This is a genomic window from Ornithinimicrobium tianjinense (genome assembly GCF_014636495.1).
Classification (GTDB): domain Bacteria; phylum Actinomycetota; class Actinomycetes; order Actinomycetales; family Dermatophilaceae; genus Ornithinicoccus; species Ornithinicoccus tianjinensis.
Genome location: NZ_BMEM01000004.1, coordinates 317,866 through 373,030, shown reverse-complemented (window position 1 = coordinate 373,030; position 55,165 = coordinate 317,866). Strand labels below are relative to the sequence as shown.

The 55,165-nt window shown below is 73.3% G+C and carries 53 protein-coding genes, 3 tRNA genes, 1 other RNA gene and 1 pseudogene (1 of these 58 cut by a window edge); 29 read left to right on the top strand and 29 right to left on the bottom strand.

Going from position 1 to position 55,165, the window contains the following annotated elements; translation table 11 throughout:
• Positions 1–52: 52 nt before the first annotated feature.
• Both IEV65_RS13360 and IEV65_RS13355 read right to left on the bottom strand, forming a co-directional pair.
• Positions 53–337 (bottom strand): hypothetical protein, encoded by a 285-nt coding sequence (locus tag IEV65_RS13360; protein ID WP_188431558.1) that lies wholly within the window; start codon positions 335–337, stop codon positions 53–55.
• Positions 334–2,163, bottom strand: coding sequence for a phosphoenolpyruvate carboxykinase (GTP) (locus IEV65_RS13355; RefSeq protein ID WP_188431556.1), 1,830 nt, complete (start codon positions 2,161–2,163; stop codon positions 334–336). Before IEV65_RS13355 ends, IEV65_RS13360 begins: the two co-directional genes overlap by 4 nt.
• A gap of 192 nt (positions 2,164–2,355) precedes the next feature.
• Here IEV65_RS13355 and IEV65_RS13350 point away from each other — a divergent pair.
• Positions 2,356–2,428, top strand: a tRNA-Arg gene (locus IEV65_RS13350).
• Positions 2,429–2,504: 76 nt separating this feature from the next.
• On the opposite strand, the gene IEV65_RS13345 is transcribed toward IEV65_RS13350, so the two are convergent.
• Complete coding sequence (locus tag IEV65_RS13345) at positions 2,505–3,467, bottom strand: 2-hydroxyacid dehydrogenase (RefSeq protein ID WP_188431554.1); 963 nt, start codon at positions 3,465–3,467, stop codon at positions 2,505–2,507.
• On the bottom strand, positions 3,464–4,663 hold the full coding sequence (locus IEV65_RS13340) for a pyridoxal phosphate-dependent aminotransferase (RefSeq protein ID WP_188431552.1): 1,200 nt from the start codon (positions 4,661–4,663) through the stop codon (positions 3,464–3,466). The genes IEV65_RS13345 and IEV65_RS13340 overlap by 4 nt, the downstream gene beginning before the upstream one ends.
• Positions 4,664–4,804: 141 nt before the next feature.
• On the opposite strand from IEV65_RS13340, the pseudogene IEV65_RS13335 reads away from it, so the two are divergent.
• Positions 4,805–6,232, top strand: a pseudogene (locus IEV65_RS13335) (sugar porter family MFS transporter).
• A gap of 44 nt (positions 6,233–6,276) precedes the next feature.
• Here the strand turns inward: IEV65_RS13335 and IEV65_RS13330 are convergent.
• The 3 genes from IEV65_RS13330 to nirB are packed head-to-tail and all read right to left on the bottom strand — an operon-like array spanning position 6,277 to position 11,035.
• On the bottom strand, positions 6,277–7,383 hold the full coding sequence (locus IEV65_RS13330; RefSeq protein WP_188431550.1) for a uroporphyrinogen-III synthase: 1,107 nt from the start codon (positions 7,381–7,383) through the stop codon (positions 6,277–6,279).
• The gene (cobA, locus tag IEV65_RS13325) at positions 7,380–8,417 is read right to left on the bottom strand and encodes a uroporphyrinogen-III C-methyltransferase (protein WP_122262644.1); all 1,038 of its coding nucleotides are present in this window, start codon (positions 8,415–8,417) and stop codon (positions 7,380–7,382) included. Before cobA ends, IEV65_RS13330 begins: the two co-directional genes overlap by 4 nt.
• Positions 8,417–11,035 (bottom strand): nitrite reductase large subunit NirB, encoded by a 2,619-nt coding sequence (gene nirB, locus IEV65_RS13320; RefSeq protein WP_188431548.1) that lies wholly within the window; start codon positions 11,033–11,035, stop codon positions 8,417–8,419. Before nirB ends, cobA begins: the two co-directional genes overlap by 1 nt.
• A gap of 245 nt (positions 11,036–11,280) precedes the next feature.
• On the opposite strand from nirB, the gene nirD reads away from it, so the two are divergent.
• The 4 genes from nirD to IEV65_RS13300 are packed head-to-tail and all read left to right on the top strand — an operon-like array spanning position 11,281 to position 16,937.
• The gene (gene nirD / locus IEV65_RS13315; RefSeq protein ID WP_229735270.1) at positions 11,281–11,670 is read left to right on the top strand and encodes a nitrite reductase small subunit NirD; all 390 of its coding nucleotides are present in this window, start codon (positions 11,281–11,283) and stop codon (positions 11,668–11,670) included.
• Between the two features lie 4 nt (positions 11,671–11,674).
• Positions 11,675–13,102, top strand: a complete 1,428-nt coding sequence (locus IEV65_RS13310; RefSeq protein ID WP_188431546.1) for an MFS transporter — start codon at positions 11,675–11,677, stop codon at positions 13,100–13,102.
• Between the two features lie 8 nt (positions 13,103–13,110).
• Positions 13,111–15,276: a molybdopterin oxidoreductase family protein gene (locus IEV65_RS13305; RefSeq protein ID WP_229735269.1), complete on the top strand. Its 2,166-nt coding sequence runs from the start codon at positions 13,111–13,113 to the stop codon at positions 15,274–15,276.
• Positions 15,273–16,937: an FAD-dependent oxidoreductase gene (locus IEV65_RS13300; protein WP_229735268.1), complete on the top strand. Its 1,665-nt coding sequence runs from the start codon at positions 15,273–15,275 to the stop codon at positions 16,935–16,937. Before IEV65_RS13305 ends, IEV65_RS13300 begins: the two co-directional genes overlap by 4 nt.
• Positions 16,938–16,961: 24 nt before the next feature.
• On the opposite strand, the gene def is transcribed toward IEV65_RS13300, so the two are convergent.
• Together def and IEV65_RS13290 are read right to left on the bottom strand one after the other, a co-directional pair.
• On the bottom strand, positions 16,962–17,531 hold the full coding sequence (gene def, locus IEV65_RS13295) for a peptide deformylase (RefSeq protein ID WP_188431544.1): 570 nt from the start codon (positions 17,529–17,531) through the stop codon (positions 16,962–16,964).
• A gap of 19 nt (positions 17,532–17,550) precedes the next feature.
• Positions 17,551–18,105 carry a CDP-alcohol phosphatidyltransferase family protein gene (locus tag IEV65_RS13290; RefSeq protein ID WP_188431542.1) on the bottom strand — a complete coding sequence of 185 codons (555 nt, stop codon included), beginning with the start codon at positions 18,103–18,105 and terminating at the stop codon, positions 17,551–17,553.
• Positions 18,106–18,173: 68 nt separating this feature from the next.
• On the opposite strand from IEV65_RS13290, the gene IEV65_RS13285 reads away from it, so the two are divergent.
• Genes IEV65_RS13285 through IEV65_RS13270 form a run of 4 tightly spaced genes read left to right on the top strand, consistent with a single transcriptional unit; the run spans position 18,174 to position 21,449 of the window.
• Entirely contained in the window at positions 18,174–19,145 is a 972-nt protein-coding gene (locus tag IEV65_RS13285; RefSeq protein WP_188431540.1) for a zinc-dependent alcohol dehydrogenase, read from the top strand.
• Positions 19,146–19,171: 26 nt separating this feature from the next.
• Positions 19,172–19,555: a 6-pyruvoyl trahydropterin synthase family protein gene (locus tag IEV65_RS13280; RefSeq protein ID WP_188431538.1), complete on the top strand. Its 384-nt coding sequence runs from the start codon at positions 19,172–19,174 to the stop codon at positions 19,553–19,555.
• A gap of 14 nt (positions 19,556–19,569) precedes the next feature.
• The gene (locus IEV65_RS13275) at positions 19,570–20,625 is read left to right on the top strand and encodes a glycosyltransferase family 4 protein (protein WP_188431536.1); all 1,056 of its coding nucleotides are present in this window, start codon (positions 19,570–19,572) and stop codon (positions 20,623–20,625) included.
• Positions 20,622–21,449, top strand: coding sequence for a class I SAM-dependent methyltransferase (locus tag IEV65_RS13270; RefSeq protein WP_188431534.1), 828 nt, complete (start codon positions 20,622–20,624; stop codon positions 21,447–21,449). Before IEV65_RS13275 ends, IEV65_RS13270 begins: the two co-directional genes overlap by 4 nt.
• 72 nt (positions 21,450–21,521) lie before the next feature.
• Here IEV65_RS13270 and ribA read toward each other — a convergent pair whose 3' ends face one another.
• The 5 genes from ribA to upp all read right to left on the bottom strand — a co-directional run bounded on the left by ribA (position 21,522) and on the right by upp (position 25,889).
• The gene (gene ribA, locus IEV65_RS13265) at positions 21,522–22,883 is read right to left on the bottom strand and encodes a GTP cyclohydrolase II (RefSeq protein ID WP_188431532.1); all 1,362 of its coding nucleotides are present in this window, start codon (positions 22,881–22,883) and stop codon (positions 21,522–21,524) included.
• Between the two features lie 54 nt (positions 22,884–22,937).
• Positions 22,938–23,765, bottom strand: a complete 828-nt coding sequence (locus IEV65_RS13260) for a PH domain-containing protein (protein ID WP_188431530.1) — start codon at positions 23,763–23,765, stop codon at positions 22,938–22,940.
• Between the two features lie 18 nt (positions 23,766–23,783).
• Positions 23,784–23,954, bottom strand: coding sequence for a hypothetical protein (locus tag IEV65_RS13255; protein ID WP_188431528.1), 171 nt, complete (start codon positions 23,952–23,954; stop codon positions 23,784–23,786).
• A 92-nt stretch (positions 23,955–24,046) separates the two neighbouring features.
• Entirely contained in the window at positions 24,047–25,237 is a 1,191-nt protein-coding gene (locus tag IEV65_RS13250; protein WP_188431526.1) for an aminotransferase class I/II-fold pyridoxal phosphate-dependent enzyme, read from the bottom strand.
• A gap of 13 nt (positions 25,238–25,250) precedes the next feature.
• A complete protein-coding gene (gene upp, locus IEV65_RS13245; protein ID WP_188431524.1) occupies positions 25,251–25,889 on the bottom strand; it encodes a uracil phosphoribosyltransferase in 639 nt (212 codons plus the stop codon).
• 92 nt (positions 25,890–25,981) lie between these two features.
• Between upp and IEV65_RS13240 the strand changes: the two genes are divergently transcribed.
• Entirely contained in the window at positions 25,982–26,458 is a 477-nt protein-coding gene (locus IEV65_RS13240) for a nucleoside deaminase (protein WP_188431622.1), read from the top strand.
• A 10-nt stretch (positions 26,459–26,468) separates the two neighbouring features.
• Here IEV65_RS13240 and IEV65_RS13235 read toward each other — a convergent pair whose 3' ends face one another.
• Positions 26,469–27,257, bottom strand: a complete 789-nt coding sequence (locus IEV65_RS13235) for a DUF6174 domain-containing protein (protein ID WP_188431522.1) — start codon at positions 27,255–27,257, stop codon at positions 26,469–26,471.
• A gap of 87 nt (positions 27,258–27,344) precedes the next feature.
• Here IEV65_RS13235 and IEV65_RS13230 point away from each other — a divergent pair.
• Positions 27,345–27,434 (top strand) — tRNA-Ser (locus IEV65_RS13230).
• 75 nt (positions 27,435–27,509) lie between these two features.
• Here IEV65_RS13230 and IEV65_RS13225 read toward each other — a convergent pair.
• On the bottom strand, positions 27,510–27,884 hold the full coding sequence (locus IEV65_RS13225) for a type 2 periplasmic-binding domain-containing protein (protein WP_188431520.1): 375 nt from the start codon (positions 27,882–27,884) through the stop codon (positions 27,510–27,512).
• 114 nt (positions 27,885–27,998) lie between these two features.
• On the opposite strand from IEV65_RS13225, the gene IEV65_RS13220 reads away from it, so the two are divergent.
• Positions 27,999–29,975, top strand: coding sequence for a cell wall-binding repeat-containing protein (locus tag IEV65_RS13220; RefSeq protein ID WP_188431518.1), 1,977 nt, complete (start codon positions 27,999–28,001; stop codon positions 29,973–29,975).
• A 22-nt stretch (positions 29,976–29,997) separates the two neighbouring features.
• Here the strand turns inward: IEV65_RS13220 and IEV65_RS13215 are convergent, their stop codons facing one another.
• From IEV65_RS13215 to IEV65_RS13205, 3 genes are all read right to left on the bottom strand, one after another.
• Positions 29,998–31,401, bottom strand: a complete 1,404-nt coding sequence (locus IEV65_RS13215) for an MFS transporter (RefSeq protein ID WP_229735266.1) — start codon at positions 31,399–31,401, stop codon at positions 29,998–30,000.
• Positions 31,402–31,467: 66 nt separating this feature from the next.
• Positions 31,468–31,788 carry a hypothetical protein gene (locus tag IEV65_RS13210; protein WP_188431514.1) on the bottom strand — a complete coding sequence of 107 codons (321 nt, stop codon included), beginning with the start codon at positions 31,786–31,788 and terminating at the stop codon, positions 31,468–31,470.
• Positions 31,789–31,809: 21 nt separating this feature from the next.
• On the bottom strand, positions 31,810–32,277 hold the full coding sequence (locus IEV65_RS13205) for an Hsp20/alpha crystallin family protein (RefSeq protein WP_188431621.1): 468 nt from the start codon (positions 32,275–32,277) through the stop codon (positions 31,810–31,812).
• A gap of 152 nt (positions 32,278–32,429) precedes the next feature.
• On the opposite strand from IEV65_RS13205, the gene IEV65_RS13200 reads away from it, so the two are divergent.
• Complete coding sequence (locus IEV65_RS13200; RefSeq protein ID WP_229735264.1) at positions 32,430–32,750, top strand: MerR family transcriptional regulator; 321 nt, start codon at positions 32,430–32,432, stop codon at positions 32,748–32,750.
• 13 nt (positions 32,751–32,763) lie between these two features.
• On the opposite strand, the gene IEV65_RS13195 is transcribed toward IEV65_RS13200, so the two are convergent.
• Genes IEV65_RS13195 through IEV65_RS13185 form a run of 3 tightly spaced genes read right to left on the bottom strand, consistent with a single transcriptional unit; the run spans position 32,764 to position 34,097 of the window.
• Complete coding sequence (locus IEV65_RS13195; protein ID WP_188431512.1) at positions 32,764–33,246, bottom strand: SRPBCC family protein; 483 nt, start codon at positions 33,244–33,246, stop codon at positions 32,764–32,766.
• 2 nt (positions 33,247–33,248) lie between these two features.
• Positions 33,249–33,740 (bottom strand): LytR C-terminal domain-containing protein, encoded by a 492-nt coding sequence (locus tag IEV65_RS13190; RefSeq protein WP_188431510.1) that lies wholly within the window; start codon positions 33,738–33,740, stop codon positions 33,249–33,251.
• 54 nt (positions 33,741–33,794) lie between these two features.
• Positions 33,795–34,097: a type II toxin-antitoxin system VapB family antitoxin gene (locus tag IEV65_RS13185; RefSeq protein WP_188431508.1), complete on the bottom strand. Its 303-nt coding sequence runs from the start codon at positions 34,095–34,097 to the stop codon at positions 33,795–33,797.
• A gap of 24 nt (positions 34,098–34,121) precedes the next feature.
• Here IEV65_RS13185 and IEV65_RS13180 point away from each other — a divergent pair, with 24 nt between their 5' ends.
• Positions 34,122–35,714, top strand: coding sequence for a helicase HerA-like domain-containing protein (locus IEV65_RS13180; RefSeq protein WP_188431506.1), 1,593 nt, complete (start codon positions 34,122–34,124; stop codon positions 35,712–35,714).
• A gap of 56 nt (positions 35,715–35,770) precedes the next feature.
• Here the strand turns inward: IEV65_RS13180 and IEV65_RS13175 are convergent.
• A tRNA-Ser gene (locus IEV65_RS13175) sits at positions 35,771–35,858 on the bottom strand.
• A gap of 126 nt (positions 35,859–35,984) precedes the next feature.
• Here IEV65_RS13175 and ffs point away from each other — a divergent pair.
• The 5 genes from ffs (at position 35,985) to IEV65_RS13150 (ending at position 39,547) form a co-directional block, all read left to right on the top strand.
• Positions 35,985–36,083, top strand: an RNA gene (gene ffs, locus IEV65_RS13170) — signal recognition particle sRNA small type.
• A gap of 91 nt (positions 36,084–36,174) precedes the next feature.
• Positions 36,175–37,410: an arginine deiminase gene (locus IEV65_RS13165; protein ID WP_188431504.1), complete on the top strand. Its 1,236-nt coding sequence runs from the start codon at positions 36,175–36,177 to the stop codon at positions 37,408–37,410.
• Positions 37,411–37,426: 16 nt separating this feature from the next.
• A complete protein-coding gene (locus IEV65_RS13160) occupies positions 37,427–37,816 on the top strand; it encodes a sterol carrier family protein (RefSeq protein ID WP_188431503.1) in 390 nt (129 codons plus the stop codon).
• Between the two features lie 232 nt (positions 37,817–38,048).
• Positions 38,049–39,050, top strand: coding sequence for a hypothetical protein (locus IEV65_RS13155; protein ID WP_229735262.1), 1,002 nt, complete (start codon positions 38,049–38,051; stop codon positions 39,048–39,050).
• Positions 39,051–39,283: 233 nt separating this feature from the next.
• Positions 39,284–39,547 carry a hypothetical protein gene (locus IEV65_RS13150; protein WP_188431501.1) on the top strand — a complete coding sequence of 88 codons (264 nt, stop codon included), beginning with the start codon at positions 39,284–39,286 and terminating at the stop codon, positions 39,545–39,547.
• Positions 39,548–39,572: 25 nt separating this feature from the next.
• On the opposite strand, the gene IEV65_RS13145 is transcribed toward IEV65_RS13150, so the two are convergent.
• Complete coding sequence (locus IEV65_RS13145; protein WP_188431499.1) at positions 39,573–40,301, bottom strand: DsbA family oxidoreductase; 729 nt, start codon at positions 40,299–40,301, stop codon at positions 39,573–39,575.
• A gap of 82 nt (positions 40,302–40,383) precedes the next feature.
• On the opposite strand from IEV65_RS13145, the gene purF reads away from it, so the two are divergent.
• Together purF and purM are read left to right on the top strand one after the other, a co-directional pair.
• A complete protein-coding gene (gene purF / locus IEV65_RS13140) occupies positions 40,384–41,964 on the top strand; it encodes an amidophosphoribosyltransferase (protein ID WP_188431497.1) in 1,581 nt (526 codons plus the stop codon).
• 83 nt (positions 41,965–42,047) lie between these two features.
• The gene (gene purM / locus IEV65_RS13135; RefSeq protein ID WP_188431495.1) at positions 42,048–43,154 is read left to right on the top strand and encodes a phosphoribosylformylglycinamidine cyclo-ligase; all 1,107 of its coding nucleotides are present in this window, start codon (positions 42,048–42,050) and stop codon (positions 43,152–43,154) included.
• Positions 43,155–43,176: 22 nt separating this feature from the next.
• Here purM and IEV65_RS13130 read toward each other — a convergent pair whose 3' ends face one another.
• Positions 43,177–43,707, bottom strand: coding sequence for a hypothetical protein (locus IEV65_RS13130; protein WP_188431493.1), 531 nt, complete (start codon positions 43,705–43,707; stop codon positions 43,177–43,179).
• A 12-nt stretch (positions 43,708–43,719) separates the two neighbouring features.
• Positions 43,720–43,965 (bottom strand): DUF3073 domain-containing protein, encoded by a 246-nt coding sequence (locus tag IEV65_RS13125; protein ID WP_188431491.1) that lies wholly within the window; start codon positions 43,963–43,965, stop codon positions 43,720–43,722.
• Between the two features lie 269 nt (positions 43,966–44,234).
• Between IEV65_RS13125 and IEV65_RS13120 the strand changes: the two genes are divergently transcribed.
• A complete protein-coding gene (locus IEV65_RS13120; RefSeq protein ID WP_188431489.1) occupies positions 44,235–45,887 on the top strand; it encodes an HNH endonuclease signature motif containing protein in 1,653 nt (550 codons plus the stop codon).
• A 122-nt stretch (positions 45,888–46,009) separates the two neighbouring features.
• Here IEV65_RS13120 and IEV65_RS13115 read toward each other — a convergent pair whose 3' ends face one another.
• Entirely contained in the window at positions 46,010–46,612 is a 603-nt protein-coding gene (locus IEV65_RS13115) for a copper resistance CopC family protein (protein ID WP_188431487.1), read from the bottom strand.
• 67 nt (positions 46,613–46,679) lie between these two features.
• Between IEV65_RS13115 and IEV65_RS13110 the strand changes: the two genes are divergently transcribed.
• The 6 genes from IEV65_RS13110 (at position 46,680) to IEV65_RS13085 (ending at position 52,961) form a co-directional block, all read left to right on the top strand.
• Complete coding sequence (locus tag IEV65_RS13110) at positions 46,680–47,348, top strand: IMPACT family protein (RefSeq protein WP_188431485.1); 669 nt, start codon at positions 46,680–46,682, stop codon at positions 47,346–47,348.
• Positions 47,349–47,361: 13 nt separating this feature from the next.
• The gene (locus tag IEV65_RS13105; protein ID WP_188431483.1) at positions 47,362–48,630 is read left to right on the top strand and encodes a carboxylate--amine ligase; all 1,269 of its coding nucleotides are present in this window, start codon (positions 47,362–47,364) and stop codon (positions 48,628–48,630) included.
• Complete coding sequence (locus IEV65_RS13100) at positions 48,627–49,400, top strand: aspartate/glutamate racemase family protein (protein ID WP_188431481.1); 774 nt, start codon at positions 48,627–48,629, stop codon at positions 49,398–49,400. The genes IEV65_RS13105 and IEV65_RS13100 overlap by 4 nt, the downstream gene beginning before the upstream one ends.
• 119 nt (positions 49,401–49,519) lie before the next feature.
• Positions 49,520–50,962, top strand: a complete 1,443-nt coding sequence (locus IEV65_RS13095; RefSeq protein ID WP_188431479.1) for a GntP family permease — start codon at positions 49,520–49,522, stop codon at positions 50,960–50,962.
• A complete protein-coding gene (locus IEV65_RS13090) occupies positions 50,959–51,498 on the top strand; it encodes a gluconokinase (RefSeq protein ID WP_229735260.1) in 540 nt (179 codons plus the stop codon). Before IEV65_RS13095 ends, IEV65_RS13090 begins: the two co-directional genes overlap by 4 nt.
• Before the next feature lie 35 nt (positions 51,499–51,533).
• On the top strand, positions 51,534–52,961 hold the full coding sequence (locus IEV65_RS13085) for a hypothetical protein (protein WP_188431477.1): 1,428 nt from the start codon (positions 51,534–51,536) through the stop codon (positions 52,959–52,961).
• On the opposite strand, the gene IEV65_RS13080 is transcribed toward IEV65_RS13085, so the two are convergent.
• A complete protein-coding gene (locus tag IEV65_RS13080) occupies positions 52,952–53,911 on the bottom strand; it encodes a TIGR03885 family FMN-dependent LLM class oxidoreductase (RefSeq protein WP_188431475.1) in 960 nt (319 codons plus the stop codon). The genes IEV65_RS13085 and IEV65_RS13080 overlap by 10 nt on opposite strands.
• On the bottom strand, positions 53,908–55,165 hold the 3' portion of the coding sequence (locus IEV65_RS13075) for an alpha-amylase family protein (protein ID WP_188431473.1). It continues 425 nt past the right edge of the window; the window shows 1,258 of its 1,683 coding nt (coding positions 426–1,683); its start codon lies off the right edge, out of view; the stop codon is at positions 53,908–53,910. Before IEV65_RS13075 ends, IEV65_RS13080 begins: the two co-directional genes overlap by 4 nt.

Sequence of the window (55,165 nt, the reverse complement as noted above, 5' to 3'; positions counted from 1 at the left end):
CCCGGCCCTCGCGGGCCGGGGGTTCTTTCGTCTTCCGGTATGCCGTGCGCGCTCAGCGCTCCTCGGCGTCGGCGTCGCCGTCGACGGGGTCCATCTCCTCCGGCTCGGTGCCGTCGGTGGAGATGCCCTCGGCGTCGGTGCCCTCGTTGGGCTCACCCTCCTCGGCGTCCATCTCCTCGTCGGCCCGCTCGACCTCCTCCGGCCCGGCGCTGCGGATCCGGTCGTCGATCCCCTCGACGACCGCGGCGAGGTCCTCCTCGCCCGGGGGCGGGGGCTCCTCGTTCAGCAGTGGCGGCTCCTGGCGCGGCTCGGGCGTCTCGCCGGGCGTGATGCTCATGACCGGGCCTCCTCGAGACGCTGCTCGAGGGCGGCCAGCTCCTCGCGCAGGGCGGCCGGCAGCTCGTCGCCGAAGGTGTCCAGCCACTCCTGGATGAGCGGCACCTCGGCCTCCCACTCCTCCTGGGAGAAGGCGAGAGCGGACGCCATACCCTCGGGGGTGACGCCCAGACCCTCGGTGTCGACGTCCTCGGGGCGCGGGAGGTAGCCGATCGGGCTCTCCTGGGCGTCCACGCGGCCCTCGATGCGGTCCACCATCCACTTCAGGACGCGGGAGTTCTCGCCGAAGCCGGGCCACAGGAAGTCACCGGAGCCGCCGTCAGACTTCCGGAACCAGTTGACCAGGAAGATCTTGGGCAGCTTTTCGGCGTCGGCGCGGCGGCCGAGGGAGAGCCAGTGCGCGAAGTAGTCGCTGGCGTTGTAGCCCATGAACGGCAGCATGGCCATGGGGTCGCGGCGCACGACGCCGACGGCGCCGGTGGCGGCGGCCGTGGTCTCCGAGGAGAGCGTGGCCGCGATAAAGGTGCCGTGCTGCCAGTCGCGCGACTCGGTGACCAGGGGCACCGTGGTCTTGCGGCGGCCGCCGAACATGATCGCCGAGATCGGGACGCCCCGCGGGTCGTCGTACTCGGGCGCGAGGGTCGGCACCTGCGTGATCGGGGTGCAGAAGCGGCTGTTCGGGTGGGCGGCCGGGTGGTCCGCCTCCGGCGTCCACGGCTGGCCGTGCCAGTCGGTGAGCCCGGCCGGCGGCTCGCTCGTCATGCCCTCCCACCAGACGTCGCCGTCCGCCGTGCGGGCGACGTTGGTGAAGACCGAGTGGCCCCGCTCGATCGTGTCCATGGCGACCGGGTTGGTGGAGCGGCCCGTGCCCGGTGCGACACCGAACAGACCGAACTCGGGGTTGACGGCATACAGGCGACCGTCCTCGCCGAAGCGCATCCAGGAGATGTCGTCGCCGACCAGCTCGGCCTTCCAGCCCGGCAGCGTGGGCTGGATCATCGCCATGTTGGTCTTGCCGCAGGCCGACGGGAAGGCGCCGGCGATGTAGTGCACCTCTCCCTCCGGGCTGGTCAGCTTGAGGATGAGCATGTGCTCGGCGAGCCAGCCCTCGTTGCGGGCCATGACCGAGGCGATGCGCAGCGCGTAGCACTTCTTGCCCAGGAGCGCGTTGCCGCCGTAGCCGGAGCCGTAGGACCAGATCGCCAGCTCCTCGGGGAAGTGGACGATGTACTTCGTCTCGTTGCACGGCCAGGCGACATCCTCCTGGCCGGGCTCCAGCGGAGCGCCCACGGAGTGCAGGCCCTTGACGTAGGCCGCGCCCGTCTCCTCGATCCTGGCGAGCACGTCGCTGCCGACGCGGGCCATCACGCGCATGGAGGCGACGACGTAGGCGGAGTCGGTGATCTCGACGCCGAACTTCGGGTCGTCGGCGTCCAGGTGGCCCATGACGAACGGGATGACGTACATCGTCCGGCCCCGCATGGAGCCCTCGAAGAGCGGCCACAGGGTGCGCTTCATCGCCGTCGGATCCATCCAGTTGTTGGTGGGACCGGCGTCCTTCTCCTCCACCGAGCAGATGTAGGTGCGGTCCTCGACGCGTGCGACGTCCTGGGGGTCGGAGAGCGCGTGGTAGCTGTTGGGCTTCTTGTCCTCAGCCAGCTTGACGAACGTCCCCGCCTCCACGAGCTGGGCGTTGATCTGCTCGATCTCCCCCTCGGACCCCGTGATCCACACGACCGCGTCGGGCTGGGTGTGGGCCGCCACCTCCCTCACCCATGCGTCGAGCTCCTCGTGGCGGGTGCCACCGGTGGTCTGGATCTGCAGCATCGCTTGTCCTTTCCTGGCCTGGGCGCCAGTCGTTCGACGAGGCCACTCTGCCTCTCGCGTCCACGTTAACCCGCGCGGCGGGACGCGCCGACCGCGAGAGCCTTCCCGGGCTGCGTCGTAGGTCACACTCGCGCTGCCGCGCACCCCGGATTTCGTCGTTCGGCCCACCGTCCGCTAAAGTTGATCCTCGTTGCGCCCGTAGCTCAACGGATAGAGCATCTGACTACGGATCAGAAGGTTAGGGGTTCGAATCCCTTCGGGCGCGCTCTGTGTTGAGACAGAAGAGGAAGGCCCCCACCGCGCGCGGTGGGGGCCTTCTGCTTGCCCGGTATGCCGTTCGCTCAGCGGATCGGCGTCGGCGGCTCCCCGCCGGCCAGGACCGCGACGACGTTGTCCGCCGCGAGGGTCGCCATCGCGGTGCGGGTCTCCACGGTGGCTGAGCCCAGGTGGGGCAGGAGCACGGCGTTCTCGCACTCCAGCAGGCCGGGGTGCACGGCCGGCTCGTCCTCGAAGACGTCGAGGCCGGCACCGGCGATCTCACCGCTCTTGAGGGCCTCGACCAGCGCGGCCTCGTCGATGACCGGCCCGCGGGCGGTGTTGACGACATGCGCCGTGTTCTTCATCGCCGCGAACTGCTCGGTGGAGAGCAGGTGGTGGGTGCTGGGGGAGTACGGGCAGTGCAGCGAGAGCACGTCGCTCTCGGCCAGCAGCGTGTCCATATCGACACGGTGCGCACCGAGCTCGGACTCGAGCTCGCGCGGTGCCTGGGAGCGCGAGCTGTAGATGATGTTCATGCCGAACGCCTTGGCGCGGCGGGCGGTCGCCGCCCCGATGCCGCCCAGGCCCACGACGCCGAGCGTCTTGTGCTGGAGGCCGGAGCCGAGCAGGTAGAACATCCCCCACTGCCACGGGGTCTGCGAGCGGATGATCCGCTCGCCCTCGCCCAGCCGGCGGGTCGACATGAGGATGAGGGCCATCGCGATGTCGGCCGTCGCGTCGGTGAGGACGCCCGGGGTGTTCGTGGCGACGACGCCCCGCGCGCTGCAGGCGTCGACGTCGATGTTGTTGTAGCCGACCGCCACGTTGGCGACGACCTTGAGCTGCTCGCCCGCCGCGTCGAGCAGCTCGGCGTCGACCTTCTCGGTCAGCAGCGTGACGAGGGCGTCGGCGCCGCGGACCTGCTCGAGCAGCTGCTCCCGGCTCTGCTGGTCCTCGCTGTCCCAGGCGACGACCTCGTGGCCGTCGCGGCGCAGGATGTCCAGACCGGGCTTGGGGATCTTGCCGGTGACGACGACGCGGCTCATCGGGCGGACTCGATCCACTGCTTGAGCCCGGTCAGGCCCTCGCGGATGCGGTCCTCGGACAGGCCCGAGTAGGCGAACCGGATGTACGTGCGGTCCTCGCCCTCCTGCGGGCGGCCGAAGTGGTTGCGCGTGCAGAAGCTCACGCCGGTGTTGTGCAGCGCCTGCTCGGCGAAGTCGGCGAGGTCCTTGGCCCCGACGAGCTCGACGGCCTCGGTCACGTCCGGGAAGAGGTAGAACGTGGACTTCGGGACGCGGACCGACATGCCGGGGGTGCTGTTGACGATCTCGCACGCCGCGTCGCGGCGGCCCTTGAGGACCTGGAGCATGTCCTGCACCGGCTGCTGGGTGCCCTGGAGGGCGGCGATGCCGGCCCACTGCACGTAGTGCGTGGTGCACGACTCGTCGTTGGTGTTCATCGTCGAGAAGACCCTGCTCAGCTCCACGGGCGCGACCGCGGCGCCGAGGCGCGAGCCGGTCATCGCGAACTTCTTGGAGAAGGTGTAGAGGATGACCGTGCGCTCGGCCATGCCCGGCAGGGTGGCGATGGAGGACGACTCACCCTCGTAGCGCATCTCGAAGTAGGCCTCGTCCGAGAGCACCCACAGGTCGTGCTCGATCGCCAGCTGGGCGATCGCCTCGCGCTCGGCCTGGGTCGACTCGGCGGAGATCGGGTTCTGCAGGTCGTTGTAGATGATCGCGACGGTCTTGTCGGTGATGAGGCTGCGGACCTGGTCGAGGTCGATCGCGAAGCCCGTGTCGGTCGGCAGGTAGCGGTAGGCCTTGGCCACGCCGCCGTGGTACTCGATCTGCGACTCGTAGATCGGGAAGCCGGGGTTGGGGTAGAGCACCTCGTCGCCGGGGTTCATCACGGCCTGGACGAACTTGGTGATCACCGGCTTGCCGCCGGTCATCACGGTGACGTTCTCGGGCGCGAAGGAGGTGCCGCGTCGGGAGCCGATGTCGTCGGCCAGCGCCGCGCGCAGCTCGGGGATGCCGGGGCCGGGGCAGTAGGTCGTCTTCCCGTCGGCGATGGCCTTGTTCATCGCCTCCACGATGTGAGGGGCGAGGGGGAAGTCCAGGTCGCCGAGGTGGAAGGGGTAGACCTCGTGGCCCTGCGCCTTCCAGTCCGCGGCGGCCGCGGCGACCGCGAACGCGGTCTCCGTGCCCAGGTCGTCCAGCCTGCTCGCCAGCTGCATGGTCTTCACATCCTCGTGATCGGGCCTCGTGTACGTCGCACAGGTTATCGGGCGCGGCGGGTGCCAAACACCCTCCGGTCGGGCACACTGGCTCCCACGCGGCCACGTGGACGTGGCCCGTCCCGACGGAGAGGCGAGCCCATGGTCAGCAGCGGCACGAGCACGGCCCGAGAGGGGGGCCGCGACTACCTCCTCGGTCAGGCGATCCTCCTGGCCTCGGTGGCGGCCCTGGGCGGGTTCCTCTTCGGCTTCGACACGGCGGTGATCAACGGGGCCGTCAACGCGATGCGCGAGGACTTCGAGATGGGGCCGGGGATGACCGGCTTCGTCGTCAGCTCGGCGCTGCTCGGGTGCGTGGCCGGCGCCTAACTCGCCGGTCGTCTGGCCGAGCGGATGGGCCGGATCAGGGTGATGGTGCTGGCGTCGGTGCTGTTCACGGTCTCGGCCGTCGGCTCAGGCCTGGCCTTCGGCGCCTGGGACATGATCCTGTGGCGGGTCGTCGGCGGCGTCGGGGTCGGGGCGGCATCGGTGATCGCGCCGGCCTACATCGCCGAGATCTCGCCGGCCTCGATCCGCGGCCGGCTCGGCTCGCTGCAGCAGATGGCGATCGTGACGGGCATCTTCGTGGCCCTCCTGTCCGACTACTTCCTGGCCACCGTCGCGGGCGGGTCAGGGGACGCGCTGTGGGGCAGCACCGCCTGGCGGTGGATGTTCTGGGCCGAGGTCATCCCGGCCGTCGCCTACGGTGTCCTGGCGCTCACCATCCCCGAGTCGCCCCGCTACCTGGTCACCCTGGGCAGGGTCGACGAGGCGCACCAGGTGCTGGGACGGGTGATGCTCTCGGGCATCCCCGAGCGCGTGGCCGAGATCCAGCGCACCGTCCGCCGCGAGGCCCGCGCCTCGCTCAACGACCTGCGTGACAGCGCGGGGAAGGTCCTGCCGATCGTCTGGATCGGCATCGGCCTGTCCGTCTTCCAGCAGTTCGTCGGCATCAACGTGATCTTCTACTACTCCTCCACCCTGTGGCAGGCGGTCGGCTTCACCGAGGAGGACGCGCTGACCCAGACGGTGATCACCTCGGTGACCAACATCGTGGTGACGATCGTGGCGATCGCCCTCATCGACAAGATCGGGCGCCGCCGGCTGCTGATCATCGGCTCGGCCGGGATGTTCCTCTCGCTCGGCACGATGGCGTGGATCTTCGCCACCGCCGACCGGGTGGTCGGTGAGTCGGGCTCGGTCGAGCCGGTCCTCTCGGCCACCCAGGGGCCGGTCGCCCTGGTCGCGGCCAACCTCTTCGTCGTCTTCTTCGGTATGTCGTGGGGCCCGGGGGTCTGGGTGCTGCTCGGCGAGATGTTCAACAACGCGATCCGGGCGACAGCGCTGGGGATCGCCGCGGCGGCGCAGTGGCTGGCCAACTTCGCGATCTCGACGTCCTTCCCCGTGATGGCCGAGGTCGGCCTGGGCTTCGCCTACGGCTTCTACACCGTGTGCGCGCTGCTGTCCCTGTTCTTCGTGCTCAGGTGGGTGCCGGAGACGAGCGGCCGCGAGCTGGAGGACATGGACTGACGCGAGCCCGCGGTGGTGCGGCGTGAGGTGGGCGCCCACCCACCTCACAGGACCGGCACCCGGTAGCCCCGCTTGCGAACGGTCCGGATGAGGCCGGGGGCTGGCAGCGCGCGCCGGACCCGGCTGACGGCCATCTCGACCGCGTGCGCGTCGAGCGGGCTGGGCAGGGCCTGGCCGAGCTCGACCTGGCTCAGCGTGCGTCCCTGTGCCTCGAGCAGCACCCGGAAGAGCGCCACCTGGTTGGGCGTCAGGGTGGCCCCGGTCCCGTCCACGCTGACGTGGCGCCCCCGCAGCTCCACCGCACCCTCGGCGGTGCGGGCGTGCACGACGCGCGCCTCGACCAGGTGCTCGCACAGCAATTTGATGAGCGCGCCGGTCCGGTAGCGCTCGGGGACGAGCGGGTCGACGCCGGCCTCCTGCAGCGGGGCGGCGGTCACCGGACCGACGCAGGCGGTGACGACGTCGCCGCGCAGCGCCTCGTGCAGGGTCTCGACCAGCCCGTGGCGCGCGGCGACGGCGAAGAAGGCCTCGACCGCCGGCGCGCTGGTGAACGTCAACGCGTCCACCGTGCGCGCACAGACCGCCTCGACGAGCCGCAGCACGGCCGCCACGTCCTCGTGGTGCCGCCAGCGGTAGGGCGAGACCGCCAGCACGGTCGCGCCCGCCCGGCGGAGGCGACCGGTGGCCTCCTCGTCGAGGTAGCCGGCGTGCTGGACGACGACGACCGCGTCGCGCACGTCGTGCTGCAGCACCCGGTCGACGAGGGAGGTCATCGTCTCGTGCTCACCCGTGCCCTGGTCCTCGAGGCCGACGGCGCGGACCGCACCGCGTGCCTTGGGTCCGCGGACGAGGATGCGGGTCGCCGCCAGCGTGGAGAGCAACGGCTCCAGCAGCCCCTCCTCGTCGGAGAGCTCGAGCCAGCGCCTCATGCCGTAGCCGGTGCTGGCCAGCAGGATGTCGGGTCGGGCCGCGAGCACGGCCCGCGTCTCCGCGACCACGGCGGGGTCGTCCCCGGTGCCGGTCCGGATGGTGGGGGCGTGCAGGACCTCGGCACCGCGGCGCTCGAAGGCGTCGATGTACTCCTGCGAGCGCCGGTCGTTCGTCAGGCCCACCCGGAAGCCGGCCAGCGACGGGGTGGACGGGCGCGTCATACGCAGGCCCCCACGGCGACCGCGAGCTCGGCGACACCGTCGGGCCCGGCGAGCCGCACGACCTCGCCGACGACGACCACGGCCGGTGAGGAGACGCCCGGGGGCCCGCCCCGCGAGCAGACGGCGCCCACGGTCGTGATCCTCGTGCGCTGCCCGGGCAGGAAGCCGCGCTCCACCACCGCCAGGGGCATCGCCGCGTCCATGCCGGCGCGCACGAGGCCCGCCGCGACCTGGGTGAGGGTGTTCACGCCCATGAGGACGACGAGCGTGCCGCCGACGCCGCGCAGGTGCGCATACTCCTCCTCGTCGAAGGGGACGTGACCGGACACGACGGTGAACGACCGGCTCAGCCCCCGGTGCGTGACCGGGATCCCGGCGGCGCCGGGGACCGCCACGGCACTGGTGACCCCGGGTATGACGTGCACGTCCACCCCGGCGGCCCGGCAGGCGGCCACCTCCTCCGACCCCCGGCCGAACACGAACGGGTCGCCGCCCTTGAGCCGCACGACGTGGGCGCCGGCGAGGGCGTGCCCGACCAGGAGCCGCTCGATCTCGCGCTGCGGCACGGCGTGGTGCCCCGGCGTCTTGCCGACGTCGACGAGCTCGGCACCGGGGGCCAGCTCGGCGAGCCGGTCGTGCGGGCCGAGCCGGTCGTAGAGGACGACGTCGGCGGCGGCCAGCGCGTCCCGTCCCGCGACGGTGAGCAGGTCCGCGTGCCCCGGCCCGCCCCCGACCAGCGTGACGCGTCCCCGGTCGCCAGCCGGCGGTGCGGTCGTCACCGGGACCCGCGCCGACCGGGCGGACGACCGGACCAGCTCGCGGTCACGCTCGGGTCCCTCGACCCAGACGACGAGGTCGGCGGCGGGACCGGCAGGGGGCTCGGCAGAGGGACGCAGGAGCGTGACCGCCTCGCTGGCCGGGAGGACGAGGGCGGTGCCGCCGGCGGCCTCGACGCCCGCGCGCACCCGTCGCGTCGCGGCCGGTCCGCCGACGACGAGCACGGTCCGGCCGGCGAGGTCGAGGTCGACGCGCATCAGCGGCCCCCCGGCAGGTCGTCCGCGGGGCGGACGGGGATCGCCGTGCCGGCGATAAGCGTCGCCCGCTCCTGCGGTGTCGCGGGCCGGCGCTGACCGCGCTCGGGGACCAGGACCACCTCCGGGTCGGGCTGGTCGGGGGCGTTGACGAACGAGCGGAAGCGGGCCAGGCGCACCGGGTCGCGCAGAGTCGCGGCCCACTCGTCCTCGTAGCCGGCGACGTGCTGCTCCATCGCCTCCTCCAGCTCGGCGGCCAGCCCCAGGGAGTCCTCGCAGACCACCTCGCGGACGTGGTCGAGGCCGCCGGGCAGCTCCTGCTGCCACCGGGACGTGCGCTGGAGACGGTCCGCGGTGCGCGCGTAGTACATCAGGTAGCGGTCGACGTAGCGGACGAGCGTCTCGTCGTCGAGGTCGGTGGCGAGCAGCTCGGCGTGGGCGGGCTGGAAGCCGCCGTTGCCCCCCACGTAGAGGTTCCAGCCCTGCTCGGTGGCGATGACGCCGACGTCCTTGGACCGGGCCTCCGCGCACTCGCGGGCACAGCCGGAGACCCCCAGCTTGATCTTGTGGGGCGAGCGCAGCCCCCGGTAGCGCTCCTCGAGCAGGATCGCCATCGCGACGGAGTCCTGGACCCCGTAGCGGCACCACGACGACCCGACGCAGGACTTCACCGTGCGCAGGCTCTTGCCGTAGGCCTGCCCCGACTCCATGCCGGCGTCGACGAGCCGCCGCCAGATCTGGGGCAGCTGCTCCAGCCGCGCTCCGAGCAGGTCGATGCGCTGACCTCCGGTGATCTTGGTGTAGAGCCCGAAGTCCCGCGCCACCTCGGCGATGACCATGAGCTTGTCCGGGGTGATCTCGCCGCCGGGGACCCGCGGGACGACCGAGTAGGTCCCGTCCTTCTGCAGGTTGGCCAGGGCCCGGTCGTTGGTGTCCTGCAGGGGGCCGGCGCCGTCGTCGAGGATGTAGTCCCCGGTCTGGGTGGCAAGCACCGAGGCGACGACCGGCTTGCAGATGTCGCAGCCCAGCCCGGTCACGAAGCGGCGCATGACCTCCTCGGCCGTGCGCAGCCCCAGGACCCGCACCGCCTCGAACAGCTCGGCGCGGCTGAGCTCCACGTGCTCGCACAACGCCCGGGAGATGGCCACCCCGGTGCGGGTCAGCTCGGCCTCGAGGATCCGCTTGACCAGAGGTGTGCACGAGCCGCACTGCGTCCCGGCGCGCGAGCACGCCTTGAGGCTGCCCAGGTCGGTGCACGCCGGGCCCTGCTCGCCCCGGATCCAGCTCGTGATGCACCCGGCGGTCACGTTGTTGCACGAACAGACGATCGCGTCGTCCGGGAGCTCGGCGTCCGGGGGCGCCTGACCGCCGGCGGACAGGTAGGCCGCGGGCTCGGCGTCGAGGGGCCGCCCGACCAGCGGGCGCAGGGCCGAGTAGGGGGAGGCGTCGCCGACGAACATGCCGCCGAGGAGGGTGCGTGCGTCGGGGCTGACGACGACCTTCTGGTACAGGCCGCGGGCGGGGTCGGCGTAGACGACCTCCAGGGACCCCTCCGTGCGGGCGAAGGCGTCGCCGAAGCTCGCCACGTCGATCCCGGCGAGCTTGAGCCGCGTCGCGTCGTCGACGCCGGGGAAGACCGCGCTCCCTCCCCAGATCCGGTCCGCGACGACCTCGGCCATCGCGTTGGCGGGTGCCACCAGTCCGATGCAGCGGCCGTCGACGGCGGCCACCTCCCCGACCGCCCAGACGTGCGTGACGCTCGTCGCGCACGTGCCGTCGACGAGCACGCCCCCGCGCTCGCCGAGCGACAGGCCGGCGGCGCGGGCCAGCTCGTCCCGGGGCCGGATGCCGACGGAGAGCACGACGACGTCGGCGGCGACGACCGTGCCGTCGCCCAGGCGGGCGCCGCGCACGACACCGCCCTCGGTGAGGACCTCCTCGGGCGGCGAGCCGAGGTGCAGCGAGATCCCGGCGTCGCGCACGAGACGGCCCAGCGCCTGGCCGGCACCCTCGTCGAGCTGCGTGCTCATGAGCCACCGGCCGAGGTCGACGACCGCGGCCTCGGCACCGAGCTGAGCCGCACCCCCGGCGGCCTCGAGGCCGAGCAGCCCGCCCCCGACGACGAGCACCCGGGCGGGCCGGCCCTCGCGTGCCGCGACCTCGGCGATCTCCGCGGCCAGGGTGTCCACGTCCTCGAGCGTGCGGTAGACGCGCGCGGCCGAGGCGTTCGTCACGGGAGGCACGAAGGGGAAGGACCCCGTGGCGAGGACCAGCTCGTCGTACCCCACCTCCTCCCCGGAGGCGAGGACGACCGTGCCTGCGGCGGTGTCGATCCCGGCCACGGCCGTCCCGGTCCGCAGCGTGACGGCGGCGTGGTCCCAGACGTCGGGCGCCAGGGTGAGGTCGACCGGACCGGCCAGCCGCCGGGACAGGGCCACGCGGTCGTAGGGCCGGTGCGGCTCCTCGGCGAGGACGCTGACGACCAACGGGCTCCCGACCGCCGGGAGCCGGGAGACGAGCGCCTCGGTGAGCCGGTGGGCCGCGGGGCCGCCGCCCACGACGACGACGCGCCGGGGGTCGTCCTGGCCGGGGCCGGGACGAGAGTTCTGGTCGGGGGTCATGGACTGCTCCTCGGGGGAGGGTGCGCTGACCGTCCGGACGCTAACGGGGTTGCGTGTCCACCGTGTTTCCCCCTCGTAACGCCGCATGACGCAGCGCTCACGGTGGGTCCCCGGAGGCGTGGGCGAGCCGTAACGAGCCGGAACCACGACGGGCGACCGACCGAAACACGACCCGCCTAGCGTCGGCCTCACCGGACGTCACCCGCCTCCACCGGGCGACGTCACACCGACGGAAAGGACCCATCGTGCCGTCCACCACGACGACCTCCCACCACGTCTGGACCACCGTGTGCCGCGCCGCCGACCTCGCCCCGTGCTGGGGCGAGGCGGCGCTGGTCGGCGACGCCCAGGTCGCGATCTTCCTCGTCCCCGAGGACGGCGACCTCCAGGTCCGGGCCGTGTCCAACATCGACCCCGCCACGGGGGCCGCGGTGATGTCCCGCGGGATCGTCGGCTCCCGGGCGGGCCGACCCACCGTCGCCTCGCCGCTGCACAAGGACGTCTACGACCTGGTGACCGGCGAGTGCTACACCACCCCCGCCCTGCACCTGCCGGTCTGGCAGGTCCGCCAGCAGGACGGCGTCGTCGCCGTGGCGCCGCTGGCCCTCGCCGCCGACGCCGCCGCTGCCGGGTGAGACCATGACGACCCTCGTCTCCCCGCCGGGCGGACCGTCCGCCCGCACGCTCGTCCCCCCGGGCCCGCCAGCGGCCGCCCCCGGGCTCACCTCCCGGCCGCGCCGCTGGGTCGACGGCTGGGACCCCGAGGACCCGGCGCAGTGGACCGGTGGCGGCAAGCAGGTCGCCGACCGCAACCTGCGGTGGTCGATCTTCGCCGAGTTCCTCGGGTTCTGCGTCTGGCAGCTGTGGTCGATCGTCGTGGTGTCGCTGCCCGCGGCCGGCTTCGACCTCACCACCGGTCAGCTGTTCTGGCTGATCTCGATGCCGGCGCTCGTCGGCGCGACGTTGCGCATCCCCTACACCTTCGCGGTGTCCCGCTTCGGCGGGCGCAACTGGACCATCGTCTCGACCGGGCTCCTGCTCGTGCCGACGACCGGCCTGGCGCTCGTCGTCCAGCGGCCGGACACCTCCTTCGGCGTGCTGCTGGTCGTCGCGGCCCTCGCGGGCGTCGGCGGCGGCAACTTCGCCAGCTCGATGGCCAACATCACCTTCTTCTACCCCCAGCGCGACAAGGGCTGGGCCCTGGGCCTCAACGCGGCCGGCGGCAACCTCGGGGCGGCCGTCGCCCAGCTGGTCGTGCCGATCGTCATCACCGTCGGCGCGGGCACGGCCCTGGCCCTGCCGCTGGCCGGCTGGGTCTGGGTGCCGCTGATCCTCGTGGCGATGGTCGGCGCCGCCGTCCGCATGGACAACCTCACCACGGCGCGCGCCGACGTCTGGGCCATGCTCGCGGTCCTGCGCGAGCCGCACCTGTGGGTGATGTCGCTGCTGTACGTGGCCACGTTCGGGTCCTTCATCGGCTTCGCCGGGGTGTTCCCCAAGCTCGTCGCCGACCAGTTCCCCCAGTTCTCGGCGTTCCAGGTCGGGTCGGCGAGCCTGTCGCTGGCCTTCCTGGGCGCTCTCGTCGGCTCGCTCTCGCGTCCCTTCGGCGGCCGTCTGGCGGACCGGTTCGGGGGCACGGTGGTGACCATGGGCTCGCTCTCCGTCCTCGCGCTCGGCGCGCTCGCCGTGAGCCGCACGATCGAGCTGGCCACCTTCCCCGTCTTCCTCGGTCTCTTCCTCGTGATCTTCGCGGCGGCGGGGATCGGCAACGGCTCGACCTACCGGATGGTCCCGACGATCTTCGCCCTGCGGGCGGGCGAGCGTGAGGCCCACCACCGACCCGGTGACGTCGGGGCCCAGCGGGCCGCCTCGGCGGCGCTCGGCCTCATCTCGGCGGTCGGCGCCTACGGCGGCTTCCTCATCCCCCAGGCGCTCGGTCGCTCGCAGACCGTCTACGGCACCTACGAGGTGGGACTGCTCTGGTTCGTCGCGGCGTATGCCGTGATCCTCGCCGTGACCGGCGGGGTCTACCTGCGGATGAGCCGGCGCACCGGTGTCCGGATCTGAGGAGAGACATGACCATCACCTCCGCGACCATCACCTCCGCGACCGACACCCACTGCCCCTACTGCGCCCTGCAGTGCGGCATGCGTCTCACCCCTGCGGGGCGCACGGTCGAGGTGGCCCCGCGCGAGTTCCCCACCAACCGGGGCGGGCTGTGCCGCAAGGGGTGGACCGCCGCCGAGGTGCTCACCGTCGGCGACCGGGTCACCCGCCCGCTCGTCCGTGACGCCGACGGCGACCTGGTCGCGGCCACGTGGGAGCGCGCGCTGGCGGTGGTCGCCGACGGCCTGCGGGACGTGCGCCGGCGCCACGGCGCGGACGCGGTCGGTGTCTTCGGCGGCGGCGGACTGACCAACGAGAAGGCCTACCACCTGGGCAAGTTCGCCCGGGTCGCCCTCGGCACCTCCCGCATCGACTACAACGGCCGCTTCTGCATGTCGTCGGCAGCGGCGGCGGCCAACCGGGCGCTGGGTGTGGACCGGGGTCTCCCCTTCCCGGTCACCGACCTCGACGCCGCCTCGACGATCCTGCTCCTCGGTTCCAACCCCGCCGCCACGATGCCGCCGCTGCTCTCGCACCTGCAGGGGGCACGCGAGCGCGGTGGTCTCGTCGTGGTCGACCCCCGCCGGTCGCAGACGGCCGAGCTCACCGCCGAGGGCGGGGGCACGCACCTGGCCCCCGCGCCGGGCACCGACCTCGTCCTGCTCCTCGGGCTCACGCACGTGGTGCTGGCCGAGGGGCTGGCCGACGAGGCCTACCTGGGGGAGCGGACCGAGGGGCTGCGCGAGCTGCGGCTCAGCGTCAACGCGTGGTGGCCCGAGCGCGTCCAGCAGGTCACGGGGGTGCCGGTCGGCCGGATCCGCGACGTCGCCCGACGGCTGGCGGCCGGGAACGGCGTCTACGTCATCACCGGGCGCGGCGTCGAGCAGCACGTCGACGGCGCGGACACCGCCACCGCGGCGATCAACCTGGCGCTCGTCCTCGGGCTGGTCGGCCGGCCCGGCTCCGGCTACGGCACCCTCACCGGGCAGGGCAACGGGCAGGGGGGTCGCGAGCACGGCCAGAAGTGCGACCAGCTGCCCGGCTACCGCTCGATCTCCGACCCGGCCGCCCGCAAGCACGTGGCCGGCGTGTGGGGCGTCGCCGCCGACGAGATGCCCGGCCCGGGACTGCCCGCCGTCGAGCTGCTGGCCTCGATGGGCAGACCCGGCGGCGTGCGGGCCCTGCTCGTCCACGGCTCCAACGTCGTCGTCAGCGCTCCCGACGCGGGCGCGGTCCGCGCGGGTCTGGGCGGGCTCGACCTGCTCGTCGTCTGCGACTTCGTCCTCTCCGAGACCGCCGAGCTGGCCGACGTCGTCCTCCCGGTGACCCAGTGGGCCGAGGAGGAGGGGACGACGACCTCGCTGGAGGGGCGGGTGCTGCGCCGCCGGGCCGCCGTGCCGCCACCCGGTGAGGCGCGCAGCGACCTGTGGGTGCTCGCCGAGCTGGCCCGCCTCCTCGACGCCCCGGGGGCGTGGCCCACGGAGCCCGCCCAGGTCTTCGACGAGCTCGCGCGCGCCAGCGCCGGCGGCCCCGCGGACTACTCCGGGCTCTCGCACCGCCTGCTCGACACCGGGGTGGCGGCCTACTGGCCCTGCCCGGCCCACGTCATACCCGAGCCTGGGAGCCGGGTGACGGTGGAGGGTGACGTCGTCGGGACCCCCCGGCTCTTCGCGGACCGCTTCCCGCGGCCGGGCGGGCGGGCCAGGCTGGTGCCGGTCACGCCCGTCGTGCGCGAGCCCCTGGGGCAGCGCGGGGGCCAGCTGACGATGATCACCGGACGGCTGCTCGAGCACTACCAGTCCGGGGCGCAGACCCGTCGGGTGCCCGAGCTGCTCGCCGCGCAGCCGCGGCTCACGGCCGAGCTGCACCCGGCGACCGCGTCCCGGCTGCGGCTGGTCGAGGGGGATGAGGTGTCGGTGCGCAGCCCCCGCGGCAGCGTGCGGGCCCGGCTCCGGCTCAGCCCCGGGATGCGCCTCGACACCGTGTTCCTGCCCTTCCACTACGCCGGGGCCGAGTGCACCAACCTGCTCACCGAGGCGGCGGTGGACCCCGTCTCGCGGATGCCCGAGTTCAAGCGCACCCTCGTCGTCGTCGGGCCTCCCGACGACGAGGCCGACCAGGAGGACCTCCCGTGAACCAGCCCGTCCGGCCCCCGGCGCCCGCCGCCGCCCGCCCCTCGCGCGTCGTCCTCGTCGGCTACGGCCCCGTGGGTGCCCGGTTCGTCGAGGGTCTCCTGCCGGCCGTCGCGGCCGGGTCGATGACCCTGACCGTCCTCGGGGCCGAGGCGGAGGACGCCTACAACCGCGTGCTGGTGGGGGAGTATGCCGTCGGCCGCACCGGCCGGCAGCGGCTGGAGATCACCGACACGGCCGCCGCCCGCGCGGCGGGGGTGACGATCCGCACGGCCGAGGCGGCGGTCGCGGTGGACCGCTACCGGCAGAGGGTGCGCACGGGAGCGGGGGACCACGTCCCGTACGACCGGCTGGTGCTCGCCACCGGCTCACGCGCCAACGTGCCCCGGCTGGGCGGTCTCGAGGGGGTCGGCCGCGTCCCCTCGGCCCCGCCCGACGCGACGGGCGACCTCGACCGGGGTCGGGCCGTGCGCCCGCGTGGCGTGGTGACGCTGCGCGACCTGCGCGACGCCGAGACGGTGCGCGAGGTCGTGGGGACCCGCGGTCGGGTCGTGGTCCTGGGCGCCGGCGTCCTCGGGATGGAGATCGCGCTCGCCGTGCGCGACGTGGGCGCGGAGGTGAGCGTCGTCCACACCGGGGAGACCCCGATGGCGGGCACCCTGGACCGGGACGGCGGGCGCATGCTCGCCCGTGCTGCCCGACGGGCCGGGGTCGAGGTGCACGCGCACGCCGTGGCCGAGTCGGTGAGCCTGCGGCAGACCGGCTCGGGGGCGCAGTTCCGGGGGCTGGTGTGCGCCGACGGCACGTTCGTCGGCGGAGACCTGCTCCTCCTCTCCTGCGGGGTGCGGCCGCGCACCGAGCTGGCTGAGGCGGCAGGGCTGGACACGGAGTTCGGCATCCTGGTCGAGCCGGACCTGCGCTGCTGGGGCGACCCTGACGTGTTCGCCGTCGGTGACTGCGCCCAGGTCGCGGCCCCGGGTGACCGGGGTCCCGACGGGCGGGTCGGGGGTGCCCCCTCCGGGCTGCTCGCACCCGGGTGGCGGCAGGCCGAGGCGCTCGCGTCCCGGCTCGTCGCCGAGGCCGAGGGGCGGTCGCCGGTCGACCGCGGGCCCGCCCCCCGCCGCCCGCACGTCGTCATGGTCAAGGCCAGCGGAGTCGACGTCGTCGCCGGCGGCACCGTCGACGTCGACCCGTGGGACGAGGCGGTCGACGGTGCCCGCGAGGTGTCCCAGTGGCTGGACCCGGCCCGCGGTCGCTACGTCAGGACGGTCGCCCGGGACGGCGTGCTCGACGGTTTCGTCGCCGTGGGGGCTCCCCGGGCCGGTGCCGAGCTGACGCTCCTCCTCGAGCGGGGTGCCGAGCTGCCCGAGGACCCGGGCGTCGTGCTGCGTCTCGACTCCGCGCACGAGGCGACGGTCAGCTCCGGGCCGGACGACCCGGCGGCCACCGTGTGCTGGTGCAACGGGGTCCCCGCGGGGACCGTGACCGAGGCTGCTGCCGCCGGTGCGGTGACCGTCGAGGACGTCGGCCGCGCGACCCGCGCCGGCACCGGGTGCGGTGGCTGCCGGGGACGGATCGCCGAGCTGCTGTCGTGCGCGGCCGGCGCGCAGGCCGGCACCACCCACGGGCACGACCACCCGGACCCGGTCCTGGCCCCCGCGTGAGGGACGCCCGGGGCCCAGGGCGGCTCAGACCTTGTCGGCGGTGGTGCTCGACGGGTCCCACCTGAGGACGCCGTCGGCGGCCCAGCCGCGGTCCTTGACCGCCTCGCGGGCCTCGCTCTTGAAGCGCGCGGTGAGGCGGTCGACATACAGGTAACCGTCGAGGTGGTCCGTCTCGTGCTGCAGGCAGCGGGCGAGCAGGCCCTCGCCCTCGATGACGACCTCGTTGCCCTCGAGGTCGGTGCCGGTGACGCGGGCGCGCGGGTGACGGGCCAGGGGGAACCACTCGCCGGGGACGGAGAGGCAGCCCTCGCCGTCCTCCTCCTCGTCAACGGGGGCCGGGGTGCCGAGGCGCTCGAGGACGGGGTTGATCACCTCGCCCCGCGCGTTGGGGCCGTCGGGCACCGGGCAGTCGTAGACGAAGATGCGCAGCCGCGAGCCGACCTGGTTGGCCGCGAGACCGACGCCGTCGGCCGCCTCCATCGTGTCGTACATGTCCGCGACGAGGGTGCGGATCTCGTCGGTGACCTCCTTGACCTTCTTGGTCGGGGAGTGGAGGGCCTTGTGGCCGATGACGGTGATGGGACGGACTGCCATGGCAGCAAAGTCTAAGGACTCAGCCGGCCTGCTCCAGCCACCGCACGTCCACGGCGAAGGACCAGACCACCCACGCGACCGCCGCGGCCACCGCGACCTGCACCGCCGGCTCCGGCCAGAAGGGTGCGGCCGCGATGACCAGGGTGCCGGTCAGGGTGCCTCCCGCGAGCCGGCGCGCGGCGCGGAAGGGCAGGGTCCGCCGCCAGCGCCGCCGCCAGACCTGGACGAGCAGGAAGACGGGGTAGAGCAGCCCGCCGACCAGCGCCCAGGGGGCCACGGGGGCGAGCGCCACCGCGACCACGAGGACCAGCGCGCCGTCGACGCCGGAGTCGAGCCGCGCCCCGTGCTCGGTGACGGACCCGGTGCGGCGTGCGACGTACCCGTCCAGGGCGTCCGCGGACCAGACGACCACGCCGAGCACGACCACCCACCAGGCGCGGGTCGGCGCGCCCGCGGCCAGCGCGGCGGCCACGAGGGCGGCGAGGACGAGCACCACCGCGCCCCGCGCCAGCGTGACGACGTCGGCGGGGGTCACGCGCGCCGGCGGACCGGCCAGGGGCGGGGCGGGCCTCATCGTGGTCACCCTAGGTGTACGGACGGGCTCCGCCTGCGGATGTCGGCGCGCGGCGCAAGAATGCAGCGATGGAGGCCCGCGCCTACTGGACCGAGGCCCCCGGCCGCGGCGTTCTGCGCGTCGAGGAGCTGCCCGAGCCCGGCCGGGGCGAGGCGCTGGTGCGCGCCACCCTGTCCGCCGTGAGCCGCGGCACCGAGCTGCTGGTCCACCGCGGGGGCGTCCCGCCCGAGGTCGCCGAGCGGATGCGGGCGCCCTTCCAGGTCGGTGACCTGCCCGGGCCGGTGAAGTACGGCTACCTGTCCGTCGGCGTCGTCGAGGCGGGGGAGCCGGGGTGGGTGGGCCGGCGCGTCTTCTGCCTGCACCCCCACCAGGACCGGTATGTCGTGCCCGTCACCGCCCTCACGGCGCTGCCCGACGACGTGCCCGACCGGCGCGCGGTGCTCCTCGGCACCCTCGAGACGGCGGTCAACGCGCTGTGGGACGCGGGGCCGCTCTACGGCGACCGGGTGGCGGTGGTCGGCGGCGGGATGGTCGGGCTGTGCGTGACCGCGCTGCTGGGCCGGATGCCGCTGGAGCGCCTGGAGCTCGTCGACCCCGACCCGGGGCGGCGGGCGCTCGCGGCCGGGCTCGGCGCGCGGGGCGTGGCGCCGGCGAAGGCGGCCGGCGGTTGCGACGTCGTGCTCCACGCCTCGGCGACCGGCGCGGGGCTGCAACGGGCCCTCGAGCTGCTCGGCGACGAGGGCGAGGTGGTCGAGCTGTCCTGGTACGGCGACACCGCCGTCTCCCTCGACCTGGGCGGCGTCGTCCACGCGCGACGCCTCCGGCTGCGCGCCAGCCAGGTGAGCCGGGTCAGCCCGGCGCGCTCCGTGCGCCGCACCCCCGTCGACCGGATGGCGCTCGCGGTGCGGGCCGCGGCATACCCCGCGCTGGACGCCCTGCTCGCCGGGCCGACGCCCTTCGAGGACCTGCCCGGCCTCCTGGACCGCCTGGCCGCCGGGGAGCCTGGCCCGTGCCACCTCGTCTCCTACGCCAGCCCCTGACCCGTCCCGCAGCCACCAGGAGGACCATGTTCACCCTCACCGTCCGCGACCACGTCATGGTGGCGCACTCGCTACCGGACCCGGCGTTCGGCCCGGCGCAGCGGCTGCACGGCGCCACCTACGTCGTCGAGGCCTCGCTGGAGCGTCCCGACCTCGACGAGCACGGGATCGTGGTGGACATCGGCGAGGCGACGGCCGCGCTCGCCGAGGCGCTCGAGCCGTTGGCCTACCGCAACCTGGACGAGCTGGAGGAGTTCGTGGGTCGGCTGACGACGACCGAGGTGCTGGCGCGGTGGGTGGCCGAGCGGCTGGCCGACCGTCTCGGGGCGGCGGGGCTGTCCGCCGTCACCGTGGTCCTGCGCGAGCACCCCGACGCCTGGGCGTCCTACCGCCTGCGGCTGCGCTGGTGAGGGTCCTCCTCGTCGTGCCCGACCGCCCCCCGACGGCGCCCAGCGGCGGGGACCGGTATGACGCCGCCCTCGCCTCCGCGCTCGCCGGCCACGGCGTGCGGGTGCGGACGGTCCGCGCGGCCGGTGGGTGGCCGTGGCCCGACGGGGACGCGCTGCGGGCGCTGGGCGAGGTGCTGGTGGTGGGTGGCAGGCAGGAGGTCGTGCTGGTGGACGGGCTCGTCGGGTGTGCCGCCCCGGATGAGCTGCAGGCCTGCGCCTGGGTGCGGCCCACGGCGGTGCTGCTCCACTCGAGGCTCTCGGTCGGCGCGGGGGAGACGGGGGAGAGGGCGGCGCTGCTCGACGAGGCGGAGGCAAGGGCGCTGGGCGCCGTCGGGCTCGTCGTGGTCCCGAGCGGGCGGGCGGCCGCCGAGGTGGGGGAGCGCTACCGGATCGCCGGAGGTCGGGTGCTCGTGGCGCCTCCCGGCGTCGACCCGGCGCCCGTCTCGGCCGGCTCGCAGGGCATACCTCAGCTCCTGACCCTCGCCGCGGTGACGCCGCTGAAGAACCACGGGCTGCTCCTCGAGGCGCTCGCCGGGATGCGGGACCTGCCGTGGCGGGCCGTGCTGGCCGGGCCGCAGCCGGACGCTGCGCACCTGCGGCGGCTGCGCGCGCGGGCCGCCGCGCTGGGCCTCGAGGAGCGGGTCAGCTGGCCGGGAGCGGTCGTCGGGGAGGTGCGCGACCGGGTCTGGGCGGCGACCGACCTGCTGGTCCACCCGTCCCGCAGCGAGACCTACGGCCTGGTCGTGACCGAGGCGCACGCGCGCGGCATACCGACGGTGGTGGGCCGGGGGACCGGGGCCGAGGAGGCGCTGGGCGCACCGGACCGGGCCGGGGGCCCGCCCGGGGCAGCCGTCGACGTGGGAGGCCCGGAGGAGATGGTGCGGGTGCTGAGGCGGTGGCTGACCGACGGCGAGGTGCGGCGTGGTTGGCGGGCCGCCGCGCTCGCCCGGCGTGGGGAGCTGCCGGGGTGGGACGTGACGGCGGGGACCGTCACCGAGGCGCTGGAGCAGCTGGCGGGGGTGCGGCGATGAGCGAGCAGACGCCCGTGAGGGCGGACTGCGGGTGGCTGGCGCTGCGCCGGGCGGAGGACGAGGAGGCGCGCGACCGTGGTGGGTCCCACCTGCTCGCCCGGCTGGGGGAGCACCTGGTCGAGAGCGGGGCGGAGGTGGTGGAGATCGTGGACGTGGGGGCCGGGACCGGGGCGAACGCCGGCTACCTGCGGCCCCGGCTGCCGTGGGCGCAGGAGTGGGTGGTGGTCGACCATGACGCCGACCACCTGCGCGAGGCCGGGCACGGCGACGCGGTGCGGGTCGCGGCCGGGGTGGTGGACCTGCCGGAGGTGTTGCGCGACCTGCCGCCGCGGGGCGACCTCAGGCTGCTGACGTGCGCTGCGCTCCTGGACGTCCTGTCGGGGCCGGAGCTGGAGCGGTTCGCCGACGCTGTGGTGGACTCCGGCGGGCGGGCGCTGCTGACCCTGACGGTGGACGGAAGCGTGCGGTTCGATCCGGGCGAGGTGCTCGACCACGGTGTGCGTCGGGCGTTCGACGCGCACCAGCGGCGCGGCGGGCGGCCGGGGCCTGACGCCGCGCGGGAGATGGCCCGGTTGCTCGTGGCCCGCGGACTCGGCGTGACCGTCGCCCGGACCCCGTGGCGCCTCGGCCCGGAGCGTCCGCAGCTGCTCCGTCGCTGGCTCGACGAGCGGGTGGACGCGGTGCTGGAGGAGGGCTCCCTGCCTCCCGACGAGGTCACCGCCTGGCACGCCCGACGCGGAGCGCAGGCCGACGCGGGCCAGCTGCGCGTCGGCGTCGGCCACGTCGACCTGCTCGTCCTCCCCCACATCCCACCGAGCGCCTGACGTGGTGTGCAGCCTCACGAGCCAACCACTCGGCGCGCTCGGTGGGGAGGGGGGTGGGGATGGGCGAGGGAGTCAGGGGCGCAGGACGAGCTCGGTGACGACGTCCTCGCCGGCGAGCCAGCGGCGGGCCGTCGGGCGCAGGGCCTCGGCCATGCTGTCGCGGCCCTCGACGCGCAGGCCCGGCACGCCGTCCCCCACGAGCACCGGTGCGGTCGTCAGGAAGAGCCGGTCGACGACCCCCGCGGCCACGAAGGCGGAGACCAGCCGGCCACCACCCTCCACGAGCACACGCTCCAGACCGCGGTCCGCCAGCAGGTCGAGCACCGCGGCGGGGTCCATCGCCCAGGAGCCGGGCCACCGCACCAGCTCGACGTGCGGCGCCAGCCCGGCGCCCGGCTCGTCCTCGCCGCACGTCACCTGCGGCCCCACCACCCAGATGGTCGGAGCGACCCCGTCGGTGAGCAGGGCGGTCTCCCGAGGCAGTCGCCCCCCGGGGTCCAGCACCACCCGCGTGGGGTGCGGCCCGGGCACGTCGCGCACGGTCAGGCGGCAGTCGTCCCGGGCGGCGGTGGCGCCACCGACCACGACGGCGTCCACGAGCGCCCGCAGGCGGTGGAGGTGCTCCCGGTCCTCCTCGCCGGTGACGAACCGCGCGTCCCCGGTGCGGCTCGCGATGAAGCCGTCCAGGCTCTGACCCAGCTGCGCGAGGACGAGCGGACCCGCATGGGCCACGAGCGCGCCATACCGATCCGCGAGATCCCCCGCCGCCGGGACCACGCCGGACAGGAGAGCCTCCCAGTCGTCGACCGGCGGGCCGTCGTGGCCCATCCGCTCCCGCTTGGTGGTCAGATAGCGGACGTTCTCCGGGCGGGCGGCCACCGTCAGGCGTTCGCGGGCCACGACCTCGATCCCCAGCTCGCGCAGCGCCGCCTCCTTGGCCGGGTTGGAGCTGAGCAGACGCACGGCCCCGACGCCGAGGTCGTCGAGGATCGCCGCAGCGGCGGCATAGGTCCGCGCGTCGGCAGGATGGCCGAGCGCGAGGTTGGCGTCCACGGTGTCCAGGCCGCCGTCCTGCAGGGCGTAGGCCCTCATCTTCTCGACCAGCCCGATCCCGCGCCCCTCATGGCCGCGCAGGTAGAGCACGGCGCCGCGCCCGGCCGCCGCGACCGCCGCCAGCGCCTGGTGCAGCTGCTCCCCGCAGTCGCAGCGGCGCGAGCCGAGCGCGTCCCCGGTGAGGCACTCCGAGTGCAGCCTGACCAGCGGGGCCGCCGGAGCAGCGCCCGGCCCGTCGCCCGCCCCGTCCGCCAGCCCGAGGCTCAGCGCGACGTGCTCGTGCCCGTCGCTGTCCCGGTATGCCGTGAGCCGGAAGGTCCCGTGCGCCGTGGGCAGCGTGGTGTCCGCGAGACGTTCGGCAGCGATCCGCACCGTGGTCATCCTGTGAGTATCGACCGACAATCCTGCGCTGTCCCCGTGGAGCGCCAGGCGCTCTCAGCGGTATGGCGTGGGGTCCGGGTCGACCGCGACCCGCCGCTCGGTCCTCCCGCGGGTGGCGGCGCGGGCGCGGCGTGCCTCGTCGTCGACCCAGTCCCAGTCCGAGGGCAGCTCGTGCCGTTCGACCGGCTCCCACCGCCGACGCTGGCCCCCCAGGGGGCGGACCCGTGCGACGTCGGGGTCGAAGCGGTCGCCGAAGCCGGGCCTCTCGTCGTCGACGTCGGCCGTCTCGAAGGGGTCGGTCTCGGCGTGCTCGGCGAAGGCCCGGCCCGCGGCGGCCCGGGCCCCCTGCTCGCCACCGGTCCGTGGCTGGTCGCGGAAGAGGATGGCGCAGATGCGGCGGTACTTCTCGTCCGGGTCGGGCAGGAAGTCGATCTCGCGCATCGCCTGGTCCTGGCCGGCCGACTCCAGCACGAACCGGCCGTAGCCGAGGAGCCGCCCGAGGATCGAGCGCTGGTAGTTCATGTCCGTGACCTTGTTGAGCGGCATCATCGCCACCCGCTGCGAGATCAGCCCGTAGACCAGGAGGAGGCGCCGGTCGGTCGCGACGAACCAGTCGTTGTGCCAGGCCAGCAGCTTCCAGACCGCGCGCCCGACGACGACCAGCCACGCCAGCCACAGCGGGCCGCCGAGCACCGCGGTCCGCGCGTCGAGGTTGGCCACGAGCCAGCCCACGAGGAGCAGGGCGCCGAGCGTGGTGGCGAAGGGCTCCGCGAGCACGGCCCAGTGCTGCCGGGTCGCGACGACGGGCACCTCGCCCTGCAGCAGGTAGCGATCCAGGACCCGGCGGCTGATCCGCAGCGAGGGGCTGGTGTCGGAGGCCATGGTGGCGCCTGGTCCGCCCTAGCCGTTGACGATGCTGCTGAAGAACCGACCGATGTTGAGCACGCCCTGGCTGATGATGTCCCAGATCGCGCGGACGATGTCGGCGGCGCGGTCGGGGTTGGTGATGATCGCGTAGATCAGGAATCCCCACACCAACCAGTGCAGGACCTTCTTGACCGTGGGTGGCATCGGAGTCCTCCGGGATCGGTGGGCACAGTCTGGTGCCAGTGTGGCAGAAGGGACGGGGTATGCCGTGCAGCGCGCCGGTCCGCGCGTCGGGGTCAGCCGCGCGGCCGCAGCAGGGGTGAGGCCGCCATCCGGTCCAGCGCCTCGGCGACCTCCTGGGTCGAGCCGGCGAAGGACAACCGCACCTTGCGGTGGCCCTCGGCCGTGTCGAAGTCCACCCCGGGCGTCAGCGCCACACCGCAGTCGTCGAGCAGCTCGCGGCACCACGTCACCGAGTCGTCGGTGAGGTGAGCGATGTCGAGCCAGGCGTAGAAGGCGCCGTCCGGCGGGGCGTAGTCGTGCAGCCCCAGCTCGGGGAGGCGACGGATCAGGAGCTCGCGCGTGGCGGCATACCGGGAGCGGTGCCCGTCGAGCTCTACGCGCGCCTGCTCGGTGAACGCGCCGAGGGCGGCGTGCTGGGAGATCGCCGGCGCGCAGATGTTGAGGTTGCCGGTCACGACCTCCAGCGGTCTGCGCAGCGCCTCCGGGGCGAGGAGCCAGCCGAGGCGCCAGCCGGTCATCGAGAAGTACTTGCTGACCGAGCCGACGACGACCGCCTCGCGCGAGGTCTCCCAGGCGCACGCGGTCGGCCGCTCGTAGGAGAGCCCGTGGTAGATCTCGTCGCTGACCAGCAGCGTCCCGTGCGCCTCGCACCACTCGGCGAGCTCGGCCAGCACGTGGCTGTCGATGACCGTGCCCGTCGGGTTGGCGGGCGAGGCGACGATGAGACCGGCGGGAGGCCCCGACGACGCAGCCAGCGCCTCCAGGTGTGCGACGGTCGGCTGGTAGCGGGTGTCCGGACCGCAGTCGAGCTCGACGACCTCGCACCCGAGCGCCTGGAGGGTGTTGCGGTAGGCCGGGTAGCCGGGTCGCGTCATCGCCACCACGTCGCCGACGTCGAAGGCGGCCAGGAAGAGCGCGGTGAAGGCGCCCGAGGACCCGGGGAAGACGACGACCTCGTCCGGGTGCACGTCGACGCCCGAGACCCGGTGGTGGTAGCGCGCGATCGCCTCGCGCAGCGGCAGGATCCCGGTCGACTCGGTGTAGCCGAGCACCTCGGCGTCGATCACCTCGACCGCCCGCGAGCGCGCGGCGGCCGGCGCCGGCGTGGACGGCTGCCCGGCGCACAGCATGATGACGTCACCGTGGGTGCGCTGGCGCCCGGCCGCGGCCTTGAGCACCTCCATGACGTGGAAGGGCTCGACCTGGGACCGGCGTGAGGGCTGCGAGGAGGTGCGGGTCGGCATACCCCGCACCATCTCAGACGACGCCGTAGAGGCGGTCGCCGGCGTCGCCGAGACCCGGCACGATGTAGCCGTGCTCGTTGAGCCGCTCGTCGATCGCTCCGGTCACCAGCGTGACCGGCAGGTCGATGTGGGCGAGCTCGGCCTGCACCCGCTCGATGCCCTCCGGCGCCGAGAGGAGGGTGATCGCGGTGATGTCGTCGGCGCCGCGCTCCACGAGGTACTGGATCGCGGCGATGAGCGTGCCACCGGTCGCGAGCATCGGGTCCAGGACGTAGCACTGCCGCTTGTCGAGGTCCTCCGGCAGGCGGTTGGCGTAGGTGTGCGCCTCCAGCGTCTCCTCGTTGCGGACCAGCCCGAGGAAGCCGACCTCGGCGGTCGGCAGCATGCGCATCATGCCGTCGAGCATCCCCAGCCCCGCGCGCAGGATCGGCACGACCAGCGGCTTGGGGGAGGCGAGGTGGATGCCGGTCGTCGTCGCCACCGGGGTCTCGATCTCGAACGGCGAGACCCGCACCTCGCGCGTGGCCTCGTAGGCGAGCAGCGTCACCAGCTCGTCCGCGAGCCGGCGGAAGGTGGGGGTGTCGGTGCGCTTGTCCCGCAGGTAGGTCAGCTTGTGGGCGATCAGCGGGTGGTCGGCAACGTGGACGCGCATGGGTCAGACTCTAGGTCGTGAGCGACGTCGACGACAGCCGGTCCGCAGGTGTTCCGCGGATCACCTGGGGGCAGGAGGGGTATGCCGCGTGGATGGGTCTCGCGCTCGCCGAGGCCGGTCGTGCGGCCGGGTCGGGCGACGTGCCGATCGGGGCCGTGGTCATCGGGCCGGGTGGCGACGTCGTGGGTCGCGGGCGCAACGTCCGCGAGGAGCGCGCCGACCCGACGGGTCACGCGGAGGTCGTGGCCCTGCGCGAGGCGGGGGAGACGCTGGGGGAGTGGCGTCTCGAAGGGTGCACCCTCGTCGTGACGCTCGAGCCGTGCGCGATGTGCGCGGGAGCCTCGGTGCTGGCGCGGGTGGACCGCATCGTCTTCGGCGCCTGGGACGAGAAGGCCGGTGCCTGCGGCTCGGTGTGGGACCTGCCGCGCGACCGCCGGGCGCTGCACCGCCCCGAGGTCGTCGGCGGCGTGCGCGAGGAGGAGTGCGGTCGGCTGCTGCTCGACTTCTTCCGGCCCCGGCGCCTTGACGCGCACGTCAGTGGCGAGTCGTGGCCCCCAGAGGGGCCATAAGTCACCACGCTCAGCCTTCGCGGTAGCCGGAGATGACGTAGCAGCTCTCGTCGTCGACGCCGTGCTCGACCGGATCGGCGAAGACCCAGCGGGGCACACCCGCACCGTCGACCGCGACCTCGACCCGCCCGCCGTCCGCGGCTGCGGCGGCTCGGGCCTCCTCGAGCATCTGGGAGATCGTCGGCACCTGGTCGGGGGCGATGCCGGTCCGGCCGTCGTCGTGCGCCGTGACCTCGGCCACCGCGCCGCCCCGGACCGTCACGCCGTAGCCGCCGATGAGACTGCGCTCGCCGCACCAGCTGTGGACGGTGAACGAGTGGTCAGCGGGAGCGGCCCAGTCCGGGACCTCGTCGGTGGCGCCCCGCGCTGGCGAGGACCAGCGGGGTCCAGCCGGGCAGACGGCGGTGCCGACGGCCTCGCCCTCGAGGCAGGCTGCGTCGACGAGGTCGCGAGCGCCGAGGGACTCGTCCAGGTCGACCTCGACCGGGACCGTGTCGTTGCCCTGACAGGTGGAAGCGCCGGGGGGCAGCCGCGCGACGTCCGTCCGGATGATGACGCGGTCGTCCTCGTAGGCCACCCGCGGCTTCAGCACCTCGCCAGTCACGCCACCGGCGCAGCCGAGCCTGGTGACGCCGATCAGGAGGTGCTGGCTCGTGGGGTTGACCGTGTCCGGCTCCAGCAGCTCCCAGGTGGCGACGGCGCCCTCGGCAGGGAGCGGTTGCGTCCCCGGGCTGCTGGCCGAGCACCCGACGACGAGGGCAAGGGGCACGAGCACGGCATACCGGAGGAAGGGCCTCATGGGCCTTTGACCGCGCCCGGGCGATGGGGGTTCCTCCGCCCGGCCACGATTTCGGCGGGCCGTTCACCGTCAGGTAACCTGTCCGACGGTGGCGTGTCCGAGCGGCCTAAGGAGCACGCCTCGAAAGCGTGTGAGGGCGCAAGTCCTCCGTGGGTTCAAATCCCACCGCCACCGCCATGCCAGTCCTGAGCCGCGACTCGTCGACACGAGTCGCGGCTCAGTGCTTTTGCCTGGCTCTGACGGAGGTGGCGCTCAGCCCATCATCCCGGCGCCCATGGTCACCAGGAGCATGACCATGGCCCCGAACCAGAGGGCGCCGAGCACGAGGAACGCCGTGCCGATGATGCCGAGGATCAGCCCCGCCTGCAGCGAGGACCGGTTGGCCACCGGCACCGGCGAGGCGTCGGCCTCCCGCAGCGCACGGCGGCTCATCGCCCACGCGAAGGGCCCCAGGAAGGGCAGGACCGTCACCCCGAGGATCCCGAGCACGAGCACCGTCGCGCCCTTGGGGTGGGTCGTGTACGCGGCGGGCGCCCCCCACGCGGCCTGCGGAGCGGGGGTGTAGGGGTTGTCAGGCTCCCGACCAGTGCCCTGGCCCGGGAGCGGCGGTGGCTGGACGCTGCTCATTCCTCGACTGTATGCCGTTCCCCCTCCAGAGGGAGGCGGCCTGTCGCCGGAGGGTCATAGGCTCGAACTGATCGCGCGGCAGGAGGCTGCGCCACGCAGAGGGGCTCCTGTCCGATGAAGTGCAACCCGACGATCCTGCCCGCCGCGCTCGCCCTGTGTCTCGCGGGCCTGCCGGCCGTCGCGGCCGGTGCCGACCAGCCTGGCCCTCCGCTCGACCGTGAGGAGGCGCTGGCCCCGGTGTCAGCGCACGAGCAGGGGCCCTCCCTCGACCGCACGGGCGACCTCGTGGCCACGAACGAGGTGGCTCAGCAGGCCGCGGCGGACACGCGGCCCGAGGCCGCGGCGGCGGCCGCGGCATACCTGGACACCAACGTGGACGGGGTGCTCCACGGCAGCCCCGACATGACGGCGCAGGTCGCCCTCGCGCTCGTGGCCGTCGGTGGGCACGACGCCAAGGTCGCCCAGCTGCTCGACGCCATCGAGGCGCAGGTGGGTGCCGAGGGCATCACGCCGGTGCAGGCGGCCTCCGTCTCCCTGCTGGTCACGGCGACCGGCGGAGACCCGTGGGCGTTCGGCGGGGTGGACCTCGTCGAGCTGGTCCGCGCTGACCTGGCCGACAACGGCCGGTGCGACCAGAACGGCGGTTACCTGAGCCAGGTCACCAATGCGGCCGAGTGCGCCCTGGCGCTGACGCGCGCCGGGGTCGTGGTGCCGCAGGTGGCGCTGGACACCCTCGCGCCCCAGGCCGATCCGGTGACCGGCGGTCTCCTGGAGTGGGACGGCCTCCTCTACGCCTATCCCAACGCCTCCGCGCTCGACGCGCTGACCGCCCTGGACGCCCTGGACGCCGTGGCCGGCACGCGCCGCCACGGGCTGGGTGCCCGTGACTTCCTCTGGGGCTACGGCGAGGTGGACGGGCCGTTCGACAGCACCCAGGCGATCGTCGTCAACGCGCGCGTCGTCCAGGCGCTCGCCGTCGTCGGCGAGGACGTGAGCGCCGCCCTGTCCTGGCTCGAGGCGCAGCAGCTGCCCGACGGCAGCCTGCCTGACGTGGCCGGCAGCGCGACTCCCGACCTGATGGCGACGGCCCACGCCGCGATCGCCTTCAGCGGGCGCAGCCTGGGCACCGTCGGGCCGGGGGCCCACGTCGTCGCCTACGGATCCCACCCCTACGTCGTCCGCACGACCGGCGCCGACCGCTACGAGGTCGCGGCCAACCTTGCGACCGCGTGGGTCGACGGCTCGCAGACCGTGGTGATCGCGTCCGGCCAGTCCTTCGCCGACGCCATCCCCGGCTCGGCGCTCGCGGCCCACTTCGGGGCCCCGATCCTCCTCGCGCGCCAGGGCTCCCTGCCCGCGACCACCCGCGCCATGCTGCGCGAGCTGCAGCCGACGGACATCGTCGTCATGGGTGGCGAGGCGGCCGTCGGCCCCGAGGTGTTCAACGCACTGCACAACTACGTGGTCGGTGGTGACGTCCACCGGGTCGACGGCGCCAACCGCTACGAGGTCTCGGCCAACGCCTCCTACCAGTGGGATCCGGGCACGGCCCGGCAGGTCTACCTCGCGACCGGCGAGAACTGGCCCGACGGGCTGACCGGTGGCGCGGAGGCCGGCCGGCTCGACGTGCCGATGTTCCTCACCAAGAAGGACGCCGTCCCCTCCGCCGTGCTGCGGGCGATGAAGGACCTCGGTGTCACCGACGTCGTAGTGCTGGGCGGGACGAGCGCCATCAGCACCGCCGTCGAGTGGCAGCTCCAGAACAACGGGTTCGCCACAGGCCGGATCAGCGGCGTCAACCGGTATGACGTCGCCGCCAAGGTGGCGCGCGGGGACGCCCAGCCCGGCCCCTACGCGTTCGTCGCGAGCGGCCTGAACTGGCCCGACGCCCTGGCGACCGGTCCCCTCGCCGCAGCGCTCGCCTCGCCGCTCGTCCTCGTCAAGGGAGACGCCGTGCCGGGCGTGACGGCGCAGCGGATCGTCACCGAGAAGGCCGCCCTGGTGTCGGTGAGCGGAGGGCCCGTCGCGGTGTCCGGGCCGGTGGCCGGAGACCTGCGGCTCCTGACCACGTACAGCCCGTTCGAGCCGTGACCTGGCCCGGGCCGGGCCGTCGTCAGCGGCGGCGGCCCAGCCCGAGCCAGCTGGTGATGCCGCCGGCCGCCATCAGCACCGCGCACGCCAGGATCGAGACGCGGTAGCCCTGCGTCATCGCCTCAGGGTCCAGGTACGCGTCGCCGGAGAGGCCGGCCACCGCAGGCAGCGCGGCCACCGCCAGCAGCGACCCCGCCCGGGCCACGGCGTTGTTGACCCCGCTGGCGACGCCGGCGCTCTCGTCGGGCGCCGCGGCCAGGACCGCGGTGGTCAAGGGAGACACGAGCAGGGCCATGCCGAGCGCGAAGACCACCAGGCCGGGGAGCACGGCATACCAGCGCGTGCCCGCGCCCACGCCGAGCAGCAGGAGCAGCCCGGCCGCGCACACGAGGGGACCGACGGTCATCGGCAGGCGCGGGCCCGTGCGTGTGGCGAGGTCCCCCGCCCACGGGGAGAGGACCATCAGCGCGACAGTGAGGGGCAGCGAGGTGAGCCCGGCCGCGAGCGCGGACCAGCCGGCGGAGACCTGCAGCTGCAGCACGAGGACGAGGAAGACCACGCCGAGCGCGCCGTAGACGAGGAGCGTCATGGCGTTGGCGGCGGAGAACACGCGGGAGCGGAAGAGCCCCAGCGGCAGGAGGGGATCCCTGCGGCGGTGCTCCACCAGCACGAACGCGACGAGCGCCGCCAGCCCTCCTGCGCCGCCGGCGACGACCACGGGTCCCCCGGTCGTCGCGTCGGTGAGGGCCCAGGTGAGCGCCCCGAGCCCGGTGACCGCGAGCACCGCGCCGGCCAGGTCGAAGCGCCCCGCGCGGGGCGAGCGCGACTCCGGCACGGCCCCGACGGCCAGGCCCAGGACGAGCAGGCACAGCGGGACGTTGATCGCGAAGAGCCAGCGCCAGGTGGTGTGGTCGAGGATCCATCCGCCCACGAACGGCCCGGCGGCGGCGGCGATCCCCGAGAGGCCGGCCCAGGTGCCGATCGCCCGGCCGCGGTCCTCGGGCCGGAAGGAGGACTGGATGATCGCCATCGCCCCCGGCGTCAGCAGCGCTGCCCCGACGCCCTGCACGAAGCGCATCGCGACCAGCTGGCCGGCGGTCTGCGCGAGCGCGCACGCCAGGGACCCGAGCAGGAACCAGGCGACGCCGACGAGGTAGACGCGCTTGCGGCCCCACCGGTCGCCCAGCGCGCCCCCGACGAGCACGAGCGAGGCCAGGGCGAGCAGGTAGCCGTTGACCACCCACTGCAGCTGCGCCATCGAGGCGCCGAGGTCGGAGCCGATCACCTTGAGCGCGACGTTGACGATCGAGCCGTCCAGGATGGCGATCCCCGAGCCCAGCGTCACCGCGGCAAGCGTGACGCGGCCGCGGGTGCTGGTCAGCGTCAGGCTCCCCGGTATGCCGTCCGCCGGTTCTCCCGTCTCCACCGGGTCATTCTCGCGCGGGGCAGGCATGGTGGCCCCTGGGCACCTCTGCGCGCCCAGGGGCCACGTCTACCGGCGGAGCTGCGACGATGTGCTCCCGGCTGGCGGGGGAGACCGCTGCCGGGCGCGCGCCCGGACGACCGGGGCGGTCGCGGGGGGCCGCCTCGGCGGGCCTGCCGGGGCGAGGATTCCCGGAGGGGGAGCCGCGGGCCGCGGCACCGACCGGCGTGGTGCCGCTCCCTGGTCGGAGAACCCGGCGGTCACGATCTCGTCAAACTCCGCGCGCAGCCAGCCGTCGTCGGCGCAGACGATCTCCCAGAACTGCTCGGTGAGCGTCTCGTCCGCCGGGACCGTGACCTGGTCGGAGGTTGCTGCCTGGAGGTGCGACATCGTGACCACCGCGTCTCCGGGTCAGGCGTTGATGGCCTGCCGCTCGCGGGACCCGCCGGAGATCTGCTGCCGCGTCTCCTCACCGGCTGAGGAGATGCTGATCCGGCGGGGCTTGGCCTGCTCGGCGACCGGGATGCGCAGGGTGAGCACGCCCGCGTCGTAGCTGGCCTCGATCTTGCCCATGTCCAGGTTGTCGCCCAGGACCAGCTGCCGGCTGAACACACCACGGGTGCGCTCGGAGGCCAGCATCTCCCGGTCCTGGTCGCCCACCGGCCGCTCGGCACGGACCGTGACGACGTTGCGCTCCACGTCCAGGTCGATCGCGTCCGCCCGCACCCCGGGCAGGTCGAACTCGATGAGGAACGTGTCGCCCTCCCGCCAGGCGTCCATCGGCATCGCCGAGGGCCTGGCCAGGGTGCCGTTCACGCCGTTGAGCATCTGCTGGGACAGCCGGTCGAGCTCCCGGAACGGGTCGCTCCGCATGAGCATCGGGACCATGGTTGGACTCCTCTCGTCGAATCGTCGGACTGTTGTCATGGACCCTGAAATCTCAGGCGTCCGATACAGATTTCATAGCACCGAATGACGTAGAATGCAAGCCCTGAACGCAAAGATCTGCTACGACCTGGAGAGGGGCGAGCGTGACCGACGAACGGGAGGTGCACGACGACGCGCGAGGTGTCTACGGCATCTCCGTGGCGGCCGAGCTGGTCGGCATGGCCGTGCCGTCCCTGCGGCTCTACGAGTCCTACGGTCTGCTCGAGCCCGACCGCACCCCGGGCGGCACGCGCCGCTACAGCGTCAACGACCTGGAACGCCTGCGTGAGATCGCCGAGCTCCTCGAGGGTGGCGTCAACCTCACCGGGATCTCGATGATCCTGGAGCTGCGCGAGGAGAACGCGCGGCTCGACCGGGAGAACCGCAGGCTGTCGACGCCCGGTCCGGGGGGCGACGGCGCCTGACCCCGATGGTCGCTCAGCCGGCCTGGAGGGCCTCGGCCGCGGCGGCGATGTCGTCCAGCTCGGTACGCAGCGATTTCTCGGTGAGCTTGAGGCCGAGCGGGCCGACGACCTTGAGCGCGAGGCGCTGGAGCCGGCCCGGGTCCGCGATGTCGGCCGAGAAGCGGAGCGTCACGAGCGTCGCGGCGGACTCGTCGAGCGACTCCAGCCGGACCGTCGTGGTGTAGCGCGTGCCGCCTTCGACGGCCTCGAGGGTGGTGCTGCGGAGCGGGTCGTTGGCGACGACCACGAGCTCCTGCGTGTCGGAGGCGCCCATCATGCGCCGGGTCTCGCGCCACCTCGTCCCGAGGGCGTAGGGGCCGGCCGTGATCACGTGCAGCGCGGTGACCTGGGAGAGGCGTTCCTGCGCGTGGTCGAGGTCGGTGATGACCTCCCACACCGCCGCGGGGGGAGCGGCGACGCGTCGGCTCAGCTCCACCACGTGCTGCGGGGCGTCCATGCTCAGCCCTCACCGTCCTCGGCGGCCGGCAGGTCCTGCCACTGGTCGCCGAGCACCAGGTCGACGGTCTCCGAGTCGCTGGTCACCTCGGCCAGCTCGACGCCCTCCGGCAGGGCGGCCTGCAGCACCTTGGCCGCCTCGGCGCCGGGCGGGCCGTAGCGGATGACCGCCACGCCCGGGATGTCGGCCCCGTCGGGGTCGTTGCCCACCCCCTCGACCATGAAGCCCCGCGCCTCGAGAGCCTCGCCCGCACGGCTGGCCATGCCGGCGGTGTCGGTGGCGTTGAAGACGTTGACGAGGACGTCGCCGGCCTCGAGCGTCGGCGGGTCGACGGTCACGCTCGCCGTCTCCGTGTCCGCGGTCTCGGACCCGGGCAGGCTGATCCACCCCTGGACCGAGGCGAGCGCCAGGACGAAGACCGCCAGCAGGCCGACGAGCAGGCCAGCGATGACGAGGGCGGCCCGTCGACGAGCCCGACGGGCAGCGGTCGACATGCCCGCAGTACGCACATATCCCACGAGGGTGTCTCTCCTTCCGGCCCCGACAGGCTAACGACCCGCGGGGGAGTCGAGGTCGAGGACACGCCCGTGGACGACAGGACGACCCTGCAGCGCGGCCCGGAGGGCCCGGTGCAGGCCGTCCTCGAGGTAGAGGCTGCCCTGCCAGCGCACGACGTGGCAGAAGATGTCGCCGTAGAAGGTGGAGTCGGGGGAGAGCAGGACGTGCAGGTCCAGCTCGGCCCGGGTGGTCACCAGCTCGTCGAGGCGGATCATCCGGGGCGGCAGGTGCGACCAGTCCTCGAGACCGTGCTCCGGGTAGGGCTTGGCATCTCCCACGCCCTTGAAGATCATGCGCCGCAGTCTATTGTCATCTGCGTGAGCGAGCAGACCGGAACCTCCCAGATCGACCTCGTCCGCGAGGGCTACGCCTTCACCGAGCCCAGCATCGTGCTGGGCGCGGCCCGCACCGACGACGGTGCCGAGGTCGTCCCGGAGGCGGTCGTCCGACTGCCGCTGGCGTCGATGAACCGGCACGGCCTGGTCGCCGGCGCGACCGGCACCGGCAAGACAGTGACCCTGCAGGTGCTCGCCGAGCAGCTCTCCGACGCCGGGGTCCCGGTCTTCCTCGCCGACATCAAGGGCGACCTCACCGGCCTGGCCACCGCCAGCGCCGGCGGCGACAAGATCGACACCCGGATGAGCACGCTCGGGCAGGAGTGGACGGGCACGGCATACCCGGTCGAGCTGCTGAGCCTCGGGGGACAGGGCACCGGCACCGCAGTGCGGGCCACGGTCACCTCCTTCGGTCCCACGCTGCTGTCGAAGGTGCTGCGGCTCAACAAGACCCAGGAGTCCAGCCTCGGCCTGGTCTTCCACTGGGCCGACCAGCAGGGCCTCGCGCTGCTGGACCTCAAGGACCTCCAGGCGGTGATCCAGCACCTCATCTCCGACGAGGGCAAGGACGACCTGAAGAACATCGGTGGCCTCGCCTCCTCGACCGCGGGCGTCATCCTGCGCGAGATCGTCGCGCTCTCGGCCGCCGGCGGCGACGTGTTCTTCGGCGAGCCCGAGTTCGACACCAACGACCTCATGCGGACCATCGCCGACGGCAAGGGGATCATCAGCTGCCTCGAGCTGCCGGGCGTGCAGGACAAGCCCGTGGTCTTCTCCACCTTCCTGATGTGGCTGCTCGCCGACCTCTTCCAGGACCTGCCGGAGGTCGGCAACCCCGACAAGCCCACGCTCGTCTTCTTCTTCGACGAGGCCCACCTGCTCTTCGAGGACGCGTCGGACGCCTTCCTCGACGCCGTCGAGCAGGCCGTGCGGCTCATCCGCTCCAAGGGGGTCGGCGTGTTCTTCGTGACCCAGACACCCACCGACGTCCCGGACTCCGTCCTGGCTCAGCTGGGCAACCGGGTCCAGCACGCGCTGCGGGCGCACACGCCCAACGACGCCAAGGCGCTCAAGGCGACGGTCTCGACCTACCCCACCAGCGCCTACGACCTCGGGGAGGTGCTGACCTCGCTCGGCACCGGTGAGGCCATCGTCACCGTGCTCTCGGAGAAGGGCGCTCCCACGCCGGTCGCGTGGACGATGCTGCGGGCCCCGCAGGGTCAGATCGGCCCCTCGGACCAGTCGGTCCTCGACGGGCTCGTCAGCGCCTCGCCGCTGGCCGGCAGGTACGGCGCCGCCGTCGACCGCGAGTCCGCCTACGAGATGCTCGCCGCCCGGCTCAAGGCCGCGACGGACGCCGAGGCGCTCGAGGCGGAGGAGAAGGCCAAGGTCGAGGCGGAGATGGACGAGGCGGAGAGCCGCGGACGGGGCCGCGGTCGGGCCCGCGAGGACAAGGGTGTGGTCGAGCAGGTCGTCGGCTCGAGCGCCTTCCGGTCCATGCTCCGCTCGGCGGGCACCGTCATCGGGCGCGAGATCACCCGATCGATCCTCGGCACCTCCCGCCGCCGCCGCTGAGGCCGGCACCTGCCGGAAGACGGCGGAACCCCCGACCGTGCGGTCGGGGGTCCCGGTGGCGGAGGATGGGGGATTTGAACCCCCGAGGGTTTTATCCCAACACGATTTCCAATCGTGCGCACTAGGCCACTATGCGAATCCTCCGTCGGAGAGGATAACCCAGCGGCCCGTCCGCTCCGAAATCGCCGGTAACGGGCGGGACGGGGCGTCGCGGCTCGGTGTCGGCTTGACGTCGGCTTGGTGGCGGCGCCGGGGTCGCCTAGACTGGACGCCGGACCCCTCGTGCGGTGGTACCTCGGTGAACTCCCCCAGGGCAGGAATGCAGCAAGGGCAGCCGAGCTCTTCCAGGTGCGCGAGGGGTTCTTCCGTGCCCGCACCGCACGGACCGGGACGTGGCACGATGGTCTCCGCTCCGGCGTGCTGCGCCCGGACGTGAACGTTGCTCTCGAAAGGACCAGGTATGCCGTTCCACGTCGGCTCCGAGGTGGGTCGCCTGCGTCAGGTGATCGTCCACCGGCCGGGGCTGGAGATGCACCGGCTCACCCCGGAGAACAAGGACCAGTACCTCTTCGACGAGATCCTCTGGGTCGACAAGGCGCAGCAGGAGCACGACCACTTCGTGCAGGTCATGGAGGAGCGCGGCGTCGTCGTCCATCACTTCGACCAGCTGCTCCGCGAGACCCTCGCGGTCCCGGAGGCGCGCCGCCGGGTGCTCGACAACTCCCTGGACGAGCGGCACGTCGGCCCGTTCGGCGCCGAGGAGCTGCGCTCGATGTTCGAGGGCATGAGCGACGAGGACCTCGCCCGCCACCTGATCGGCGGCATCACCAAGGCCGAGGTGCTGGACCGCATACCGCACCCGCAGTCCCTCACCATCGAGCAGCTGGACCTGCACGACGCCGTGCTCGCCCCGCTGCCCAACCACCTGTTCACCCGGGACACCTCCGCGTGGGCCTACAGCGGCGTCGCGGTCAACGCGATGCACAAGAAGGCGCGCCGCCGCGAGACCGTGCACTACGCGGCGATCTACCGCTACCACCCGATGTTCGCCGACGCCGGGATGCAGTGGTGGACCGAGGGCGTCGACGACGGCCCCGCGACGGCCGAGGGTGGCGACATCCTCGTGCTCGGCAACGGCGTCGTGCTCGTCGGGCTCTCGGAGCGGACGACGGCCATGGGTGTCGAGCGGCTGGCGCGGACGATGCTCAAGAACGAGGCCGTCAGCACGATCATCGCCCTCGACATGCCCAACGCCCGCGCGATGATGCACCTCGACACGGTCATGACCATGATCGACCCCGAGACGTTCACCCGCTACACCGGCCTGCCCGACCTCCCCTCGTGGACGCTGACGGCCGGTGACCACGTCAACGGCGAGCTCGACGTGGTCGTCGAGCGGCACGCCCCGGAGGACATGATGAAGGTCATCGGCCACGCCATGGGCGTGCCGAAGCTGCGCGTCCTCGCCGCCGACCAGGACCCCCGCGCGGCCGCGCGCGAGCAGTGGGACGACGGCTGCAACGTGCTGGCTCTCGAGCCGGGCGTGGTCGTCGGCTACGAGCGCAACACCGTCACCAACGACTACCTGCGCGCGCAGGGGGTCGAGGTGCTCGAGATCTCCGGCTCCGAGCTCGGCCGAGGCCGTGGCGGTCCGCGCTGCATGTCCTGCCCGATCGAGCGCGACGCGCTCGTCTGACCCCTTCTTCCCTGGTATGCCGCCGCGCCGCCGCGTCGACCCCGCTGCGGGGGCGGAGGCGCTGGGTGCCTGGGCCGTCGGTACGGCCGCGGGCGAGGCCGGGAGCGGGGAGGCCGCCGTGGGACGCTCCGTGGTCGCGACAGCGGTCCGCTACTCGCTCGAGGAGCTGGCGGCCCGGGCGCCCGGGCGCTCCGTCGAGGTGAGGGTGCCGCCTTACGGCGCGGTGCAGTGCATCGAGGGTCCGCGCCACACCCGCGGCACCCCGACCAACGTCGTCGAGACCGACGCCGCCACCTGGCTCGCGCTCGCGGCCGGCCGTCTCACCTGGGCGGAGGCCGAGGCCTCCGGCGCCGTGCGCAGCTCCGGCATCCGGGCCGACCTCGCGCCTTACCTGCCGCTGCAGTAGACCTGCTCGCGCGGCTGCTGGGCTGGTGGCCTGTGACCGCTGGCCTGTGACCGCTGGCCTGTGACCGCTGGATTGCGACCGCTCGAACGCTGCCCATGGCGCGAGAACCAGCGGTCGACTTCTGACGGTCAGCAGGCGTGCCTGCGCGGAGATCCGGGGGCCGGCGCCTGTCCTGTGGACAGAGCCCACTCTCGTGAGCCCGCGAGGGGCATCATCGGGGCGGGAGGGCAGCATGGGCGACAGCGGTGACGGTCAGAAGGTTGTAGAGGCTGCGTGGGGCAGCAGGGCCGAGCGGGCGGAGGCGGCACGGCTCGAACGGGCGCGGCGGCACAGGCTGGCGCAGCAGCTGGCGGAGCCGCACGACGGCGTGGTCACGCGAGCCATGCTCCTCGGGGAGGGGCTGACCCGTGGCCAGATCGACGTCGAGCTCAGGCACGGCGCGTGGATCGCGTGGGGGCGACACACGATCGGCGTCACGAGCGAGCCCGGCAGCCGGGCCCCCTGGTGGGCGGCGCTGTGGGAGTCAGGGCGGCGATCTGTCCTGGACGGCGTCACTGCACTCCAGGCCGCCGGCCTCTCCGGCTGGAACGAGCCGCTGGTGCACGTGACCGTCCCGAACGACGCCCACGTCCGTGACCGTTCGGGGGTGCGGCACCACTTCCTCCGCCAGCGTGGGGAGTGCATCGACACGGGGCTGCGCCGGACCAAGCCGCACGTCGCGGCCATCCGCGCGGCGCAGTGGGCGCGGTCGGACCGGCAGGCTGCGACCCTGCTCGCGATGACGGTGCAGCAGCGCCTCGTGTCGAAGGAGAGACTTCTCGAGCACTGGGACAGCGTCGGCTACTCCGCTCGACGCCAGGTGCTGCATGACGTGGTCCGCGACGTCTGTGCGGGTGCAGAGTCGCTCGGCGAGCTCGACTTCGCCGTGGTGTGCCGCCGCCGGTCTCTGCCCGAGCCGACGCGTCAGGCTGTCCGACTGGGGGAGCGCGGCACGGTCTATCTCGATGTCGAGTGGGAGGAGCTCGGTGTGCGCGGCGAGATCCACGGGTTCCAGCACTACTCGGGCACTGCGGTGATCGACGACGCGCTCCGGCAGAACGACGTCGGGCTGGCCCAGCCGGGGACGGTCAGCCTGCAGATCCCGGTCCTGGGGCTGCGCACCTGCCCGGACCGCTTCATGGCCCAGGTCGAGAGGGCGCTCAACGAGGCACGGGCCCGCCGCGCAGCCGGCTGATCCGGGAGCCGGCTCGTCTGGCGCAGCTGGCTGGCGGTGGACTTCGGCGCTGTTCTGGGCGCAGTTGGCTGCCGGTGGCCTGCGGCGCGTCCTGACCGACCGAATTCGACCGCCCAACTTCGACCGCCCGAACGTCTCCCATGGCGGGAGAACCAGCGGTCGAACATGAGCGGTCGGCGGGCGTGGGTCCGCCAGAGGGCGAGGGGCGCGCGAGCCTGGGCGATACTGGAAGGGTGCCTAGCGACCTCGACCCCGAGCAGAACCCCGACCTGCAGCTCCTGCCGGTGCGGCACCGGCCCGACCTCGTCCGCTTCCTCGTGAGCGGGGCGCTGCTCGGCGCGGTGCTGGGTGGCGTGATCGGCTACTTCGGCCCGGACGCGGCCAACAGCTCGCTGGTGCAGGAGGTCGTGCTCCTGGCTGCCATCGGCGCGATCTTCGTGGGACTGCTCGCCGCGGTGGTCTACCTCGTGGCGGACCGGGCGAGCCGGCGGGTCTGAGCGACCGACCGTTCCTGCGCGACCCTCAGCGGGCGGGGATCTCGCAGCCGTCCGGCCCGCACACCTCGGCGTCCGTCCCGCCGACGGCGCCCAGGGTCTGCAGGACGGGGTGGCTCTCGTCCCAGGCCTGCGCGATGGCCCCGGCGAAGACCTCCGCCGGCTGGGCCCCGGAGATGCCGTAGCGCTCGTCGATGACGAAGAACGGCACCCCGTTGGCGCCGTAGGCCCGGGCCTGGCGGACGTCCGCGGTGACGTCCTCGTCATACTCCGAGCTGCCCAGGACGCGGTCGACCGCGGCCTCCTCCAGCCCCTGCTCCACGGCGACGCGGCGCAGGACCGCGTGGTCGGTGACGTCGAGCGCCTGCACGAAGTAGGCGTCGAGGAAAGCCTCCTTGAGCTGGCCCTGCAGCTCCGGACCGCCGGTCTCCAGCGCGAGGTGGATCAGCCGGTGGCCGTCCCGGGTGTTCAGGTGCAGCGTCTCGTCGAGCCGGTAGGCCAGCCCCTCGGCCGCGGCCAGCTGGCTGACCCGGTCCTGCATGGCGGCGATCTGCTCGGGCCCGCCGCCGTACTTGCGCTCCAGCATCGCGGAGGCCTTCTCCACCGGCGGGACCGGCGCGGAGGGGTCGAGCTCGAAGCTGTGCCACACCACCTCCACGTCGTCGGAGTGCTCGAAACCCTCCAGGGCCGTCTCGAGGCGGCGCTTGCCGATGTAGCACCACGGGCAGGCGATGTCGGACCAGACGTCGATACGCATACCCAGGACAATACTTTGGTGACATGTCAATATTCCCGGCGGGACGGCATACCCTGTCCTCGCGCTGTGGGATGATCAGTCGGTGGCACGACCCGACGGACGACTCACGCACGACCTCCTGCCCGACGAGCGTCTGCCCCAGGACGCCTGCGGCGTGTTCGGGGTGTGGGCCCCCGGCGAGGAGGTCGCCAAGCTCACCTACTTCGGTCTCTACGCCCTCCAGCACCGCGGCCAGGAGGCGGCCGGCATCGCGACCAGCGACGGTCGTCGGCTGCTGGTCTACAAGGACGTCGGCCTGGTCAGCCAGGTCTTCGACGAGGCGGCGCTCGCCTCGCTCCAAGGACACCTGGCCGTCGGCCACTGCCGCTACTCCACGACCGGACGCAACTCCTGGGAGAACGCCCAGCCCACGCTCGGCGGCACCGCCGACCGCACGGTCGCGCTCACGCACAACGGCAACCTCATCAACACCGCCGAGCTGCGCGACCTGCTCGCCGAGGCGCACGGCGGCGACCTGTCCAGCTCGCGCGGCGAGGTCGCCCGCGGCAACACCACCGACACCGCGATCATCACCGGCCTGCTGACCGTCGACGACGAGGAGTCGGTCGAGGACGCGGCGATGCGCGTGCTCCCGCAGCTGCGGGGCGCCTTCAGCCTGGTCTTCTGCGACGAGTCCACCCTGTATGCCGCACGCGACCCGCAGGGGGTCCGTCCCCTGGTCCTGGGTCGCCTCGAGCGCGGCTGGGTGGTGGCCTCCGAGACCGCGGCCCTCGACATCGTCGGCGCCTCCGTGGTCCGCGAGGTCGAGCCCGGCGAGCTCATCGCCATCGACGAGAACGGCCTGCGCTCGCAGCGCTTCGCCGAGCCCGCGCCCAAGCGGTGCGTCTTCGAGTGGGTCTACCTCGCGCGCCCCGACACCACGATCGCCGGCCGCGAGGTCTACGACGCGCGGGTGGAGATGGGTCGTCGGCTGGCCGCCGAGCACCCGGTCGAGGCCGACCTGGTCATGCCGACGCCCGAGTCCGGCACGCCGGCCGCGATCGGGTATGCCGAGGCCTCCGGGATCCCGTTCGGCCACGGCCTGGTCAAGAACGCCTACGTCGGCCGCACCTTCATCGCGCCGAGCCAGACCATCCGCCAGCTCGGCATCCGGCTCAAGCTCAACCCGCTGCGCGACGTCATCCGCGGCAAGCGCCTGGTCGTCGTCGACGACTCCATCGTGCGCGGCAACACCCAGCGGGCGCTCGTGCGGATGCTGCGCGAGGCCGGCGCCTCCGAGGTGCACGTGCGGATCTCCTCCCCGCCGGTGCGCTGGCCCTGCTTCTACGGCATCGACTTCGCGACGCGCGCCGAGCTCATCGCCACCGGGCTCGACGTGGAGTCCATCGCGCACTCGATCGGGGCCGACTCGCTGGGCTACATCAGCGAGGACGGCATGATCGAGGCGACGGCCCAGCCCCGGACCGCGCTGTGCACGGCCTGCTTCAGCGGCGACTACCCGATCGAGCTGCCGAGCGCCGACAAGCTCGGCAAGGACGTGCTGGAGCTGCAGTTCCCCGTCCAGGAGGGGGCGGCCGACGTCACCTCCGTGGGGACGCTCGACGTCGAGGGCGTCGCCGTGACGGCCAGCGGCGGTGCCGAGGCGTCGGTCCTGCGACCCTGACCGCCGGCTCGCGCCCGATCAGCGGCGCGGGCACGGCATACCCTGAGAACACCTGACGACACCCTGACCGAGGGGACTCCTGCATGAGCGACCAGCCGATCACCTACGCCAGCGCCGGCGTCGACGTCCACGCGGGCGACCGTGCGGTCGAGCTGATGAAGGACTCCGTGCGGCGCGCGCAGCGTCCCGAGGTGCTCGGCGGCCTGGGCGGTTTCGCGGGGATGTTCGACGCCTCGGCGCTGCAGGGCATGCGTCGCCCGGTGCTCGCGACCTCCACGGACGGCGTCGGCACCAAGGTCGCGATCGCGCAGGCGATGGACAAGCACGACACGATCGGTCAGGACCTCGTCGGCATGGTGGTCGACGACATCGTCGTGAGCGGCGCCGAGCCGCTGTTCATGACCGACTACATCGCCTGCGGGAGGGTCGTGCCGGAGCGCATCGCCGCGATCGTCTCCGGCATCGCGCGGGGGTGCGAGCTCGCGGGCGTGGCGCTCGTGGGCGGGGAGACCGCCGAGCACCCGGGTCTGCTCGGCGAGGACGAGTATGACGTCGCCGGCGCCGCCACCGGCGTCGTCGAGCACGACCTCATCCTCGGCCCGCACCGCGTGGAGCGTGGGGACGTGGTGATGGCGCTGCCGTCGTCGGGCCTGCACTCCAACGGCTACTCCCTCGTGCGGCGGGTCATGGCGGCCGCCGGCTGGGACTGGGACCGGCACGTCGACGAGCTGGGCCGCACGCTGGGGGAGGAGTGCCTGGAGCCGACCCGGATCTACAGCCGACCGCTGCTGGAGCTGGCCCGGGCGGATGTCGGGCTGCACGCCCTCTCGCACGTCACCGGCGGCGGTCTCGCGGCCAACCTCGCGCGCGTGCTGCCCGCCGGCTCGCTGGCGACCGTGGAGCGCGTGTGGACGCCGCCGGCAATCTTCTCGCTCGTGCAGGAGCTGGGGCGCGTGCCGCGGGCCGACCTGGAGCAGACGCTCAACATGGGGGTGGGCTTCGTCGCGGTGGTGGCCCCTGACGGGGTGGCCCGCGCCCAGGAGATCCTGGCCGGTCACGGTCTGGAGGCGTGGGTGGTCGGCGCGGTCGGCGACCCGGCGACGGCCGAGCAGCACGACGAGCCGGTCGTCCAGGGTGCCAAGGGCGTCGACGGCGGTGCCGTGCAGATGCTGGGGGACTACCCCGCCTGAGCAGCCGCGGCTGGCGCCGGGCTCAGCGTGCCGGCGTGACCAGGACCCAGTAGGTCACCGGTCCGCGCGCTCCCACGTTGGCGGACCAGATCTTGCCGGCCGCGTCACCGGTGAGCGCCCGCCGGATCTGCTGGTTGGTCGGCTCGGCGAGGACCACGGAGGTCGCCGGGTCGGTGACGTCGAGCTCGACGGCCGTCGCGGACGTGTTGACCGGGACGTCCTCGAAGGTCCATGACGAGGCCGCCGTGACGTCGGGCTCCTGCTGGTCGCCCTCGGCCCACAGCGTGAGCCGGGCGTCGCCGACGGGAGCGATGTCGCACGCGGCCGCCTGCACCTGTTCCCAGGAGGACTCCTTGGTCAACGGCTCCTGGCAGATGCGGTACTCGTAGGTGACGTCGGCGATGCCCATCAACCTGGACCAGGACAGCGTGATCACCACGGCACCGAGCGCCACCAGGACGATGAGGACCCAGGCTCGGTCACGTCGGGGGTTGCCCTTGACGAGCGCGTCCTCGTGCGTCCAGGTGGCCTCGCTGCGATGCCGGGTCGCCACGGTGGTCAGTGGTCAGCGAGGGTTGCCCGAGGCCCAGGAGCCGTAGTCGTCCTCGTCGTCGTCGTCATCCGCCGCGTAGGCGGCGTAGGGGTCGTCGTCATCGTCGTCCTCCTCCTCGGCGGGGACATACTGCTCGTAGTCACCGCTGGCTCCGTGGAGCTCTCGCTCGAGTGCGGAGAGGTCCGTGCTCGGCCCGCTGTTGTACTTCAGCTTGCGAGCGACCTTGATCTGCTTTGCCTTGGCTCGGCCGCGCCCCATGGCGTCGACCCCCTTGTTTGACTCTGCCGGACGGCATCGCTGGCTGGGAGAACCAGGTCGCGGAGCCGCACCGGGGGATGTGTGCATTCGTGCCCATAAGGCTACATGAGATCGGCCTCACATCCCGCATCCGTCAGAACGGCCGGGGCCGGTGAGCGCCGGCGCCGGCATGCCCTCCTCCCGCACCTGGCCGAGTGGGCGGGGTATGTCGGTGGTGCCTGGTTGTGTGGGGTCATGGTGATGAGGGGCGAGCGAGCGAGGGTTGGCGGATGAGTGGCGGGGCGCGTGCGGTGGAGGCGTGGGAGGAGTTCGTGGGCGGGCCGGTCAGTGATGAGCAGGTCGCGTTCGCGCTGGGGGTGTTCGCCGAGCAGGAGGCGCTGTTCGGTGAGGACCCGCAGGAGGGGGACGCGGAGTACTGGCAGCTGCTGGCCGAGGCCGAGGAGACCCTGGCCCTGGAGCGGCAGGAGCGGCAGGAGCCGGCCGGGTGGGCCGGGGAGGAGCTGGACCGGGGCCTGCAGGCCGCGGTGCGCGGCCTGGACCGCGCCGCCGGCCTCGGTGGTGCCGGCCTCGGTGGTGCCGGGGCTGGGGTGGTGGACCCTGCGGGTCTGGTGCACGTCTTCGACGCCGGGGTCGTGGACGCCCTGGGGGTGGCGGGGGCGTTGCGCACGGTCCTGGACGGGTTGACCTTCGCCCTGGTCGCCGAGGCCCGCACGCGGGGGCTGCACACCGCGACCGGGACCGGGCTGGTGGACTGGGTCCGCTCCCACTGCCCGTGGCTGCCCACCGGTGAGGCCGCCGCGCTGCGCGCGGTCGCCGAGGCCGCGACCACCCACTGGGGCGCCCCGCTGGGGCAGGCCGTGCGGGCCGGACGCACCGGGATCTCCCGTGCCGCGACCGTGGCCCGGACCCTGACCCGGATCGCGCCCACCCTGGAGCCCGACCAGCAGGAGGCGTACGCCGCGATCGTGACCGACGCCGCGTGCAACCCCGCCCTCAGCGACCGCGACCTGTCCCGGGTCTGCAAGAAGCTGCTCATCGACCTCCTCGACACACCCCCCGACCCCGACCCCGACCCCCAGCCCGACCCCGAGCCGGCCGACGGCCGCGGGGACGGTGGCCGCGGGGACGGTGGCCGCGGGGACGGCGGCGGGGACGGGGACGGCGGGGATGCCGGGGCTGGCAGCGGAGGCTGCGCGGGAGCGGGAGCGGGAGCCGGTGCTGGTGGTGGTGGGGCCGGCCGGTCACGGGCGGGTCTGGAGCGGCAGCTGCGGCTGGTGACCCGGCAGGGGCTGGGCGGGGGCATGACCCGCTACACCATCGACGCCCCCGAGGACGACGCGGCCCTGCTCGACGGCATCCTGGCCGGGCCCCTGGCCCGACCGGTCCCCGGGCCCGAGGGGACCCCGGACCTGCGCTCGGCCGGGCAGCGCCGCTACGACGCGCTGCTGACCGTCCTGGGCCGCGGCCTGGGCCACCCCGGCGCCCCGCCCTCGACCGCCCGCGCCAGCGTCATCATCACCGTGCGCGCCGACCCGACCACCGGACACCCGACCGGGGCCGCGACCACCCAGACCGGGCAGGTGTTCCCCGCCCGCGCGGCCGGCCCGTCCGCCTGCACCGGCGACCTGACCCCCGTGGTCCTCGGCCCGCACGGCGAACCCCTGGCCCTGGGCTCCACCCAACGCCTGGCCACCCCCGGCCAGTACAAGGCCCTCATCGTCCGCGACGAGCACTGCGTCTTCCCCGGCTGCACCGTCCCCGGCACCTGGTGCGAGGCCCACCACGCGACCTGGTGGTCCCGCGGCGGCCCCACCGACCTCACCAACCTCGCCCTGCTCTGCACCCGCCACCACCAACAGGTCCACGACAAGGACCTCACCGTCACCGTCAACGGCGCCCACGCCACCGTCCACCTCAGATGACCCCGCCCCACCCCGGCCACACCGGCCGGGCGCACCACCACGCCCACACCCCGCAGACAGCGATCCGTGCGGGTCTGCGCTGGGCTGGTCCGGGTCTGGGCTCAGCGGGTCCGGGTGTGGGCTCAGCCGCGCCCGCGCGCGTAGGTCGTGGCCAGCGCCCCGGCCAGCGCCAGCGCTGCCACGCCGATCGCGATCCACGCCCAGGTCGGCATCCCGTCGCCGGAGCCAGAGGTCTCATCGGCCACCGGGGTGGGATCGACGGTCGGGGCGGAGCTCGTGGTCCCGGTGCCAGCGCTCTCGGTGCTCGTGGTCCCGGTGCCAGCGCTCTCGGTGCTCGCGCTCTCGGTGCTCGACGCCTCGGTCACGGTGAACCCCAGCTCCCCGGAGATCGGGTGGCCGTCCTCGCTGGTCACCCGCCAGAGCACGGTGTAGCCACCGGCCGCAAGATCGTCCGCGAGCTCCTGCTCGACGCGGTCCCCGTCGACGGCTGGTTCGCCCTCGGAGACGGGGGAGCCGTCGGGGCCGGTGACGACGACCTGCGTGCCGAGCTCCGAGACCGCCCCGCTGAAGGTGAGCACCAGCGACTCCGGGGCCTGCTCCACGGTCGCGCCGTCGGTCGGCTCCGAGCCGACGAGGTCGTCGTGCGCCGCCGCCGGTCCGACGGCCCCCGCCCCCACCAGCAGGACGGACAGCATCAGGACGATCGTGCGCAGCAGCCTGGTCACGCCGTCGAGTCTAGGTGGCAGGACATCGCGCAGGTGGGCAGTACATCGGGACAGGGATACTCGGGGGATGATCCCGGGCCCGACCAGCTGTCGCACGGTCGCCGCTCCCGTCGTCGCCTCGATCGAGGAGAAGCGGTCGGTCTTCGAGTGCTGGCTGCGTCGCGTCGAGGACGAGGCGGCCGCCCGTGCCGTGGTGGAGGAGGCCCGCGCCACCCACTGGGACGCCCGCCACCACTGCAGCGCGTTCGTCCTGGGTGCCGACGCGGCGACCGTCCGCAGTAACGACGACGGAGAGCCGGCGGGCACCGCAGGCACCCCGATGCTGGAGGTCCTCACCCACTCCGGCCTCACGGACGTCGTCGCCGTGGTCACCCGCTGGTTCGGCGGCACGCTCCTGGGCACGGGCGGGCTGGTCCGCGCCTACTCCGACGCCGTGCGCGCCGCCATCGAGGTCGCGCCCACTCTCACGCGGCTGCGCGTCCTCGAGACCGACGTCCGGGTGGACCACGCCCTCGCAGGCCGCCTCGAGCACGACCTCCGCGCGCGCGACGTGACGATCACCGACGCCCGGTATGCCGAGCACGTCACCCTCCGCGTCCAGGTGCCCGTCGCCGACGAGGTCGACCTCGACGCCCTCCTGGGCGAGCTGACCGCGGGGCGGGCGAGCGTCATACCCGGAACCGCCACGGAAGGGTGGCGCGACGGCGACACCCAGGGCCCACCCGGGACCGGCTGATATTTTGCGCCTCATGTCGATGCCGGTCGCGCCGCACTCCTCCACCACGCCCTTCGTGCCCGTGGTGCTCGGCGGCGACCTGCCGACGTACACGCTCGCGCGCGCCTTCCACGCCGAGCTGGGCGTGCGGACCACGGTGCTCTCGCGCGCCGTGCCGTCGGCGGTCCGGGGCTCGGCGATCATCGACAACGTGGTCGTGCCCGGCCTGAGCGAGCCCGACGAGGCGGTCGCCGCCGTGCACCGCGTGGCCGACGCGCACCCGGGGGCCCGGATCCTCGTGCTCGGCACGATGGACTGGTGGATCGAGCGGCTCGGCGAGATCCGCGGCGCGTTCGACGAGCGCGTCGTCGTGCCCTACCCCGAGCTGCCGCTCATCGAGCGGATGAACGACAAGGAGCAGTTCGCCCAGCTGTGCGCCGAGGTCGGCGTCGCGCACCCGCAGACGGTCGTCGTCGACCACGACGTCGCCGAGACGCAGGTGGGGGACCTGCTCGGCAGCCTGCGCTGGCCGCTGGTCGTCAAGGCCGCCGACCCGCCCGCCTTCCACCACCTCATCTACCCGGGCAAGAAGAAGGTCGGGTATGCCGCGGACGTGGCCGAGCTCCTGGACCTGCGCCGGACGATGTCGGAGGCGGGGTATGCCGGGGCGCTCGTCGTGCAGGAACGCATCCCGGGCGGGGACGAGCAGATGCGGCTGCTCACGACCTACTCCGACCGCGCCGGCAGGGTGCGCTGGGGCCGGGTCGGGCACGTCCTCCTGGAGGACCACGACCCGTCGTGGATCGGCAACCCGCTGGCCGTCATGCACGGCACCAGCGACTCCATGCTGGCCGACGCGACGAAGCTGCTCGAGGCGGTCGGCTGGACCGGCTACGCCAACTTCGACGTCAAGGTCGACCCGCGCGACGGGCGGGAGTACTTCTTCGAGCTCAACCCGCGCCTCGGTCGCTCGCACGGCTACCTCCACGCGGCCGGCCACCCGATCGTCACGCCCTACGTGCGTGAGTACGTCGAGGGCCGGGACCCCTACGAGGACGTCACGACCGGGCCGGAGACCGACGACTGGCTCTACGCGATCGCGCCGGTGCCGCTGGTGCGCCGCTATGTCACCGACCGTGCCGTCCGGCACCGACTGACGCGGGTCCGGCAGCAGGGGAGGGTCATGCGGCCGTTCGTCTACGCGCCCGACCGCAGCTCCGAGCGGCTGCTGGCGCAGGTCAAGAGCGACGTGCTCTTCGTGAAGAACTTCGCCTCCCACTACCGCCGGCCGGTGACCTCGTGACCGTCGAGCCTCCCGGCCGGGAGGTCGGCCGGCTGCTCCCCGACACCTGGCGGCGCCCCGTGCTCGGCGTGCTGGGCGGGATGGGTCCCGCGGCGTCGGTCACCTTCCTGGACGCCCTGACCCGGCGCACGCCCGCCCGCTCCGACCAGGACCACATCGACACCGTGGTCCTCAGCCACGCGACCACCCCCGACCGCACCGCCCGGCTGCACGACGCCACCCTGCCCGACCCCACGCCATACCTGATGGGGGACCTGGAGCTGCTCGGCCGCCTGGGCGCGGACCTGGCCGTCATCGTCTGCAACACCGCGCACGCCTTCCTCGCCGAGGAGCTGCCGGTGCGGCTGCTGAGTATCGTCGAGGTCGGCGCGGCGGCAGCGGTGGCGCGGGCCCGGGAGGTCAGCGGCGGCACCGAGGCCCCCGCGGTGACCCTCCTGGCGACCGACGGCACGTTGTCCAGCCGGCTCTACCAGGAAGCCCTGGAGCGGCGCGGCGCCGTGGTCCGGCTGCCTGAGCCGGAGGACCAGCGGCGGGTGATGAGCGTGATCTACGACGGGGTCAAGGCCGGCGTGCCCGTCCCGCGGGAGGAGTTCGCGGCCCTGGTCGAGGAGCTCCGCGGCGGGTCGGACGCCGTGCTGCTCGGCTGCACCGAGCTGTCCGTCCTCTTCGACGAGGCGGCGGTCCAGGGCGCACCCCTTCCGCGGTATGTCGTGGACGCGCAGGACGAGCTCGTGGACGCCGTCGTCACGGAGCTCGCGCCGGGAGCCTGACAGGTCAGGCTACCTCTCCCTCGACGACCTCTCCCTCGAGGACCTGCGCTCACGCGCGTCCCCGGCTAGGTTGTGGGTCCCGGCGCACGGTGCGGTGCGCCCCGCCACCAGGAGGACCGATGGACCCCATGGAACCGGTGCACTCTGCCGGAGTGCTGCTCACGATCGCGGCGGTGGCCGTCGCGGTGCTGCTGCTGCTCATCATCAAGCTGCGGATGCACGCGTTCGTGGCGCTCGTGCTCGTCAGCCTCCTCACCGGCGTCGCGGCCGGCATCCCGTTCGCGGACCTGGCCAAGGTCGCGACGAGCTTCTTCGGCACGACGCTGGGGTCGGTGGCCCTGCTCGTCGGCCTGGGGGCGATGGTCGGGCGCCTGCTCGAGGTGACCGGCGGGGCGCAGGTGCTGGCCGACACGCTGATCAACCGCTTCGGTGAGGCGCGGGCGGGCTTCGCGCTCGGCGTGGCGGCGCTGCTCTTCGGCCTGCCGATCTTCTTCGACGCCGGTCTGGTCGTCTTCCTGCCGATCATCTTCTCCGTGGCGCGACGCTTCGGCGGCTCGGTGCTGCTCTACGCCATCCCCGCCGCCGGTGCGTTCGCAGCGATGCACGCGATCGTGCCGCCGCACCCGGGCCCGGTCACCGCCGCCGTCGAGCTGCAGACCTCGGTCGGTCTCACGATGCTCGTGGGCATCCCGGTCGCGGTGCTGGCCTGGTACGTGGGCGTCTACCTCTACACCCAGGTCTACGCCGGCAAGGTGATGGTCCCGATCAACGACAGCATCCTGCGCGGAGGCGTGTCCGGCGAGCCGTCCGACCTCGACGACCCGGAGGACGACGCCCGGGCCGACCGGATCCGGCGCGGCGAGGAGACGGTCTCCCCGCCCTCGTTCGGTCTGGTCCTCATGGTCCTCCTGCTGCCCCTGGTGCTCATCGCGCTCAACACCACCATCGACACGATGCGCAAGGCCGGCGGGCTGCCGGAGGAGAGCCTCGCCCTGGACGCGCTCGTCTTCGTCGGACAGACGCCGGTGGCGCTGCTCATCACCCTGCTGGTCGCGACCTACACGCTCGGGATGCGCGCGGGCTCGCCCGCCACCGTGGAGACCATCCTCAACGACGCCCTCGGGCCCATCTGCGCGATCATCCTGATCACCGGCGCCGGCGGGATGTTCGGCGGCGTGCTGCGCTACTCCGGCATCGGTGCCGCCCTCTCGGACAGCCTCGCCGACCTGGGGCTGCCGCTCATCGTCTCCGCGTTCGTCATCTCCACCCTGCTGCGCGTCGCCCAGGGCTCGGCCACCGTCGCGCTGACCACGACCGCCGGGCTGCTGTCGTCCGCCGTCGTGGCGGCCGACCTGTCCGACCTCAAGGTGGTCTGCCTGGTGCTGGCCATCGCCGCGGGCGCCACGGTGCTCTCGCACGTCAACGACTCCGGCTTCTGGCTGGTGAGCCGCTTCTTCGGCATGGACGTCAAGACCACCCTGCGCACCTGGACGGTCATGGAGACCACGCTCGGCCTGACGATCTTCCTCATCGCCGGCCTGCTGTGGCTGGTCGTCCCGTGACCGCGGAGGCGTATGACGACCCCGTGCACCTCGTCGTCATGGGCGTCTCCGGGACGGGCAAGAGCACCGTCGCGGAGCTGCTCGTCGAGCAGTTGGGCTGGGACTTCTGCGAGGGCGACGACCTGCACCCCCGGTCCAACATCGACAAGATGTCGTCGGGCCAGCCGCTGACCGACGAGGACAGGTGGCCCTGGCTCGAGGCGCTGGTCGCGTGGACCGCGGAACGGGACCGTGAGGGTGTGAGCACCATCCTCACCTGCTCCGCCCTGCGTCGGTCCTACCGCGACGTGCTGCGCAAGGGTGGACCGGGGACCCGCTTCATCCACCTCACCGGCGATCCGGACCTGCTGGCCGAGCGGATGGAACACCGCACCCGGCACTTCATGCCGGCCTCCATGCTCGAGTCCCAGCTGGCGACCCTCGAGCCGCTGGAGGACGACGAGCCGGGAGTGGTGGTCGACGTGGCGGCGACGCCCGAGCAGATCGTCCGGCAGGTCCGGCAGCAGCTCGGTCTCGAGCGACCGGGGCGAGGTTAGGCTTCCGTCCAGTGAGCAGGAGGGAGCCAGGTCACGTGCGAGCACGCGCGATCTCACGCGGGACGGTCGGGGCAGCCTGCCTGACCGTCCTCGTGCTGACGGGCTGCGGCGGTGGCGACGTCACGGGGCGGGAGCCGGCCAGGACGGACAGCGTGGTCGTCACCACCGCCAGCACACCTGTGGCGGCCTCCGGACCCGAGGGGCCGGCCGCCACGACCGCCTCCCCGAGCGACGCACCGACCGACCCGCCCCCGCGCGAGGTCTCGGAGCGCAGCGGCCTCTACCCGCTCACCGACGCCGACCTCGTGGCGCTGACCAGCCGCATGAGCACCGTGCTCGAGGACGGCACCGAGGACGAGTGGGCCGCGCTCTTCGAGCTTCCCGAGGGCGAGCTGGAGCAGTGGCGGCTCTGGTTCCGCAGCGTCCGGGAGGTGCCGATGTCGGTCCGGCTCTTCCTGCCCGACGTCGTCGCCGTGGCGGACAGCCCGGAGGGCGGCCGCGGTGACGTGATCTTCGCCCACCAGGTCGAGGGCGCCGACCCGGTCCCGGCCGTGCAGGGCTACCGGCTCACCGTCGAGCAGCGCCCTGGGGAGGACCCCGTCATCACCGGAACGTCCGAGACCGGCGGCAACGACGGCCACCCGCAGCTCTGGGACCTCGCGGCCGTGGACGTCACCGAGACGCAGCGGCTGCTCGTGCTGGCGCCGAAGGGGCGCGGGGCCGACGTGGCGGCGGTGCTGCCGGGACTGGAGACCGCTGCGGCCAACGCCTTCGGCGACTTCGCCGCGGACGACCGGGAGCGGCTGGTGGTCCAGCTGGCGACGTCGGAGCAGATCGAGGCGATCATGGACGACAAGCGCACGGGCACGACGCTGGGCCTGGCCACCTACCTCTCGGGCGTCGACCCGGACCAGATCGAACCCGAGCAGGTCAACGTCACCCTCGCCGCCGACCACCTCGACCGGATCGTCATCGACCTCGACGTGCTCGTGGACGACCTGGCGCAGCACGGTTTCATCCCGCCCGGCGGCTGGTCGGTCATGCGTCACGAGGGCGTGCACGCCCTGCTCGACGGCGACCCGACCGTCTCGCCGCCCGTCTGGCTGTGGGAGGGGCTGGCCCAGTGGTACGGCGACCGCCGCGACTACGAGGTCGACTCCTGGTACGCCGAGGTGGTGGCCCGGACCGGCGTGCCCGAGGAGCTGCCGTCGACCTGGGACGAGTACTACTACGAGGGCGACGAGACCGGAGAGGTCGCGTATGCCGTCTCGGCGATGGTCTTCACCTACCTCGACCGCGGCTGGGGCTTCGAGACCGCGCGGGACGTCGGCGTCGGGCTCTCCTCGGCCGACAGCTGGTACGACCACGACGACCTCGACGCCGTGTTCGAGGAGGAGACCGGGATGACCTACGCGGAGTTCGAGGACAGCTGGCGGGAGTGGGTCGCCGCCAACTACGGCTGAAAATCAGGGAGGACGTGCTCGCCGAAGGTGTCGAGGAAGCGCTCCTGCTCCTGCCCCACGAAGTGCAGGTAGACGTCGTCGAAGCCGAGCTCGGCATACTCCTGCAGCCACGCGCGGTGCTGGCCGAGGTCGGCGGAGACCCGCACCGACCGGGCCACCGCCTCCGGCCCGACCTGCTCGCCCATGACGTCGAACGCGTCGACCGTGGCGGTGTCCCAGTTGACCGGCTCGCCGAAGACGTTGGTCCGCCACTGCTCGTGCGCGACCCGCTGCGCCTCCTCCTGCGTGGGCGCCCAGGACAGGTGCACCTGGAGCGCGGCGGTGCCGGCTCCGCCGGCGTCCCGGTATGCCGTGAGCACGCGCCTGAGCGTGTCGACCGGCTGGCTGACGGTGACCAGCCCGTCGGCCCACCGGGCGACCCGCGCGGCGGAGGCGACGGAGACCGCCGGACCGACGAGCAGCGGCGCGGGGTCGGCACGCTCCCACACCCTGGCCCGGTCGACGGTGACCAGCCCGTCGTGGGTGACCTCCTCGCCGGCGAGCAGCCGGCGGATCACGTCGACGGACTCCTCCAGCCGTCGGGTGCGGACCTCCTTGGCCGGCCAGGGCTGGCCGGTGACGTGCTCGTTGGCGTTCTCGCCGCTGCCGAGCGCCACCCAGAAGCGGCCGGGGAACATCTGCCCGAGCGTCGCGATCCGCTGCGCGTGCACCGCCGGGTGGTAGCGCTGGCCGGGCGCCGAGACGGTCCCGAAGCTCAGGCCCGTCGTCGCGAGGGCGGCGCCGAGCCACGCCCAGGCGTAGCCGGAGTGCCCCTGACGCGTCGACCACGGCGCCAGGTGGTCCGAGCACATCGCCATGGCGAAGCCCGCCCGCTCGGCGTGCTGCACGTCCGCCAGCAGCTGCCGTGGCGAGATCTGCTCGTGGGAGGCGTGGAAGCCGATGCGCATCACGGCACCGCCAGGTCGCCGGTGGGGCGCACGCGCAGCCAGCGCACGCCATACCCCTCGAGCGCGCAGGGGACCTCGGTGCCCGGAGCGGCGAGGACGTCGTGCGTGACCAGGTCGACGACGCGCGGATCGCCCCCGAAGCCGTGGGTCGGCACCGTGACGGTGACCGGGTCGGCGCCGAGGTTGTGCACGGCGACGACCGCGGTGCTCTCCAGCGACAGCCGGTGCGCCAGCACCGCGGGGCCGGCGTCGTGCTCGAGGATCTCCAGCTCGCCCCAGCCGAGCTCCGGGCAGGCGTGCCTGATCCGGATGAGGGTGCGGATCCAGGAGAGCAGCGAGTCGGGGTCGTGCAACTGGTCCATGACGTTGACGTGCTCGGGACCGTAGCCGTCGCCGACGACCGGCTGCACCAGCCTCGAGGGCCGGGCCGAGGAGAAGCCGCCGTTCTTCGTGGCGCTCCACTGCATCGGGGTGCGCACCGCCATCCGGCCCTCGGCGGCCAGGTCCTCGCCCATCCCGATCTCCTCGCCGTAGTAGAGCGTCGGGGTGCCGGGCAGGGAGAACAACAGCGAGTAGGCCATCCGGAGGCGTCGCGGCTCACCCCCCATCATCGTGGGCAGGCGACGCTTGAGGCCGCGGCCGTAGACCTGCATCCGCTCCTCCGGCCCGAAGGCGTCGAAGACCTCCTGGCGCTCGGCGTCCGAGAGCTTGTCGAGGGTGAGCTCGTCGTGGTTGCGCAGGAAGGTCGCCCACTGGTTGGTGCGGTGCAGCTCCGGCCGCTCCTGCAGGGCCGTGGCCAGGGGCCGGGCGTCCTGCCGCGCCATCGACAGGTAGGTCGCCTGCATGCCGATGAAGTCGAACTGCATGTGGAACTCGTCGGCAGCGTCGCCGCCGAAGAAGGCCAGCTGGTCCTCGTGGGCCAGGTTGACCTCCCCGAGCGTCACCGCGTCGCCGCGGCGCAGCTGGACGAAGTCGCGCAGCTGCTTCATGAAGGCGTGCGGGTCGACCAGGTCGTCCCCGCCCTCCTTGCCCGGTCCCTGGGCGAAGAACGGCACACCGTCGACCCGGAAGCCGTCGAAGCCGAGCTCGAGCCAGAACCCGACGGCGCGGAGCAGCTCGGCGACCACCTCGGGGTGGTCGAGGTTGAGGTCGGGCTGGTGGCGGTAGAAGTGGTGCAGGTACCACTCGCCGGTCTTGTCGTCCTTGGTCCAGATCGAGTCCTCCTGGTCCGGGAAGACGACCTGGGCGGAGGTGTCG

Coding starts and splice junctions, on each gene's coding strand:
- IEV65_RS13360 (WP_188431558.1), bottom strand. CDS start 337: ATGAGCATCACGCCCGGCGAGACGCCCGAGCCGCGCCAGGAGCCGCCA.
- IEV65_RS13355 (WP_188431556.1), bottom strand. CDS start 2,163: ATGCTGCAGATCCAGACCACCGGTGGCACCCGCCACGAGGAGCTCGAC.
- IEV65_RS13345 (WP_188431554.1), bottom strand. CDS start 3,467: ATGAGCCGCGTCGTCGTCACCGGCAAGATCCCCAAGCCCGGTCTGGAC.
- IEV65_RS13340 (WP_188431552.1), bottom strand. CDS start 4,663: ATGCAGCTGGCGAGCAGGCTGGACGACCTGGGCACGGAGACCGCGTTC.
- IEV65_RS13330 (WP_188431550.1), bottom strand. CDS start 7,383: ATGACGCGCCCGTCCACCCCGTCGCTGGCCGGCTTCCGGGTGGGCCTG.
- cobA (WP_122262644.1), bottom strand. CDS start 8,417: ATGCGCGTCGACCTCGACCTCGCCGGCCGGACCGTGCTCGTCGTCGGC.
- nirB (WP_188431548.1), bottom strand. CDS start 11,035: ATGACCCCCGACCAGAACTCTCGTCCCGGCCCCGGCCAGGACGACCCC.
- IEV65_RS13310 (WP_188431546.1), top strand. CDS start 11,675: ATGACGACCCTCGTCTCCCCGCCGGGCGGACCGTCCGCCCGCACGCTC.
- IEV65_RS13305 (WP_229735269.1), top strand. CDS start 13,111: ATGACCATCACCTCCGCGACCATCACCTCCGCGACCGACACCCACTGC.
- def (WP_188431544.1), bottom strand. CDS start 17,531: ATGGCAGTCCGTCCCATCACCGTCATCGGCCACAAGGCCCTCCACTCC.
- IEV65_RS13290 (WP_188431542.1), bottom strand. CDS start 18,105: ATGAGGCCCGCCCCGCCCCTGGCCGGTCCGCCGGCGCGCGTGACCCCC.
- IEV65_RS13285 (WP_188431540.1), top strand. CDS start 18,174: ATGGAGGCCCGCGCCTACTGGACCGAGGCCCCCGGCCGCGGCGTTCTG.
- IEV65_RS13280 (WP_188431538.1), top strand. CDS start 19,172: ATGTTCACCCTCACCGTCCGCGACCACGTCATGGTGGCGCACTCGCTA.
- IEV65_RS13270 (WP_188431534.1), top strand. CDS start 20,622: ATGAGCGAGCAGACGCCCGTGAGGGCGGACTGCGGGTGGCTGGCGCTG.
- ribA (WP_188431532.1), bottom strand. CDS start 22,883: ATGACCACGGTGCGGATCGCTGCCGAACGTCTCGCGGACACCACGCTG.
- IEV65_RS13260 (WP_188431530.1), bottom strand. CDS start 23,765: ATGGCCTCCGACACCAGCCCCTCGCTGCGGATCAGCCGCCGGGTCCTG.
- IEV65_RS13255 (WP_188431528.1), bottom strand. CDS start 23,954: ATGCCACCCACGGTCAAGAAGGTCCTGCACTGGTTGGTGTGGGGATTC.
- IEV65_RS13250 (WP_188431526.1), bottom strand. CDS start 25,237: ATGCCGACCCGCACCTCCTCGCAGCCCTCACGCCGGTCCCAGGTCGAG.
- upp (WP_188431524.1), bottom strand. CDS start 25,889: ATGCGCGTCCACGTTGCCGACCACCCGCTGATCGCCCACAAGCTGACC.
- IEV65_RS13240 (WP_188431622.1), top strand. CDS start 25,982: ATGGGTCTCGCGCTCGCCGAGGCCGGTCGTGCGGCCGGGTCGGGCGAC.
- IEV65_RS13235 (WP_188431522.1), bottom strand. CDS start 27,257: ATGAGGCCCTTCCTCCGGTATGCCGTGCTCGTGCCCCTTGCCCTCGTC.
- IEV65_RS13225 (WP_188431520.1), bottom strand. CDS start 27,884: ATGAGCAGCGTCCAGCCACCGCCGCTCCCGGGCCAGGGCACTGGTCGG.
- IEV65_RS13220 (WP_188431518.1), top strand. CDS start 27,999: ATGAAGTGCAACCCGACGATCCTGCCCGCCGCGCTCGCCCTGTGTCTC.
- IEV65_RS13210 (WP_188431514.1), bottom strand. CDS start 31,788: ATGTCGCACCTCCAGGCAGCAACCTCCGACCAGGTCACGGTCCCGGCG.
- IEV65_RS13205 (WP_188431621.1), bottom strand. CDS start 32,277: ATGCTCATGCGGAGCGACCCGTTCCGGGAGCTCGACCGGCTGTCCCAG.
- IEV65_RS13195 (WP_188431512.1), bottom strand. CDS start 33,246: ATGGACGCCCCGCAGCACGTGGTGGAGCTGAGCCGACGCGTCGCCGCT.
- IEV65_RS13190 (WP_188431510.1), bottom strand. CDS start 33,740: ATGTCGACCGCTGCCCGTCGGGCTCGTCGACGGGCCGCCCTCGTCATC.
- IEV65_RS13185 (WP_188431508.1), bottom strand. CDS start 34,097: ATGATCTTCAAGGGCGTGGGAGATGCCAAGCCCTACCCGGAGCACGGT.
- IEV65_RS13165 (WP_188431504.1), top strand. CDS start 36,175: ATGCCGTTCCACGTCGGCTCCGAGGTGGGTCGCCTGCGTCAGGTGATC.
- IEV65_RS13160 (WP_188431503.1), top strand. CDS start 37,427: ATGCCGCCGCGCCGCCGCGTCGACCCCGCTGCGGGGGCGGAGGCGCTG.
- IEV65_RS13155 (WP_229735262.1), top strand. CDS start 38,049: ATGGGCGACAGCGGTGACGGTCAGAAGGTTGTAGAGGCTGCGTGGGGC.
- IEV65_RS13145 (WP_188431499.1), bottom strand. CDS start 40,301: ATGCGTATCGACGTCTGGTCCGACATCGCCTGCCCGTGGTGCTACATC.
- purM (WP_188431495.1), top strand. CDS start 42,048: ATGAGCGACCAGCCGATCACCTACGCCAGCGCCGGCGTCGACGTCCAC.
- IEV65_RS13125 (WP_188431491.1), bottom strand. CDS start 43,965: ATGGGGCGCGGCCGAGCCAAGGCAAAGCAGATCAAGGTCGCTCGCAAG.
- IEV65_RS13120 (WP_188431489.1), top strand. CDS start 44,235: ATGAGTGGCGGGGCGCGTGCGGTGGAGGCGTGGGAGGAGTTCGTGGGC.
- IEV65_RS13110 (WP_188431485.1), top strand. CDS start 46,680: ATGATCCCGGGCCCGACCAGCTGTCGCACGGTCGCCGCTCCCGTCGTC.
- IEV65_RS13105 (WP_188431483.1), top strand. CDS start 47,362: ATGTCGATGCCGGTCGCGCCGCACTCCTCCACCACGCCCTTCGTGCCC.
- IEV65_RS13095 (WP_188431479.1), top strand. CDS start 49,520: ATGGACCCCATGGAACCGGTGCACTCTGCCGGAGTGCTGCTCACGATC.